At 29.9% G+C, this 57,671-nt stretch carries 48 protein-coding genes (1 of these 48 running past the window's edge); 20 read left to right on the forward strand and 28 right to left on the reverse strand.

Annotation, left to right across the window (positions count from 1 at the left end; all coding sequences use genetic code 11):
• Positions 1 to 128: 128 nt before the first annotated feature.
• The 6 genes from MC378_RS09095 to MC378_RS09120 all read left to right on the forward strand — a co-directional run bounded on the left by MC378_RS09095 (position 129) and on the right by MC378_RS09120 (position 3,628).
• Positions 129 to 506, forward strand: coding sequence for a DUF2007 domain-containing protein (locus MC378_RS09095; RefSeq protein WP_242178448.1), 378 nt, complete (start codon positions 129 to 131; stop codon positions 504 to 506).
• 38 nt (positions 507 to 544) lie between these two features.
• Positions 545 to 979, forward strand: a complete 435-nt coding sequence (locus tag MC378_RS09100; protein ID WP_242178449.1) for a LexA family protein — start codon at positions 545 to 547, stop codon at positions 977 to 979.
• 162 nt (positions 980 to 1,141) lie between these two features.
• Positions 1,142 to 2,347: an aspartyl protease family protein gene (locus tag MC378_RS09105; protein ID WP_242178450.1), complete on the forward strand. Its 1,206-nt coding sequence runs from the start codon at positions 1,142 to 1,144 to the stop codon at positions 2,345 to 2,347.
• A gap of 52 nt (positions 2,348 to 2,399) precedes the next feature.
• Positions 2,400 to 2,942: a DUF2975 domain-containing protein gene (locus MC378_RS09110; protein WP_242178451.1), complete on the forward strand. Its 543-nt coding sequence runs from the start codon at positions 2,400 to 2,402 to the stop codon at positions 2,940 to 2,942.
• A gap of 1 nt (position 2,943) precedes the next feature.
• Positions 2,944 to 3,150 (forward strand): helix-turn-helix domain-containing protein, encoded by a 207-nt coding sequence (locus tag MC378_RS09115; protein ID WP_242178452.1) that lies wholly within the window; start codon positions 2,944 to 2,946, stop codon positions 3,148 to 3,150.
• 25 nt (positions 3,151 to 3,175) lie between these two features.
• Positions 3,176 to 3,628 (forward strand): ankyrin repeat domain-containing protein, encoded by a 453-nt coding sequence (locus tag MC378_RS09120; RefSeq protein ID WP_242178453.1) that lies wholly within the window; start codon positions 3,176 to 3,178, stop codon positions 3,626 to 3,628.
• Between the two features lie 76 nt (positions 3,629 to 3,704).
• On the opposite strand, the gene MC378_RS09125 is transcribed toward MC378_RS09120, so the two are convergent.
• Both MC378_RS09125 and MC378_RS09130 read right to left on the reverse strand, forming a co-directional pair.
• Positions 3,705 to 6,212, reverse strand: a complete 2,508-nt coding sequence (locus MC378_RS09125; protein ID WP_242178454.1) for a S9 family peptidase — start codon at positions 6,210 to 6,212, stop codon at positions 3,705 to 3,707.
• Positions 6,213 to 6,314: 102 nt separating this feature from the next.
• Positions 6,315 to 6,764, reverse strand: coding sequence for a nucleoside deaminase (locus tag MC378_RS09130; protein ID WP_242178455.1), 450 nt, complete (start codon positions 6,762 to 6,764; stop codon positions 6,315 to 6,317).
• A 235-nt stretch (positions 6,765 to 6,999) separates the two neighbouring features.
• On the opposite strand from MC378_RS09130, the gene dxs reads away from it, so the two are divergent.
• Entirely contained in the window at positions 7,000 to 8,769 is a 1,770-nt protein-coding gene (gene dxs, locus MC378_RS09135) for a 1-deoxy-D-xylulose-5-phosphate synthase (RefSeq protein WP_242178456.1), read from the forward strand.
• A gap of 49 nt (positions 8,770 to 8,818) precedes the next feature.
• On the opposite strand, the gene MC378_RS09140 is transcribed toward dxs, so the two are convergent.
• The 6 genes from MC378_RS09140 to MC378_RS09165 form a co-directional block, all read right to left on the reverse strand.
• Entirely contained in the window at positions 8,819 to 12,001 is a 3,183-nt protein-coding gene (locus MC378_RS09140; protein ID WP_242178457.1) for a PA domain-containing protein, read from the reverse strand.
• A gap of 64 nt (positions 12,002 to 12,065) precedes the next feature.
• On the reverse strand, positions 12,066 to 13,415 hold the full coding sequence (locus tag MC378_RS09145) for a deoxyguanosinetriphosphate triphosphohydrolase (protein WP_242178458.1): 1,350 nt from the start codon (positions 13,413 to 13,415) through the stop codon (positions 12,066 to 12,068).
• 12 nt (positions 13,416 to 13,427) lie between these two features.
• The gene (locus tag MC378_RS09150; RefSeq protein ID WP_242178459.1) at positions 13,428 to 13,946 is read right to left on the reverse strand and encodes a TlpA family protein disulfide reductase; all 519 of its coding nucleotides are present in this window, start codon (positions 13,944 to 13,946) and stop codon (positions 13,428 to 13,430) included.
• 70 nt (positions 13,947 to 14,016) lie between these two features.
• Positions 14,017 to 14,688 (reverse strand): hypothetical protein, encoded by a 672-nt coding sequence (locus tag MC378_RS09155; protein WP_242178460.1) that lies wholly within the window; start codon positions 14,686 to 14,688, stop codon positions 14,017 to 14,019.
• A 387-nt stretch (positions 14,689 to 15,075) separates the two neighbouring features.
• On the reverse strand, positions 15,076 to 17,472 hold the full coding sequence (locus MC378_RS09160; protein ID WP_242178461.1) for a ribonucleoside-diphosphate reductase subunit alpha: 2,397 nt from the start codon (positions 17,470 to 17,472) through the stop codon (positions 15,076 to 15,078).
• 94 nt (positions 17,473 to 17,566) lie between these two features.
• Positions 17,567 to 18,538 carry a ribonucleotide-diphosphate reductase subunit beta gene (locus tag MC378_RS09165; RefSeq protein ID WP_242178462.1) on the reverse strand — a complete coding sequence of 324 codons (972 nt, stop codon included), beginning with the start codon at positions 18,536 to 18,538 and terminating at the stop codon, positions 17,567 to 17,569.
• 413 nt (positions 18,539 to 18,951) lie between these two features.
• On the opposite strand from MC378_RS09165, the gene MC378_RS09170 reads away from it, so the two are divergent.
• A complete protein-coding gene (locus MC378_RS09170) occupies positions 18,952 to 19,143 on the forward strand; it encodes a cold-shock protein (RefSeq protein WP_087521645.1) in 192 nt (63 codons plus the stop codon).
• Between the two features lie 92 nt (positions 19,144 to 19,235).
• Positions 19,236 to 20,264, forward strand: a complete 1,029-nt coding sequence (locus MC378_RS09175; RefSeq protein WP_242178463.1) for a COX15/CtaA family protein — start codon at positions 19,236 to 19,238, stop codon at positions 20,262 to 20,264.
• A 34-nt stretch (positions 20,265 to 20,298) separates the two neighbouring features.
• On the opposite strand, the gene MC378_RS09180 is transcribed toward MC378_RS09175, so the two are convergent.
• Positions 20,299 to 20,721: a molybdenum cofactor biosynthesis protein MoaE gene (locus tag MC378_RS09180; protein WP_242178464.1), complete on the reverse strand. Its 423-nt coding sequence runs from the start codon at positions 20,719 to 20,721 to the stop codon at positions 20,299 to 20,301.
• A 63-nt stretch (positions 20,722 to 20,784) separates the two neighbouring features.
• Between MC378_RS09180 and MC378_RS09185 the strand changes: the two genes are divergently transcribed.
• A complete protein-coding gene (locus MC378_RS09185; protein ID WP_242178465.1) occupies positions 20,785 to 21,057 on the forward strand; it encodes a DUF3817 domain-containing protein in 273 nt (90 codons plus the stop codon).
• 2 nt (positions 21,058 to 21,059) lie between these two features.
• Here MC378_RS09185 and MC378_RS09190 read toward each other — a convergent pair whose 3' ends face one another.
• Together MC378_RS09190 and MC378_RS09195 are read right to left on the reverse strand one after the other, a co-directional pair.
• On the reverse strand, positions 21,060 to 21,302 hold the full coding sequence (locus tag MC378_RS09190) for a MoaD/ThiS family protein (RefSeq protein ID WP_242178466.1): 243 nt from the start codon (positions 21,300 to 21,302) through the stop codon (positions 21,060 to 21,062).
• Between the two features lie 13 nt (positions 21,303 to 21,315).
• Positions 21,316 to 23,784, reverse strand: a complete 2,469-nt coding sequence (locus MC378_RS09195) for a DUF5686 and carboxypeptidase regulatory-like domain-containing protein (RefSeq protein ID WP_242178467.1) — start codon at positions 23,782 to 23,784, stop codon at positions 21,316 to 21,318.
• A gap of 219 nt (positions 23,785 to 24,003) precedes the next feature.
• Here MC378_RS09195 and MC378_RS09200 point away from each other — a divergent pair, with 219 nt between their 5' ends.
• The 6 genes from MC378_RS09200 (at position 24,004) to MC378_RS09225 (ending at position 35,527) form a co-directional block, all read left to right on the forward strand.
• On the forward strand, positions 24,004 to 26,289 hold the full coding sequence (locus MC378_RS09200; RefSeq protein ID WP_242178468.1) for an NADP-dependent malic enzyme: 2,286 nt from the start codon (positions 24,004 to 24,006) through the stop codon (positions 26,287 to 26,289).
• 18 nt (positions 26,290 to 26,307) lie between these two features.
• Positions 26,308 to 26,889 carry a Holliday junction branch migration protein RuvA gene (ruvA, locus tag MC378_RS09205; protein ID WP_242178469.1) on the forward strand — a complete coding sequence of 194 codons (582 nt, stop codon included), beginning with the start codon at positions 26,308 to 26,310 and terminating at the stop codon, positions 26,887 to 26,889.
• Positions 26,890 to 26,893: 4 nt separating this feature from the next.
• Positions 26,894 to 33,994, forward strand: coding sequence for a T9SS outer membrane translocon Sov/SprA (gene sov, locus MC378_RS09210; protein ID WP_242178470.1), 7,101 nt, complete (start codon positions 26,894 to 26,896; stop codon positions 33,992 to 33,994).
• A 25-nt stretch (positions 33,995 to 34,019) separates the two neighbouring features.
• The gene (gcvH, locus tag MC378_RS09215; protein ID WP_242178471.1) at positions 34,020 to 34,400 is read left to right on the forward strand and encodes a glycine cleavage system protein GcvH; all 381 of its coding nucleotides are present in this window, start codon (positions 34,020 to 34,022) and stop codon (positions 34,398 to 34,400) included.
• Entirely contained in the window at positions 34,366 to 34,743 is a 378-nt protein-coding gene (locus MC378_RS09220; RefSeq protein ID WP_242178472.1) for a VanZ family protein, read from the forward strand. The genes gcvH and MC378_RS09220 overlap by 35 nt, the downstream gene beginning before the upstream one ends.
• A 64-nt stretch (positions 34,744 to 34,807) precedes the next feature.
• Positions 34,808 to 35,527, forward strand: coding sequence for an energy transducer TonB (locus tag MC378_RS09225; RefSeq protein ID WP_242178473.1), 720 nt, complete (start codon positions 34,808 to 34,810; stop codon positions 35,525 to 35,527).
• A gap of 284 nt (positions 35,528 to 35,811) precedes the next feature.
• Here MC378_RS09225 and MC378_RS09230 read toward each other — a convergent pair whose 3' ends face one another.
• On the reverse strand, positions 35,812 to 36,165 hold the full coding sequence (locus tag MC378_RS09230) for a toxin-antitoxin system YwqK family antitoxin (protein ID WP_242178474.1): 354 nt from the start codon (positions 36,163 to 36,165) through the stop codon (positions 35,812 to 35,814).
• 156 nt (positions 36,166 to 36,321) lie between these two features.
• Here MC378_RS09230 and MC378_RS09235 point away from each other — a divergent pair, with 156 nt between their 5' ends.
• The 3 genes from MC378_RS09235 to MC378_RS09245 all read left to right on the forward strand — a co-directional run bounded on the left by MC378_RS09235 (position 36,322) and on the right by MC378_RS09245 (position 37,825).
• Positions 36,322 to 36,522 carry a dodecin family protein gene (locus MC378_RS09235; RefSeq protein WP_242178647.1) on the forward strand — a complete coding sequence of 67 codons (201 nt, stop codon included), beginning with the start codon at positions 36,322 to 36,324 and terminating at the stop codon, positions 36,520 to 36,522.
• Positions 36,523 to 36,595: 73 nt separating this feature from the next.
• The gene (locus tag MC378_RS09240) at positions 36,596 to 36,955 is read left to right on the forward strand and encodes a DUF1304 domain-containing protein (RefSeq protein ID WP_242178475.1); all 360 of its coding nucleotides are present in this window, start codon (positions 36,596 to 36,598) and stop codon (positions 36,953 to 36,955) included.
• A gap of 69 nt (positions 36,956 to 37,024) precedes the next feature.
• Positions 37,025 to 37,825: a mechanosensitive ion channel family protein gene (locus MC378_RS09245; RefSeq protein ID WP_242178476.1), complete on the forward strand. Its 801-nt coding sequence runs from the start codon at positions 37,025 to 37,027 to the stop codon at positions 37,823 to 37,825.
• Here MC378_RS09245 and tsaB read toward each other — a convergent pair.
• The 16 genes from tsaB to MC378_RS09325 all read right to left on the reverse strand — a co-directional run bounded on the left by tsaB (position 37,815) and on the right by MC378_RS09325 (position 56,883).
• Complete coding sequence (gene tsaB / locus MC378_RS09250) at positions 37,815 to 38,501, reverse strand: tRNA (adenosine(37)-N6)-threonylcarbamoyltransferase complex dimerization subunit type 1 TsaB (RefSeq protein WP_242178477.1); 687 nt, start codon at positions 38,499 to 38,501, stop codon at positions 37,815 to 37,817. The two genes, MC378_RS09245 and tsaB, sit on opposite strands and share 11 nt — an antisense overlap.
• Positions 38,502 to 38,589: 88 nt before the next feature.
• Positions 38,590 to 39,912 (reverse strand): TolC family protein, encoded by a 1,323-nt coding sequence (locus MC378_RS09255; RefSeq protein WP_242178478.1) that lies wholly within the window; start codon positions 39,910 to 39,912, stop codon positions 38,590 to 38,592.
• Between the two features lie 125 nt (positions 39,913 to 40,037).
• Complete coding sequence (locus MC378_RS09260) at positions 40,038 to 40,259, reverse strand: hypothetical protein (RefSeq protein WP_242178479.1); 222 nt, start codon at positions 40,257 to 40,259, stop codon at positions 40,038 to 40,040.
• Positions 40,252 to 40,791 carry a DUF420 domain-containing protein gene (locus tag MC378_RS09265; protein WP_242178480.1) on the reverse strand — a complete coding sequence of 180 codons (540 nt, stop codon included), beginning with the start codon at positions 40,789 to 40,791 and terminating at the stop codon, positions 40,252 to 40,254. The genes MC378_RS09260 and MC378_RS09265 overlap by 8 nt, the downstream gene beginning before the upstream one ends.
• Complete coding sequence (locus MC378_RS09270; RefSeq protein ID WP_242178481.1) at positions 40,784 to 41,485, reverse strand: SCO family protein; 702 nt, start codon at positions 41,483 to 41,485, stop codon at positions 40,784 to 40,786. Before MC378_RS09270 ends, MC378_RS09265 begins: the two co-directional genes overlap by 8 nt.
• A gap of 11 nt (positions 41,486 to 41,496) precedes the next feature.
• A complete protein-coding gene (locus tag MC378_RS09275) occupies positions 41,497 to 42,144 on the reverse strand; it encodes a hypothetical protein (protein WP_242178482.1) in 648 nt (215 codons plus the stop codon).
• 54 nt (positions 42,145 to 42,198) lie between these two features.
• Positions 42,199 to 42,540 (reverse strand): cytochrome C oxidase subunit IV family protein, encoded by a 342-nt coding sequence (locus tag MC378_RS09280; protein WP_242178483.1) that lies wholly within the window; start codon positions 42,538 to 42,540, stop codon positions 42,199 to 42,201.
• 18 nt (positions 42,541 to 42,558) lie between these two features.
• Positions 42,559 to 43,542 (reverse strand): cytochrome c oxidase subunit 3, encoded by a 984-nt coding sequence (locus MC378_RS09285; protein ID WP_242178484.1) that lies wholly within the window; start codon positions 43,540 to 43,542, stop codon positions 42,559 to 42,561.
• A gap of 55 nt (positions 43,543 to 43,597) precedes the next feature.
• Positions 43,598 to 44,185: a cytochrome c oxidase subunit 3 gene (locus tag MC378_RS09290; RefSeq protein WP_242178485.1), complete on the reverse strand. Its 588-nt coding sequence runs from the start codon at positions 44,183 to 44,185 to the stop codon at positions 43,598 to 43,600.
• A 3-nt stretch (positions 44,186 to 44,188) separates the two neighbouring features.
• Positions 44,189 to 45,091 (reverse strand): heme o synthase, encoded by a 903-nt coding sequence (gene cyoE, locus MC378_RS09295; RefSeq protein ID WP_242178486.1) that lies wholly within the window; start codon positions 45,089 to 45,091, stop codon positions 44,189 to 44,191.
• A gap of 205 nt (positions 45,092 to 45,296) precedes the next feature.
• The gene (locus MC378_RS09300) at positions 45,297 to 47,363 is read right to left on the reverse strand and encodes a gliding motility protein RemB (RefSeq protein ID WP_242178487.1); all 2,067 of its coding nucleotides are present in this window, start codon (positions 47,361 to 47,363) and stop codon (positions 45,297 to 45,299) included.
• A gap of 1 nt (position 47,364) precedes the next feature.
• Complete coding sequence (locus MC378_RS09305; protein WP_242178488.1) at positions 47,365 to 47,937, reverse strand: acyltransferase; 573 nt, start codon at positions 47,935 to 47,937, stop codon at positions 47,365 to 47,367.
• Positions 47,938 to 47,939: 2 nt separating this feature from the next.
• Complete coding sequence (deoC, locus tag MC378_RS09310; protein WP_242178489.1) at positions 47,940 to 48,686, reverse strand: deoxyribose-phosphate aldolase; 747 nt, start codon at positions 48,684 to 48,686, stop codon at positions 47,940 to 47,942.
• A gap of 60 nt (positions 48,687 to 48,746) precedes the next feature.
• Positions 48,747 to 49,484: an energy transducer TonB gene (locus MC378_RS09315; RefSeq protein WP_242178490.1), complete on the reverse strand. Its 738-nt coding sequence runs from the start codon at positions 49,482 to 49,484 to the stop codon at positions 48,747 to 48,749.
• 141 nt (positions 49,485 to 49,625) lie between these two features.
• The gene (locus tag MC378_RS09320) at positions 49,626 to 53,561 is read right to left on the reverse strand and encodes a T9SS type A sorting domain-containing protein (protein WP_242178491.1); all 3,936 of its coding nucleotides are present in this window, start codon (positions 53,559 to 53,561) and stop codon (positions 49,626 to 49,628) included.
• Positions 53,562 to 53,805: 244 nt separating this feature from the next.
• On the reverse strand, positions 53,806 to 56,883 hold the full coding sequence (locus MC378_RS09325; RefSeq protein WP_242178492.1) for an ELWxxDGT repeat protein: 3,078 nt from the start codon (positions 56,881 to 56,883) through the stop codon (positions 53,806 to 53,808).
• A 217-nt stretch (positions 56,884 to 57,100) separates the two neighbouring features.
• Between MC378_RS09325 and MC378_RS09330 the strand changes: the two genes are divergently transcribed.
• Positions 57,101 to 57,671, forward strand: the 5' portion of a protein-coding gene (locus MC378_RS09330; protein WP_242178493.1) for a LytR/AlgR family response regulator transcription factor. It continues 164 nt past the right edge of the window; 571 of the gene's 735 nt are visible here — the first part of the coding sequence; its start codon is at positions 57,101 to 57,103; its stop codon lies beyond the right edge, outside the window.

Consider the following 57,671-nt stretch of genomic DNA (forward strand, 5'->3'; position numbering starts at 1 on the left):
CTTTTCTTGTTAATATTAATTTTAAATGTAATTAATTCTAACAAAGTATTTAACACTTGACAAACATAGGATGACAAGAAACTATAATGAAATTGCAGGATTTTAACCTTTAAATTGATAATATTTTTATGAATGATAATTATAAAATTTTAGCTGTTTTTGACTATTCGACAGAAGCATATGTTACCAAATCAAAATTAGATTCAGAAGGTTTTCAAACCCTATTAATGGATGAAAAAACTATAGATACCGATCCTTTAGTAAGTAATGCAATTGGTGGTGTAAAATTGTTGGTTCATAAAAACGATTTTGATAAAGCTGCCGTAATTTATAATGAAATTAGAACGTATCAAAAAGATAAAAATGGGAATGCTATTTCTTGCCCTGCTTGCAATTCTACTCGAATTTTAGTTGCACCTGCACAAAGAAAAAATGTGTTTTATATGTTGTTTCCTTTTTTTGAAAAAACAAAGCACATTTGTAATGATTGCAAAACAATATTTTAATACCGAAAGTTTACAAAAAAGTTCTAATTTGCACACAAATGAAAACATCTAAAACACTTACTTTTTTTACACCCAAAGCATCTTCTGGTAATGGAGCTGTTTTTGTAGATACAGGGATTTCTGCTGGTTTTCCTTCACCTGCAGACGATTTTAGAGAAACTAGAATTTCTTTAGATGACGAGCTTATACATAATAAAGACGCTACATTCTTCGCAAAAGTAAAAGGACAATCTATGATTGATGCAGGTTTAGATGACAATGATTTGTTGGTTATTGACAGAAGTTTAGAACCTGCCAACAATAAAATTGCTGTTTGTTTTTTAGATGGAGAATTTACTGTAAAACGCCTTCGTGTAGAAAAAAATGAGGTTTGGTTACAACCAGAAAACCCTAATTATCCTATTATAAACATTACAGAAGAGAATGATTTTATGATTTGGGGAATTGTAACAAGCGTGATTAAAAAAGTGTAAACTTTTATGTTTAGTGATTAATATATAATTTTAAAGAAATTAGTGCTTTTTTAGTGCTATTTTTTTTTATCTAAAATTAAAATTATTATCATTCTTAAATATTTTATTATTGTTTTTCGATAATTTTAATATACATTTGTTAAAATATTTAAAATAAAAAACATGAAATTTAAAACAGTATTGTATTTAGTACTCTTGTCAATAATATTAAGTAGTTGTGCATCTTATAAAATAAATAAAACCCTTAAACAAGGAAATATCGTTCAAAAAGACTTTAAAATTAAGGTCCCTTTTGAATACCGTAAAGGACTTATTATCCTTAAAGTAACTATCGAAAATAAAATATATGACTTTATACTAGACACAGGAGCTTCTAACGTGCTTTCAAAAGAATTAGCAGAGAAACTTAACGTTGTGCCTTTAGGAAGTGAAAACATAACTGATATCCATAAAACTAGCCAACTACTTAACTATACTAAAATAGATGATATTGAAATAGGAGGGATTCATTTTAAAGAAACTATTGCGGCTATTTCAGATTTTAATAGTGGCGAACTTGCCTGTTTAAATGCCGATGGCTTTATTGGTTCTAATTTGATGCGATTTGCTGTTTGGGACTTCGATTTTGAAAATCAAATAATTACGATAACAGATGATGAACAGAAATTGAATATTCCTGCGAAAGCTATTGTATCAAAAATGTTTATTGGCACAGCATCTAGTGAACCATCAATAATTACTCAAATAAATGGAGATAGAGTATTAAATAATTTGATTGATTTAGGGAATAATGGAAACGCACATTTATCTTATACTACTTTTTTAAAGCAAAAGAAATCTAAAAAAATAACTAAGTATATAAAAGGTTCAGGATATTCAGGTATAGGAATGTTTGGAAAAGGCGAGAAGAAAAACGAGTATTCTGCAAAAATTGACAAAATAAAAATTGGGGGCCATATTATAACTGACAAAATAATGGTGGTTAAAGATGGTAAAACAAACCTCGGAATTTCATTTTTTAAAAATTCTAGATTGATTTTAAATTGGAAAGCAAAAAAGGTCAAAATGGTTCCAAAAAGCACTTCTTATAACACAGAATTAAACCAGTTTGGATTCAACTCTAATTTTAATGGAAATAAGGTAATTGTAGATTTTATATATAATGATAGTCAAGCATCAAAAGTATTACAATTTGGAGACCAAATTTTACAGATAAACAATATTGATTACACCAACATCACTAATGAAAATAAGTGTGATTATTTTTACAATGCTTTGATACCAAAAGATACTGATCAAATAGTAATTAAAGTATTAAGAAATGGTCAAGAACTTGAATTCAGTTTAGAAAAAGTAAAATTATTGTAACTCTCTTAAGTTTATTTAATAAATTTATGCGTTTTAGAAAAAATAAAACTTTATGAAAAAATTCATTTACATCTGCGCGAACTCTTTTTTTTACATGTTTAGTACTTTTTTTTTGTTTGTGTTTTTATTTTCAATTTTATCATTATTTGAAAAGTATGAATTTTTTGACGCTCCTTTTGTAGATATTTTAGAGAATGACATAGATGGTTTTAATGTCAAAATTAGTATTCCTTTTATAGAAGGAATTGTTAAGTATCAGTTTTCATATACGATTATTTTCATGTGGCTTTGGCTATTATTCTATGCAATATTTTTTTATGTGCTAAAAGATTTTTTTAAAATTTTTATAGACAATGAACTGTTTACGGCAAAACATTTAAATAAACTTAAAATATTCTTTAGATTGAATTTTATTCCAATAATTTTAAATATCGGTAGTATCGTTATGGGCTGGATAGAAAATAAAAAGGTTAGTTTTGAAGAAGAATATTTTTTTGTTTTTATCCATACTTGTATCGCGATTATAATTTATACATATATTGATATTTTTAAGAAAGGACAAAGACTACAAGAAGAAAACGACTTAACAATATAATATGGCAATCATCGTAAATTTAGACGTAATGCTTGCCAAACGTAAAATGCGAAGCAAAGAATTGGCAGAAATTATTGGCATTACAACCGCAAACTTATCGGTTTTAAAATCAGGAAAAGCAAAGGCAATTCGGTTTTCTACTTTAGAAGCAATTTGCAAAGCATTAGATTGTCAGCCTGCAGATATTTTAGAATACAAACAAGATTAAAACATTTAATAAAAAACAACAAATTATGAAATCACTTATTACAACATTATTACTACTGGTTACTTTTACTATTTCTTCACAAGAAATACCTTTTAAAGTAAAAGATGCTCTAAAAAATGATGATGCAAAAGCTTTAAAGAAAGAATTAAATAAAGAATTAAATAAAGAATTAAATAAAGAGAATATTAATAACTGTTATAAAGCAGGAAACTCTAATTATTCTTTTTTAATTTTAGCAATAAAATTAAATGCTAAAGATTGTTTTAATTTACTTATAAATAAAAAAGCCGATTTAGATAAAGATTGTAATGGTAAAGCACCTTTAATTTATACAGCAAAGTACAATCGATTAGAAATGGCTAAAAAGCTTATAAAAAAAGGAGCAAACCCAAAACAAAATTATAGAGGAAGAACAGCTTTAGATTACGCTAAAAAGTATCAGAAAAAAGAAATGGTAGATTACTTTTCTAACTTGTAAATATTTAATTTAAACAAAAAAAATCCGAATTTATAATTCGGATTTTTTTATATCATAATTTTAAAAATATAAATTTTTATCGATTCATTGGCTTATCCATATTCATATATAAAATATCCACATCTGTAGCTTCTGCACCTAATAAATATTTACTAAAGTGATCTGCTCTTAACCAAAAAGAATATTCTGTCATACTACCAAAACCATGTCTTTGCCCTGGCATAATCATATATTTAAAACGTTTGTGTGCTTTAATCAATTCATTTGCCATTCTTATGGTACCTGCCGGATTTACATTATTATCCATATCACCATGAATTAACATTAAGTGTCCTTTTAAGTTTTTTGCCAAAGATTGATTCACATCAATTTTATATTTATAAGAAATTTTTCCTTTCTCATCTATTTCTTCTTTTACTCCATGATGCGTTTCACTCCACCAAGAATTATACACCGTATTATCATGATTTCCTGCGGATGAAACTGCTGCTTTAAAGAAATCTGGATACACTAACATTGCTGCTGTAGACATAAAACCACCACCTGAATGACCGTAAATTCCTACTTTTTCTATATCGATAAACTTGTGTTTATTTGCCAATTGTTGCGCCACATATTTTTTATCCGCCAAACCATAATCACGTAAATTTCCGTAACCATAGTTATGATACCATTTAGATCTATCTGGATGTCCACCTCTATTTCCTAAGGTTATTACCACAAAACCAACTTGTGCCATTCTATCTAAACGATCCATTCTATAAGAAAAAGCTTTGTTTACTGCTTCTGTTTGCGGACCTGGATACACATATTCTAATAAAGGATACACCTTTGTAGAGTCCATATCAAAAGGCTTGTACATCACTCCGTAAATGTCTGTAATTCCATCATCTGCTTTTACTTTAAAAGTTTCTGGAAATTGATATCCTGATGCAAATAATTGCGATAAATCTGCTGTTTCTAAATCCATTACTTTACGTCCGTTAGCATCTCTAACTTCCGATTTTGGTACTGTATTTACTCTAGAGTAATTGCTAACAAAATACTTGTTAGAATCTGACATACTTGTACTTGTCGTAAAATCTCCAGGATTTAACGTTTTTAATCCTGTTCCATTTAAGTTAATTTTATAAGAATGAGCATAATAAGGATCTTGTTCTTTGTTTACGCCGTTTGCTGTAAAATACAGTGTTCTTGTTTTTTCATCTAACCCTTCAAAATTAGCCACATGGTAATCGCCTTCTGTTACTTGGTTTTTCAAGTTTCCATCCGTATCATATAAATAAAAATGTGCCCAACCATCTCGTTCTGCCCAATGCAACATTTCTGTTTCATTATTAAACAAAACTAACGGACGAGATTCTATATAGGTATTAAAACGTTCTTCAATTAAGGTTTTATATTCTCCGGTATTAATATCAGCAACATTAATATCGTATTTTTTACGATCTCTAGAAATGACACTGAAATACACTTTTCCTTTTTTTGATAAAAGTAAAGAAGGTCTAAAATCATCATCTCTACTAGATTGTTTTCTAGGTGCTCTAAAAACAGAAATACTCTGTTGTTTAATAGTATCTAAAGGTACTTTTACATGGGTTTTTGTAGGAATATCAAAAATTAATAATTCTGATTTATAATATTCTTGTTCTCCAGGCATGTGATATTTATAGGTTTCTAACCTTGGTCTACCATTTTTTGTAGAATTAATTACCCATAAATCTTTAATATGTCTAGAATCTGACTTTTGAAAAACAAACTTTTTAGAATCGTGAGACCAAGTTCCCCAAACCCCTTTTCTTTTGTCTTTATTTTTTTCTTTATCAACATTGTCTTCTCTAGAACCTCCTCCATAGCCGTAATTTTCTTCACCATCTTTGGTCCATTGGTTTTCTACAACTGTACTATCTTTTTCGTTTTTGATAAACTTTTTAAAGTTTAGTTTATCCATCCAATACAAATTGTAGTTTTTAGAATATAGCACTATAGAACTGTCTGGAGCCACATTTGCCCAACGTTTCCATGGTTCTTTTTCTTTCTTTTTGTTATCAATAATCGTTAAACCATTTCCTCCTAATCTATATTCTAAATGGTAAACTTTCTTTTCCATTTTAGGTTTTTTCGATTTTGATTTTTTTGATTTTTTATCTGATGAATCCTTTTTTGTAATTTCTTTTTTATCATCAACAACAGCAACCTCTTCTGTAGATGTTACTCTAAAACGAATGGCATTTTCTGCTTTATTAAACTTAAAACTAAAACGCGGTAAGTGTTTTGCATCATAAGGGTCTTTAGTAATTTCTGTTAACCATTTTGCCATTTTTACATTATCAAAAAGAGTTTTTTTGGTTTTTCTATCTAAATCTACTAAGTAATAGTTAGATCCTTCAGAAGTTTTATAAGAATACCAAAAACGATTTCCTTTTTTTAACCAATGAGGGCTTACTGATGTTGAGTGCACCATTTTTGCCAAATTTTTTGGCGAATATTTGGCAGCAGCTCTGTAATTTGGTCTAGGTGTTTCTTGTGAAAATGCTGTGTTAGCAACAAAAAGTAGCACAAAAAGTAAAGTAAAGTTTTTCATGTGTATAAGTTTGAATAAATTATAAGAAGCTAAAGTTCTTTAAAACAAACTACATGGCAAATTTTAAATCTTTTTTTGGTAAAACATTAACAGTTTTTAACATTAATTCAAATTGCGCTTTTCAATAAAAAAACGCGTTAATAACTGAGAACATTCTTTTTCTAAAATGCCTGCTTCTATTTTTGTTTTTGGGTGTAACGTAGTCTTTAAATTAACAAAACCTCTTTCTGGTTCTGAAGCCCCATACACAATCTTCCCAATTTGAGTCCAATAACTTGCGCCAGCACACATTTGACAAGGTTCTAATGTTACATATAAAATACAATCTTTTAAATATTTGCCTCCTAAAAAATCTGCTGCTGCTGTAAACGCTTGCATTTCTGCATGCGCAGTAACATCATTTAATGTTTCTGTTAAATTATGTGCTCTTGCTATGATTTTATCTTTAAAGACAATAATAGCGCCTACAGGTACTTCGCCTTTATCAAAAGCAGATTCGGCCTCTTGCAAGGCTTTTTTCATGAAATAAGTATCGTCAAAAGGTTGTATCATATCCTTAAAATTAAATCGCTTTTTTATTTTTAAATGTTTTAACAATTCCCATTATTACAAAAACAATTGCTATTATTCGAAACCAAAAACCTAAATTATATTCATTAGAAGTTAATATGTTTAAAATAATAAGAATACAACTTACTATCAATAAAACTATATTTTTATTTTTCATAATAACTATTCTTTTTACAAATCAATATTACAAAAAGTTAAATTGTATTTTTGTATTCGAATGAAGAATTTGTTAGATAACATATCAACTCCACAAGATTTACGAAAACTAAATCCAGCGCAATTACCCCAAGTTGCAAAAGAATTACGGGAATTTATTATTGATATTATAGCAACAAAAGAAGGGCACTTAGGCGCTAGTTTAGGCGTTGTAGAATTGACGATTGCAATCCATTACTTATTTGATACTCCAAATGATTTATTGATTTGGGATGTTGGGCATCAGGCATATGGCCATAAAATTTTAACAGGAAGAAAAGACGTTTTTCATACCAATAGACAATTTGGAGGGGTTGCTGGGTTTCCATCAAGAAAAGAAAGTAAATTTGATGCTTTTGGAGTTGGGCATTCCTCTACCTCTATTTCTGCAGCATTAGGAATGGCAATTGCATCCAACTTAAAAGGAGCAACAGAAAAACATCATATTGCAGTTATTGGAGATGCTTCTATAGCAAGCGGAATGGCTTTTGAAGCTTTGAATCACGCAGGGGTTTCTAAGGCCAACTTATTGATTGTTTTAAATGATAATGCTATTGGAATTGACCCGTCTGTTGGGGCTTTAAAAGAATATTTAACTAAGGTTAAAACAGATAAAAGACTTGCTGCTCAAAACAATATTATAAAAGCTTTAAATTTTGATTATTCCGGACCAATTGACGGTCATAACTTACCAAAATTACTTTCAGAATTAGAACGATTAAAATCTGTAAAAGGCCCCAAATTTTTACATATAATTACAACTAAAGGAAAAGGCTTACAAAAAGCAGAAGAAGATCAAGTAACATATCATGCTCCCGGAAAATTTGACAAAATTTCTGGAGAAAGAATTCCGAAAGAAGAAAATTTATTTACCAAGTATCAAGATGTATTTGGCAAAACAATTGTAGAGTTAGCAAAACAAAATGAGAAAATTGTAGCCATTACACCTGCAATGTTAACAGGCAGTTCGTTAAAATTAATGCTGCAAGAGTTTCCTAAAAGAACTTTTGATGTAGGTATTGCAGAACAGCATGCTGTAACTTTAGCTGCTGGTATGGCAACCCAAGGATTAATACCATTTTGCACTATTTATTCTACCTTTTTACAACGTGCTTTTGATCAAGTAATTCACGATGTTGCTTTGCAAAATTTACCCGTCGTTTTTTGTTTAGATAGAGCTGGTTTGGTGGGGGAAGATGGAGCAACGCATCATGGAGTTTTTGATTTGGCTTATTTAAGGATCATTCCTAATTTAATCATTTTTGCTCCAAGAAATGAAATAGAATTGCGTAATATTTTATACACTGCTCAATTGGGATTAAAAAATCCAATTGCCATTCGTTATCCAAGAGGTAAAGGAACTATTCATAATTGGCAACAAACTTTACAAAAAATAGAAATTGGTAAAGGAATTTGTTTACAAAAAGGAAATAAAACAGCTGTTTTATCTATAGGAACCATTGCTAAAAATGTTTCTGATGCATTAGAATTGATTGAAGATTCATCTAGTTTTTCTCATTATGATATGCGTTTTGTAAAACCTTTAGATGAACAATTATTACATACTATTTTCGAAAAACATCAAACAATAATTACTGTTGAAGATGGTGTTATAAAGGGTGGGTTTGGCTCTTCTATTTTAGAATTTGCGGCAAAAAACAATTCTCCTCATCAAATAAAATCATTAGGAATTCCTGATGAATTTATTGAGCACGGAGCGATTGAAAAACTACAACACAAAATTGGTTTAGATGCTAATAGTTTAGCCAATCTATTTGAATTTTTCTCATAAAAAAAAGACATCAAAGACGTCTTTTTTTTATGAGAAATTAAAGTAACCTTTATTCTATCACAATCTTTTGAGAAGCTTTTTGGTTGTTTTCATCAATTAAATTAACAATATAAACACCTGAACTTAAATTTACAGAAACCTCTTGCTTTTTAATTATATTAAAATCTAAATTAGATTGATATACTTTTTTTCCTGAAAGATCAAAAATATGTATTTTCATTTTTCCTAATTCATTTTTTCCTAAAACTGTAAAGTTTCCATTAGAAATCGTAGGATAAATCGTAAACACTTCGCTTCCTTTTATTACTTCATCTACAGAAGCAACCTCAGCTGAGAATTGTCCAGAAAAAACACCTCTACCATAAGTAGCTGCAAAAACAGCATTGTCATCTCTTAAGTCTAAATCCATTACCTTAACGTTATTCATCCCGTTATTAGATTGTACCCAAATTGGAGCTTCATCATTAAAATTAGCTGTTCTCCAAATACCTAACTCAGTACCAATTATTACTTCTTGTGTATTTAAAGGATTTTGTAAAATTGCTTTTACAGGAATGTCTGGTAAGTTTCCTTCTTTAGAAGACCAGCTTTCTCCTGCATCATCAGTATACCAAATGCTTTTTACTCCATAATTATGCATTGTAACAAAAATTTCATCTTCACTTGTTCCAAATTCTATATCAGAAATAGAACCTAAAAACTCTGCTCCTGTTATTTCTGACCAAACAGGAGTCCCATTGGCGTCTTCAATTTTTAAAAGCTTTCCACTTTTTAAACCTGCAAATAATTTTGATGATGCTGTTGTGTAAGGAGAAACTTTCATTGCAGAAGGAGCATTGTCTAACAAAGCATTTGTTAAACTTGTTTTATCTACAGAGCTTGATTTAATGTTTTTATATCTTCTTATCGCATATCCTTCTGTATTGGAGTAATTTGAATATAAAATATCTAAATTAGAATCTAATTCTTCTTGATTGATAAAATCTCCATTAGTTGTTGTTTCTGAATTAATTGTAACTTCAGAACCACTTCCTAAATCATAAAGCATAATACTTGCATTATATACATAATTTGAAATATAGTATTGGTCTGTTCCATCTTGGTCAAAGAAACTATAAGCACCATCTCCACCTTGAGCCTCAACAGAACTATTAACACCAGCTCCTACATTTTCAAAAAGCTGAGTTCCATTATCTTGAGCACCAGCAATATAATTGTCTCCCGGTAATGCGGTTGTTGGAGCAACACCTACTGAATAAAATTGTAGCGTATTATACCCTTTATTTCTAGCCTCTATATCAGATCCACCGTCATCAGAAAAATACACTCCACCATCATTAGAAAACACCATTTTATCTGATGATGTTGTAGAAAATGCCAATCCATGTTGATCTGCATGTACTATAGGTGTTGTTAACATTAATGCTAATAAATTGTTATTAGACCATTTAGATATTTGAGAAAACAAAAAGCCACTAGTAGTACTTTTAAATAGATCTATTCCTCCTATATAAATATTACTATCATCATTTGGATCTACTCTTAATAATAAATCATAAAAAGATTGACCTCTAGTAAAATCATTGTATGATATATCAATATCGTTATCATTAGGAAGCACAATTGTTGAAACACTATCAAAACCATTGGTTGTTTTGTACATTCCTACAGGAGCATCTGTTGCAGCAACAACGGCTAATTGAGCTAAGACGTATATTTTATCAGCATCTGTTTTAGAACAAGCAATTTCTGTTCTTAACCCACTAGGAACTATGTGTTTTACTTCAAAAACAGTAGCATTTGCATCTGTAGATTGTAAAATAACACCACCACCTTCACCAAGAATGTCTGATGTTGTGGAAATATAAACAGAGTTGTCTGCCGCTATTTTTATATTGTTAGGATTATACTCATTTCCTGAAGCATTTTTAGGAATATTTAATTGAGTAAAGTTAACACCGTCTACAGATTTATACACTCCTTTATCGTTTATACCAAATAAACTTGCACCCGCTCCATAATATGCTTCTGTAGCCGCAACATAAACTTCAGAAACACCTCCGTTATCTCTAACAACAATATCATTTACATGCTGAATACCATTAGAAACTACATAATTAGAACCCGCATCTCTAGATCCAGAAAGTTTTACGTTAACCACACTACTACCAAGAGCAGCAATAATGCTATTTCCAACTTCTTGAGAAACCATAACGGTTGGTATGGTTAAAGTTAAATCATCTCCTGCTTGGTTGATTGGATACCCTGCTTGATTATTTACAATAACAACTGCAATTGCTCCTGCTGTTTGAGCATTAGCAACTTTATCTTGAAAACCACAAGTTCCTCTTTTAATAACTGCTATTTTTCCATTTATAGCTGCTCCATTAATTAATGACGTACATCCATCCTCGGTTGGAGCGGTATCATCTTCTGCTAAAACTAAATCTGCAACAATATCTGAAACCAGATCTACGCCAATAGCCGTTGAAAGAGCAGCACTATATTCGCCTGCTAAACTTGCAGGTGAGTTGATTGTTATTTTTGCATTTGACTCAAAAAGAGCATCTCCTATTACACCACCAAAAACTTTGCCCCAAGTGGTACCTCCATCTGTTGATTTCCAAACTCCAGTTCCGTTGACATCACCACTAACATACGATTCACCTGTACCTACATACCAAATCATTGAATCGTTTGGATCTATAGCAATACAAGAAATGGCTAAGTTTTCAGGAATATCTACATGTGTCCAAGTAGAATTTTCATCAGAAATGTTTGTGTTTTTCCAAAGACCACCACTAACACCACCAGCATAAACTGTTTCTTGGGTTGCGTCATTAGGATCAAAAATAACTGCTCTTGTTCTACCTCCAACATTATTTGGCCCTCTTTCTTCCCATGCATTATCGTTAGCATCTCCAGGTACTCTTTGAGTTTCTCTAATTTGCGCTAATTCTTCTTGAAGAGTAAAAACATTTTCTCTATGAGTTCTTCCTGTATAAGGATTAATTTCATTTAAATATTCTTGATCAAAAAAAGCATTAGGTGGTAAACCCTGCGCTCTTCTTTCTTTTTTCGATAAATTTTTTGTTTTGTTATACGGATGATTTTTTAAAATCTCTGCATGTTGTTTTCTTATTAATTCTATATCATTTTTGGAAGTAGAATTAAAGTAAAATAGCCCAACCCCTACAATTGATGCTATTAAAAAAAGTGCCTTTTTTTTCATTTTTATTTGATAATAATTAGTTAAAATGTGTTAAAATATGTTAAAATATTATCAAAAGTAGGTATTAAAATGTGTTTTTAGCAATATTTCCTGAAATCTTTTTATGCATTCTAATTGCATAACTATCTGACATCCCCGAAACATAGCTACAAACCTTCAAAATTCTATTATATAAATTGTTTGTTTCTGTTTGATACTCTCTAGGTAATAAATTAAGGACTAATTTATCAAAATTAGAAGCAGTACCCTCAAAGTTATTATTTAAAGCATCTACAAATACATCTAATAAATCGGCTATGATTCTATAACCTGCCACTTCTTTTTCAATAACATCGGTACTTCTGTAAATTTTATCAACACTAATTTTTATAATATCATTAATTTGTGCTTCATACTTGCATTTCTCTAATAATGATTTGTTAAAAGTTCCGTTTAAAATTGCTTCTTCATTTGCTAAGAAAATAGTTACAGCTTCATTAATTAAAACGCCAATAGCTAAAGCTCTTAAATAACCCACTCTGTCTGTTTTGTGTTGTAGTGAGTGATATTTTTTGCTATCAATAGTATCTTTAACCAATTTAATCATGTATTCTAAAGCGAATTCTTCATCGATTAACCCAAGATTTATTCCATCTTCAAAATCGATAATTGTGTAGCAAATATCATCTGCAGCTTCTACTAAATAAGCTAATGGATGTCTATAAAAAGAAATATTATCTGAAGATTTTTGCAGCATACCAAGATCGTTAACAACATCTAAAAACTCCTCTTTTTCTGATTGAAAAAAACCATATTTTTTATCTGCAATATGATTTGTTGGTTTTTTAGGAAGGCTTTCTTTTGGGTATTTTAAAAAGGCCCCTAAAGTGGCATAGCTTAAACGCAAACCACCAGGAATTGCCATTCTAGATTCTGTTAAAATTTTAAATCCGTTGGCATTTCCTTCAAAATCTATTAAATCTTGATATTCTTTTAACGATAATTGATCTTTGTATTTTGCGCCATTTCCTGATTTAAAATACTCACCAATAGCTTTTTCTCCTGAATGTCCAAAAGGTGGATTTCCAATATCATGTGTTACAGAAGCTGCGGCTACAATAGCTCCAAAATCGTTAAAAGTATATCCTAATTTTGCTAAATTTGGATGACGTTCTAGCAACACTTTCCCTACACTTCTACCCAAAGTTCTACCAACAACAGAAACTTCTAAACTATGTGTTAAGCGCGTGTGAACAAAATCGGTTTCAGATAAAGGAATTACCTGTGTTTTGTCTTGTAAGCTTCTAAATGCAGATGAAAATATAATTCTATCAAAATCTACTTCAAAACCCAAACGAGTTTCATCTTGTGCTGCTCTTAGTCTTTTTTCTGTATCACCAAAGCGTTTTAAAGAAAGGAGTTGTTCCCAGTTCATTGTATTATTTTTTTAAAGGCTGATTTCTAAATTTAAATAGGTAATTGCTTTTTGAAAAGAATTAAACTTTTTAAAGATAACTCCCTTACCATCTACATAATAATAGGTAGGAAAAAGTTTAATATCTAAATCATTTTTTAAGTCATTTTCTTCATTGAACTGATTATAATTTTTCCAATTATACTGATGTTCAACTAAATATTCTCTCCAGTTTTTTTGACTTCGATCTATAGAAATTCCGATAATTTCTATGTCGTTTTTTAATAGTTGATTTTGATATTCTTGAAGTTGTTTGTGTTGTTTTACACAAGGTGCACATTCTAAATACCAAAAATCTAAAATATATTTTTTGCCTTCAGATAACGATACTTTTTCTTTAGTTTTATTTATTGTATTGAAAGTATATTTATTAAAATTGATGTATTTATCTGTAGTTTCTTTAGCAATTTCACTCTTTTTTATTTGTTTATTCTTTTTACAAGAAAAACAAATCATGATTAATGTTAAAATTAAAAAGGCTTTCTTCATCATAAAATTTCTTCGAAAATACGAAAAAAGAGAAGTATTTCTACTTCTCTTTTTATCAACTTTTAATTTAAATTTATGCAATCATCCAAAACCTTTTAATCTCAGAACATACTTTCGCAACTTGCATTAGTATTTTTTCTGAATTCTTTGATGCTGAAACAATTCTACCATCAAAAACATCTAATGAAAAACAAATATCATTTAATGGAATTGCATTATAATTTGATGCAATTTCAGAAATATGCTTATACAAAATTGTAGCTACCATTTTTGAATCTTGTATTTCAAAAATATTCCCTTTTGATAGATGAATTTTAACCCCTCCAATATATTTTTCACCTTTATAATTAATTGTAAAAACTATATCTGGAGAAACTAATATTTCCACACCATCAATAAAAGTAGATTTAATTACTCTCTTTTTTATAATAGTTAGGTCATGATTTTTAAGAATCTCAGGAATATCAATATCTAAAAATTTCCTCATGGCTAACAAAGATGAAGTTTTATTAGTAATTTGTTGTGGTTTACTAACTATTTTATTTTTCAGCTTCTCAAGCCCTTTAATAATTGGCTCTTCATTTCCATTTTCAGATAAAGATCTTTTTATGCAAGCCCTAGGTGTTTGATACCATCCTACTTTTAATATAGGGGGCTCTTTAGAATCTTTAATTATCCTTCTTTTTTTTGCGTCTGTACCTTTAGAAAAATCAACTAAAGGATTTATTGAAATTTTATATTTCATTTTTTATATAAATATATATTGTAATTCTTCTTTTTAAATCACAATTGTTAACAAGTGTATATTTTGTTGATATTTTTTTTTAACTCTTTAACCGCTGTAGTTAAAGAGAAATCAATAAAAATTCACTTTTAAGAAATATTTATACTTGGTAGAAAGGTTTGAATTTTGTACGTTTGAAGTAACAAAATTAGATGAGGTAATCTTTATCTTTTTTTATCGGCTAAATTTTTGCATCCACTCAAAAATTTATTAGAATACCAAGAGGGATATTTCTAAATGTCCCTTTTTTTTATGTGTTTTTTTTACTGCCTCAGCTTGCTGTTTTTAATATATTCATAATAAAGAGAAGCCTTTCGACTTCTCTTTTCAACTTTTAATTTAATTGATTTAAGAACCACACATTAAACAATCGTCATCTGGTGCTCCGTTTTTAGAAGCATCAACCATTGCTTTAAATTCTGCAGGACTCATTGGTTTATCTTCAATAACTTCTGCTTTCTTTTCTTTAGAAACTGTAAACTGAGTTGCATTTACAGCAGATTTAGTTCTTAGGTAATACATTCCTGTTTTTAACCCCGATTTCCATCCGTAGAAATGCATTGATGTTAATTTACCAAAATCTGGATCTTTCATAAACAAGTTTAACGATTGAGATTGATCAATAAAATATCCTCTATGACGCGCCATATCAATAATATCTTTCATACTCATTTCCCAAACGGTTTTGTACAATTCTCTTAATTCTGCAGGAATTGCTTCAATATGTTGTATAGAACCGTTTGCACGCATAATATCTTCTTTCATATCGTTATCCCACAAACCTAACTCTACTAAGTCTTCTAATAAGTGTTTGTTTACAACAATAAACTCTCCCGATAAAACTCTTCTTGTATAAATATTTGAAGTATAAGGTTCAAAAGCCTCATTATTTCCTAAAATTTGAGAAGTTGATGCTGTTGGCATTGGAGCAACTAATAAAGAGTTTCTAACCCCATGTTTCATAACTTGCTTACGCAATTTGGCCCAATCCCAATTTCCACTTAATTCATCATCTTTAATTCCCCACATGTTAAATTGAAACTCTCCTTCTGACATTGGAGAGCCTTTAAATGTAGAATAAGGTTCTTTTGCTTTAGCCATTTCCATAGAAGAAGTTACCGCAGCAAAATACATGGTTTCAAAAATTTCTTGATTTAATTTTTTTGCTTCGTCACTTGTAAAAGGTAAACGCAAGTTGATAAATGTATCTGCTAAACCTTGAATCCCTAATCCTACAGGTCTGTGTCTAAAATTAGAGTTTTCTGCTTCTATTACAGGGTAAAAATTGGCGTCAATAACGGTATCTAAATTACGTGTTACCTTTTTAGTAACATCAAATAATTTTTTATGGTTAAAGAATTTCTCTCCATTTTCTTTTTCAGAAACAAACATTGGCAAAGCAATAGATGCTAAGTTACATACAGCAACTTCGTCTTTTGCAGTATATTCCATAATTTCTGTACACAAGTTCGAAGAACGAATTGTACCTAAATTTTTCTGATTTGTTTTTCTATTTGCCGCATCTTTATACAACATGTATGGTGTACCTGTTTCTATTTGAGATTCTAAAATTTTCTCCCAAAGTTCACGAGCTCTTATTGTTTTTCTTCCTTTACCTGCTGCTTCATAACTAGTATACAAACGTTCAAATTCTTCACCGTAAGTATCGTATAAATGTGGACATTCATGAGGACACATCAAAGTCCATTCTGCATCTTCCTCTACACGTTTCATGAATAAATCCGAAATCCACATTGCATAGAATAAATCTCTTGCGCGCATCTCTTCTTTACCGTGATTTTTTTTCAAATCTAAAAAGTCGAAAATATCTGCATGCCAAGGCTCTAAATACATGGCAAAAGAACCTTTACGTTTTCCTCCACCTTGATCTACATAACGTGCAGTATCATTAAATACTTTTAACATGGGTACAATACCATTAGATGTACCATTGGTACCAGCAATATAAGAACCTGTAGCTCTAATATTATGCAAAGACAAACCAATACCACCTGCAGATTGCGAAATTTTTGCAGTTTGTTTTAAGGTATCGTAAATCCCTTCTATACTATCATCTTGCATTTGCAATAAAAAACAAGAAGACATTTGAGGTTTTGGTGTACCTGAATTGAATAAGGTTGGTGTTGCATGTGTAAAATATTTTTTACTCATTAACTCATATGTAGCTATTGCTTCATCGATATCATTTTTATGAATACCAATAGAAACACGCATTAACATATGTTGTGGACGTTCTGCTATTTGTCCGTTCAATTTTAATAAATATGAACGTTCTAAAGTTTTAAAACCAAAATAATCATAATTAAAATCTCTATTATAAATAATAGTAGAGTCTAATTTCTCCGCATTTTCTTTTATTATTTGATACACATCATCTGCCAACAATGGTGCTTTTTTCTCTGTACGTGGATTTACATAATAATACAAATCATCCATTGTTTCTGAAAACGATTTTTTTGTGTTTTTATGTAAATTAGACACGGCAATTCTTGCAGCTAATTTTGCATAATCTGGATGAGCAGTTGTCATAGTAGCTGCCGTTTCTGACGCTAAATTATCTAACTCTGAAGTAGTTACACCATCATACAAACCTTCAATTACACGCATTGCAACTTTTACTGGATCGACAATTTTATTTAATCCGTAACACATTTTTTTAACTCTTGCTGTGATTTTGTCGAACATCACTGGCTCTTTCTTGCCGTCTCTTTTTAGTACAAACATTGTAATATTGGGTTTTTATTTGGTTATTAAAGCCGCCAAAACATCCACTTTTTGGCTAACTATTTTTATTCTAATATGTTGGAGCGTGTAAACTCTAAAAATCTGAATCGAAACTAATGCTTCCTGTTCCTCCAGATTTTACACCTGCTTTTTGGTATTCTGACACTCTTTTTTCGAAGAAGTTGGTTTTTCCTTCTAAAGAAATCATTTCCATAAAATCGAACGGATTTGTTGCTTCATACTCTTTCTCGCAACCAAATTCTAGCAGCAATCTGTCTGTAACAAATTCTAAATACTGTGTCATTAACTTAGAATTCATCCCTATTAAACTAGCAGGCAAAGATTCCGTAATAAACTCACGTTCAATATCTAAAGCATCTAAAAGTATTTCTCTAATACGTTCTTTAGGTACTTTATTCACCATATGGTTATTGTGTAAGTGTACTGCAAAATCACAATGCATTCCTTCATCACGAGAAATTAACTCGTTAGAAAAAGTTAATCCAGGTAATAAACCTCTTTTCTTTAACCAAAAAATAGAACAAAATGCACCAGAAAAGAAAATTCCTTCTACTGCCGCAAATGCAATTAATCTTTCTGCAAAAGAATCAGATTCTATCCATTTTAATGCCCAATCTGCTTTCTTTTTAATTGCAGGAAAGTTTTCTATTGCTCTAAATAATTTATCTTTTTCTACTTCGTCTTTTACATAGGTATCAATTAATAAAGAATACGTTTCTGAGTGAACGTTTTCCATCATAATTTGAAAACCATAGAAAAATTTAGCTTCTGAGTATTGTACTTCATTTACAAAGTTTTCTGCTAAGTTTTCATTTACAATACCATCTGAAGCTGCAAAAAAAGCTAAAATATGTTTGATGAAATAACGCTCATCATTTGTTAATTTAGAATTCCAATCTACAATATCTGCATGCAAATCTATTTCTTCGGCAGTCCAAAAACATGCTTGTTGTTTTTTATACCAATCCCATAAATCATCATGTTGAATTGGAAAAATTACAAAACGATTATCATTAGGCTGTAAGATTGGTTCTATAAAAGACATATTTTTTAGCAGTTTTTAAGGTTTATGAATGTTATTTTATCGTTAAGAACGACTCTTACAAAGATTGCTTTTTTTACTTCAAAATGAAAGTCATACTTATTCACAAAACCCTTGAAGTTTTTAACAAATTCTCTTTTTTTAGTTTTTTTTCGAAATTTCAATAATTACACAAACTACACATTATCAGTATTTTAAAATGTTAAATTTTTCTAAAGCCCTAGTTTTATTGACATTCTAGTAAAAGGATTTTAAACCAACAAAATCGACTTGTTTTTTAAAAAAACTAAAAACTAAAATTCTACTGAAATTAAAAATAAAAGAAAACTATTATGAATAGAGAACTCAAAAAAATGTAGAAACCTAAATATATAAACGTATCTTTGTACTATTATTAACATTTATTATATAACAAAGTGAAAAAAGGGACAGTAAAATTCTTCAACGAATCTAAAGGATTTGGATTCGTAACAGAAGATGATTCAAACACAGAGTATTTTGTACACGTATCAGGATTAATTGACGAAGTGAGAGAAGGTGATGCAGTAGAATTCGATCTTAAAGAAGGTAGAAAAGGTTTAAACGCAGTAGACGTTAGAGTTATCTAATTATATTCTTAAATTTTTTACAAAGTAACAAGTCGCTTAAAATGTTTTAAGCGACTTTTTTTTGTCTTATTTTTGCAGAAATCGTTTCCTTAATGAAAAATAAATTCCCAAGAGTTGTACAAATTGCTATAATTTCTGTTTATATAATTTTTTTAGCAGGCTCAGTTGTTAGAATGACTGGCTCTGGAATGGGTTGTCCTGACTGGCCTAAATGTTTTGGTTATTACATACCACCAACTTCTGAAGAGCAAATTACATGGAAACCAAATACAGAGTTTAAAAAAGGGTTTATTATTATTAAAGACGAAACCTTATTTGTTGCAGAACAAAATGTAAAAACTTCTGATGATTTCAATCAAAATAATTGGAAAAAATACACAAAACACAATTACGCTAAATTTAACAAATACCACTCTTGGACAGAATATATTAATAGATTGACATCTGTTTTAGCTGGTTTTGTTTTTCTTTTTTTAATCTATGGAGCTAGCAAATATTGGAAAAAAGACAAAAGAATTCCTTATTTGGCCTTTACTTCTTTCTTTTTAATGCTTGTTGAAGCGGCTTTAGGAAAAATGGTTGTTGACACTAATTTAAAACCAGAAATGATAACCATACACATGGTTATTGGCTTGATAATTATTGCAATCTTACTGCAACTAAAGTTTATAATTTCTAATAAAAAGACGCAACACAGATATAATTCACTTTTCAACAAACTGCTAATTGTTTCTGTAGTTTTTTCTTTAATTCAGATTGCACTAGGAACTCAAGTAAGACAATTTATAGACGAACAGGTAAAACAATTTGGTTTTGAAAACAAAAATTACAGTTTAATGAACCCTAGTTTTAAATTCTATTTTCATAGATCTTTTACAATTGCAATTGTGCTCGTAAACTTAGGACTTTTCTATTTGAATCAAATTAAAAACTTAGGTTACAAGTTGGTAAATTGGATTGTTGCTTTAATCTTTTTAGAAACCATTACGGGAATTTTAATGTATTACGCATCATTTCCTTTAGGAACACAAGCAACACATTTATTAACTGGTGCTATTTTATTTGGATTGCAGTTCTATTTATGGATACAAAGCAGAAAAGGAGTTAACAGTATTCAGTAACTATTTTTTATTTCTCATTATTTTCAGACTCGGACTATGGATGAGCGTTTACCCAAACCTCGCCATCAGAAAAATATTCTTTCTTCCAAATAGGAACCGTTTCTTTTAAGGTATCAATAGCAAATTGACAGGCTAAAAAAGCTGCTTTTCTATGTTTTGATGATGCTGTAATGATTACCGGAACATCCCCAATTTGTAACATTCCTTCTGCATGATGAATGGCAATTTTTTGGATATCAAACTTTTCTAAAACCAAATTAGCAATGTTTTGCATTTCTTTAATTGCCATTGGTTTATATGTAGAAAAATCTAACTGAAGAACTTCTTTTCCTTGTGTATCATTTCTTACAGTTCCTACAAAAGCAGAAATCCCACCACAGGAATCATCAGTAACAAAATTGTAACACTCATTTAAATCTAATTTCTCTGAGGTTATTTTAATAGAAGTTCTTTGCATACATCAACAAAAATAATAATTCATAATGTATCTTTGCCATCTAATTTTCAATACTTCAAAAAAATGAAAAGTATCTTTAGAATTGTAAGTTTATTAGAAGGAATTTCTTACCTGTTATTATTATTCATTGCAACGCCAATTAAAGCATTTCAAGGCGATGAAACCTATGTGAAAATGTTAGGAATGCCACATGGGATTCTTTTTATACTGTATGTTATTTTAGCTTTTATGCTAAAAAAAGAAATGAAATGGGATCACAAAAACTTTGGAATAATATTACTTTGTTCTTTATTACCTTTTGGCACTTTTTATATGGATAAAAAATATTTGAGATAATTTTACCCTCCACTCACTGGAGGTATAATTGCAACAACATCACCGTCTTTTAAAAGCAAACCCTCCTCTGCATATGTTTCATTAACAGCAATTGCATACGAATTGATGTTTTTTAATTCCGGATATTTTTCTTTTAAAGTAATTTTAAAATTTCCTATTGATATTTTTTCATCAACAAGAATTTCTACCTGAGATGTTTTTACTAAATCTGTTGTAATTCCAAAAAATAATACTTGGATTTTCATTTTTCAAAACTAATTAAAACAAGCTTAATCTAAACAATAATCCATCGTTTTTCACTCCTCCATAATTAGAGTGAACATAATCTACGCGTAAAAACCTCCATTTACCAAAACCAATATTATCTAAACCGATAGAGTATTCCGTATATGGTTTTTTATCTGCCATAAACAATGTTTTTGCTCCTCCAACCAAATGGAAATTTAATTTATTTACTAGTGGAACTTTTCCTAAAACAGCTCCTTTAAAATTGTGTTCTACATGTGCCTCTGCGTATTTGTCATTGGTATAAAACTTATAATATTCTAACAAACCAAAACTATTTAACTCACTATCTAAAGGAAAGGCCAATTTATTTCCCTTAGCCTGTAAATAATCCATAAAAGCAATGTTTTTCTTTTTCAAAAACAAACCTCCTCTAATATTATATACAAACTGACCGTAATTTCCTGCGTTTACATTTTGTCTTATATTAGCTCGTAACAAATCTGAATTTAGCTCAGAATTAGATGCTCCAAACTTTTTTGTGTACCTAACACTTACAGAAGGAAACTTAGGATTACCAATATTAAATTTACTATTTGGATACGATAAATATTTTTGCCCAAAAATAAATGTTGCGCCAACATTTAATGTTGCTATTTTATGCTCATCAAAAGGTGCGTTGACAAAATCTGTTATATCTAAAGGATTGTTTGACTTGTATCCTCCATTTTTATTTTGACTAACAAACGAATAATTTGTAGTATTAAACAGAGGTTTTCTATTTGCATACTCTAAAGAAGATGACAAATAAATTCCGTTTTCTATCTCTTCAGAATAACTAACCTTTACAAAGCTTTTTTCATAAAATTTTAAATAATTCACTCTTTCAAACAACGAACTAATTGTGTTATTTAGTTTCATTATTGGGTTTCTGTCATTAAACTGAGCTGTTGTTACCCCTCCAGAAATGGTTACTCTTGGTCTAGAAATATTGTTCCAGTTTTTACTAAAAAAGAACGTTGGTCTTATGCGTTCATCAGAAAAACCATAATTCACTTTTACACCTGCATTCCACCATTTTCCTTTTTCATTCTGATCTTTAGAATAACTTACACCTAAAGAAGTATTAAACCCTTGCACTGTATTAAAACTAAAATCGCCTATTAATCCACTAAAATTTAAAGACCAATCTTCGTATGAATTTCTATAAGAATACCCTGTAATTGGAGCTAATAAATTAAATTTATTTGTTTTTCTATCTAAAGAATCTAAATACTTTTTAGATTTACGTACAATTTTTATACTGTCTTTAATCTTATAATCTTTAACCTCTTCTGTTGTTAATGGTACGGGTCTTAAATTATTCCAAAAAACAGAATCTTTTTCTGTTGCTTCTTTTTCAAAAGTTAAAACCTCATTTGTAAAAGTATTCTCTGCATAAACTGGCGTAAAATTATATTCTGAATATGCCGAAGAAAACCGTCCATCAAACTTAAAACCAAATGCATTTACTTTAAAGTCTATACTTTGACTAATTAGCACCCAAGCATCATTTGATTGTGAGTAATTATAATTCTGTTTTAAATGTAAAACATCTACAATAGGCACATTTATTTGAGCCCCAGTTACAGAAACATCTGCCCCATACAAAGCCCAATCATCTTCTACAATATATAAAGAACCACTAAATACTCTATCATTTTTACGCTTAGGAATTATATTTATTTTATTGATGAGTTTTCCGTTTTTATCATAAAATGTTCCTTCTAATTTAAATCGATAATAGCTAAACGCATTTGTAGAAATTGGTGAAATTAAATCGTTTCCAAACTCAACACTATTATCATAAAAGTTAATATTTGCATCTTCGGCTCTGTTAAAACTAATTCCATTGTCTTGTCCGCTAACTTTAGACGCTATAATTTTTTCTTTAAATCTTTTTGGCTTTTTTTGAAATTTAATTTCAGAGACTGTCTCTGAAAGGTAAATAATACCACTTCTCGTAGAATCTAAACCCCCACCAAAGTCGCCCATATTTTGACCTAAAAACTTCTTAGGAGCGTCTTTTATTTTATACATACCACGAGAATAAAACTTAGCCGTATATTTTGAAAACTTATCTGTATTCTTTTCTTTACTTGCAATTACACTTCTAATAATTGCATCTGCAGGATTTTCTTTTGTAGAAATAGAAATTTCATCTAATTGTACATTTTCTTCTGCTAGTTGCACGCTTAATTCAAACGGAAAAGAAATAATATTCACATTCTTTTTTACTGTTTTATATCCTAAAATTTGAAAAACGATTGTATAATTCCCTTTTTTAGTAAGATTTAAAATATATTCTCCACTATCATTAGAAGTCGTACCTGTTACTGTATTTTCTAAATAAACACTCACAAAAGATAATGGATTCTTTTTTGAATCTGTAATTTTCCCTTTTACTTGTGCTAAAATAGACGCAGAAATAAAAAGAAATAATAGGGAAGTAATTTTTTTCATAATTAGGTTTTGTTGATAGACGCAAACATAGCTCTTATGTTACATGTAAAAGTTTAAATTTTGTTAAACAACACACAAAGACTTCTTAATTTTCTAAAATACTCTAAAAATACAAAAGATAGTATTTTCTAAAAAACAACTACTTAAAAGAACAGAAATTTTATTTGCTCTTTCATTGAAAAGCCTATATTTGTATGTTAAACAAGCAAATAATAATTTATGAGCGATTCTAGAAAAAGACACGAGGCTTTACTATATCACGCCAAACCAAAACCAGGAAAAATTGAAGTTGTTCCAACTAAAAAATACGCTACTCAACACGATTTAGGACTAGCATATTCTCCCGGGGTTGCAGAACCTTGTTTAGAAATTGAAAAAGACAAAAACAACGCATATAAATACACTTCAAAAGGAAATTTAGTAGCCGTAATATCTAACGGAACAGCTGTTTTAGGCTTAGGAGATATTGGCCCTGATGCTTCTAAACCCGTAATGGAAGGAAAAGCATTGTTATTTAAAATTTTTGCTGATATTGATGTTTTTGATATTGAAGTTGACGCAACAGATGTAGAGCATTTTATTCAAACCGTAAAAGCTATAGCTCCGACTTTTGGAGGGATCAATCTTGAAGATATTAAAGCTCCTGAAGCTTTTGAAATTGAAAGACGTTTAAAGGAAGAATTAGACATTCCTGTAATGCACGATGACCAACATGGAACTGCAATTATTTCTGCTGCCGCATTAAAAAATGCCATCGACATTACAAATAAAGAGATTAATAAGGTAAAAATTGTTGTAAACGGAGCAGGTGCTGCCGCAATTTCTTGTACACGTTTGTATTTAAAATTAGGTGTAAAAAGAGAAAATGTTGTAATGTGCGACAGTAAAGGGGTAATTAGAAAAGATAGAGATAATCTTACCTCACAAAAAGCTGAATTTGCAACAGATGTAGACATCAATACTTTAGATGAAGCCATGCATAATGCAGATGTTTTTATCGGCTTATCTAAAGGAAATGTAGTTTCTCCAGAAATGCTTTTATCTATGGCAAAAGATCCAATTGTTTTTGCCATGGCAAATCCAGTTGCTGAAATAGAATACGATTTAGCAGTTGCCACTAGAAAAGATATAATTATGGCAACAGGAAGATCAGACCATCCTAATCAAGTAAATAATGTACTTGGATTTCCTTTTATTTTTAGAGGTGCTTTAGATGTTAGAGCAACCAAAATTAATGAAGAAATGAAAATGGCTGCTGTACATGCCTTAGCCGATTTAGCTAAAAAATCAGTGCCAGAGCAAGTAAATATTGTTTATGACGAAGTGAGCTTAACATATGGTAGAGAATACATTATTCCAAAACCTTTTGATCCAAGATTAATTTACGAAATTCCACCAGCAATTGCTAAAGCAGCAATGGATTCTGGAGTTGCTCTAGAGCCAATCTCTGATTGGAATAAATATCGTGAAGAACTAATGGAACGTTCTGGATCTGGAAGTAAAGAAATTAGACTTCTACACAACAGAGCAAAAAGCAATAAAAAAAGAATTGTTTTTGCAGAAGCAGATCATTTGGATGTTTTAAAAGCAGCACAAAGGGTTTATGATGAAAGACTTGGAAACCCTATTTTACTAGGAAGAAAAGAGGTGATCTTAGAATTAAAAGAAGAAATTGGGTTTACAGCTAATGTCCCTATTATAGATCCAAAAACAGACGAAGAAGAAGATAGAAGAAGTCGTTTTGGTAAAGCATATTGGAAAACTCGTCAAAGAAAAGGACGTACGCTTTCTGAAGCAACAAAATTAATGAGAGAACGTAATTATTTTGCAGCAATGATGGTAAACGAAGGAGAAGCAGATGCTTTAATTACTGGATACTCTAGACCTTACCCTTCTGTAGTAAAACCAATGTTAGAACTTATTGAAAAAGACAAAGGAATTACAAAAATTGCAGCTTGTAATTTAATGTTAACCAAACAAGGTCCATTATTTTTATCAGACACCACCATCAATATAAATCCTTCTGCCAAAGATTTAGTAAAAATCTCTCAGATGACAGCTAAATTGGTGAAAATGTTTGGCATGCAACCCAACACCGCAATGTTATCATTCTCTAACTTTGGATCTTCAAATACAGAAACTTCTAAAAAAATTAGTGAAGCCGTTTCTTATATTCATCGTCATTTTCCTAATGCTATTGTAGACGGAGAAATTCAGGCAGATTTTGCATTAAATCCAGAAATGTTAGCTAAAGAGTTTCCTTTTTCTAAATTAAATGGAAAAAAAGTAAATGTATTAATTTTCCCTAATTTAGAATCTGCTAATATTACCTATAAGTTATTAAAACAAGTAGATGGAGCAGAATCTATTGGTCCAGTAGTTTTAGGTTTAAGTAAAGCTGTTCATATTTTACAATTGGGTGCAAGTGTAGATGAAATGGTGAATATGGCTGCTTTAGCTGCTGTAGACGCACAAGAAAGAGAAAGAAATAAATTGTTAAATTAGAATCCCGAAAAAGAATATATGATTACACAAATTAGAGGAAGATTAGTAGAGAAAAATCCAACAGAAGTTGTTGTAGATTGCAATGGTGTTGGATATTTACTTCATATTTCTTTAAACACTTTTTCTAGTTTACCTTCAGAGGAAAATGTAATTTTATATACGCATTTATCTGTTAGAGAGGATGCTCATACACTTTTTGGCTTTATTAATAAAACAGAAAGAGAGGTCTTTAAATTATTAATTTCCGTTTCTGGTGTTGGACCTAGTATAGCAAGAACAATGTTGTCATCTATGACCTCGGAAGAGATACAAAATGCAATTGCCGCAGAAAACGTAGCTTTAATTCAATCTGTAAAAGGAATTGGTGTTAAAACTGCCCAAAGAGTAATTGTAGATTTAAAAGATAAAATTTTAAAAACCTTTGATATCGATGAAGTTTCTGTTTCAGCAAGCAATACAAACAAAGATGAAGCGTTATCTGCTTTAGAAGTTTTAGGGTTTAACAGAAAGCAAGCGAGCAAGGTTGTATCTTCCGTTTTAAAAGAAAGCCCAGAAGCAACTGTGGAAAAAATAATAAAATTAGCTTTAAAAAACTTATAATCAATTGAGTAGATTATTTAAAAAAATACTTTTATTTGTTCTTTTTACTTTTACAGTAAACTTAATTTCTTACGCGCAAACTACCCAAAGTAACGATTCTACAACTGTAAAAAAAGACACTACAAAGTTACAATATAGCTTTAAGCATAATCAAAGAGGGGCTTTATTCTTAGACAATTTAGCAAAAAAAGTTGTTGTTTTTGACAAGGCACTAAACAAGTATGTAATTGTAGAAAAAATTGGGACTTACCAAATTAAAACACCTATTTATCTAACACCACAAGAATACCAGGCATATCGATTAAAAAGAGATATATTAGAGTATTTTAAAGCTAAGGTGAGCGCAACAAACAGTAAGAAAAAAGGTGCTGCTGCAGCTCAAAAAGATTTACTACCAACCTATTATGTAAACTCCGATTTTTTCCAATCTATTTTTGGAGGAAATACAGTAAAAGTTACACCGGCAGGTAGCCTAAATTTAAAACTAGGTTTTATCTATCAAAACACAGATAACCCACAAATTACCGAAGAAAATAGAAGTAGTTTTACTTTTGATTTTGACCAACAAATAAATGCAAGTATAAAAGCTAAAGTTGGAGAACGATTAGAGTTTACGGCAAATTATGATACACAAGCTTCGTTTGACTTTCAAAATGTAGTAAAAATAGATTATACACCAACAGAAGATGATATTTTACAAGGAATTGAAGCAGGTAATGTTTCTATGCCTATTAAAAATTCTTTGATAAACGGTGCGCAAAGTTTATTTGGTGTTAAAACCCAATTAAAATTTGGAAACACTAATGTAACAGCTGTTTTTTCTCAACAAAATTCAGAAAGCAAAACAGTGGTTTCAGAAGCTGGTGCTTCAATTCAATCTTTTGAATTAAAAACAACAGATTATGACAACGATAGGCACTTTTTCTTATCACAGTATTTTATAGACAACTACGCCAACTCACTAAAAAGTTACCCTTTAATCAATAGTCAAATAAACATTACAAGAATAGAGGTTTGGGTTACCAATAGAAACGCAAATACAGAAGACTTTAGAAGTATTGTTGCGCTTGCAGATCTTGGTGAGTCAGAAAGTAGTGTTTTAGTAAATCAAACAGGTTCAGTGCAACCAACAAGTCCTCCTGTAGTTTCTGGTGGAAATTTACCCGCAAACGAATCTAATAATTTATCTGCTTTATTAGCACCCAATAGCGGAATAAGAGATATTTCTACAGTAGATGCAACTTTGCAGCCTTATATGATGCAACAAGGAACAGATTATTCTGTACTACAAAATGCTAGAAAATTAAATGCAAATGAATATAAAATAAACGCTCAATTAGGTTTTATTTCTTTAAATAGAAGATTGAATGATGGTGAAGTTTTAGCAGTTGCTTATGAGTATACCGTTGCAGGAAACATAATGGGTAGCACCAAAAAATCTTTTAAAGTTGGTGAGTTTTCAAATGATGGAATTCAAGCTCCAGAAAACTTAGCTGTAAAGTTACTGCGTTCAGAAATTTTACAAACAAAAAGAGATGATGGAACGGGTGGAGAAGAATCTTTTCCTACATGGCGATTAATGATGAAAAACGTTTATGCATTAGGTGCTTTTCCATTAACACAAGATGGTTTTCGTTTTGAAATTCAATACCGAGATGATGCGACCGGAATTGCATCTAACACATTACAAAATGCTAATTCTACCGGAATTTCTAACCTCCCTTTAATTCAAGTTTTAAAATTAGATCAATTAGATCAAAGTCAGTTTAGAGATCCAGATGGATTTTTTGATTACGTAGAAGGAATTACTGTAAACTCTGAAAACGGGTTTGTTATTTTTCCAGAACCAGAACCTTTTGGAAATGATTTGATAAAAAATCCTAGTATAACAAATGATGTTGGTTTAGAAACACAATCAGACATAGATGCCTATGTATTTGAAGAACTTTATTTAAATACAAAAACCAACGTAAAAAACAACTATCAAAATAAAGACAAGTATTTCTTAAAAGGATATTTTAAATCAGAAAATTCAGGAGGAATTCCTATCGGGGCATTTAATGTTCCTAGAGGGTCAGTAAGAGTTACTGCTGGTGGAAGACAACTAGTAGAAGGGGTAGATTTTGTTGTAGATTATTTAGCAGGTAGAGTACAAATTATTGATCCAGGTTTACAAGCTTCTGGAACACCAATAAGTGTATCAACAGAAAATAATGCGGTTTTTAATCAACAAAGAAAAACCTTTATGGGGGTAGATGTTGAGCATAAGTTTTCCGAAAATTTTATTGTAGGAGCCACAATTTTAAATGTAAACGAAAGACCAATTACACCAAAAGTAAATTTTGGAGCAGAACCAATAGATAATACCATGTTTGGACTAAATATAGATTACTCTACAGAGGTTCCGTATTTTACCAAATTGGCAAATAAATTACCTTTTGTAGATACAGATGCTCCATCAAATTTATCAGTTAGAGCTGATATGGCATATTTACTTCCAGGAACACCAAGCGGAATAGATGTAGCAGGTGCTGCAACTTCTTATATTGATGATTTTGAAGCATCACAAATCCCTATAAGTTTGCTTTCTCCTTTAGATTGGCACGAAGCAAGTACACCAAGATTTTTCCCAGGTTTTAATGGTGATCAAGATGATTTATCATACAATTATAAAAGAGGAAAATTAGCTTGGTATAGCATTGACCAAATTTTTTACGGTGTTGGTAGTACTCCAAGTAGCATAGATGCTGATGAACTTTCTAGAGCAGAAACAAGACAAATTAACTTTAGAGAGTTATTTCCTAACCTAGAATTAGACATTACTCAGAACTCGCTTATAAGAACTTTAGATTTGGCTTATTTCCCAGAAGAAAGGGGTTCGTATAACTTTAATCAAAATGCCAGTATTATAGACGGAAGAGTAAAATTACCAAACCCAGAAACAAACTGGGGAGGAATTATGCGTGCTTTAACAACCAATAATTTTGATCAAGCCAATGTAGAGTACATCCAGTTTTGGGTAATGGATCCTTATGAAAATTATTCGATTACCACAGAAGAAGGTTTACCTCAGGGAATGAACCCTAACAACCCTTCAAATCAAGTAGGAGATTTATATATTAATTTAGGTAATGTTTCTGAAGATATTTTAAAAGACAATCGTAAAATGTACGAAAATGGATTGCCAGAACTAGGTGGCAGTCAAAATACAATAACTACAAATTGGGGAAAAGTTCCTACAAACCCATCTATTATTTACGCATTTGCAGAAGATGATGCAGCAAGAACAAATCAAGATGTTGGTTTTGATGGCTTAAATGATGATGAGGAAAAAAGTCTTGCAGGAATTGGTAATTATGCAACTCTATTAGATCCCGCAGCAGATAATTTTCAATTCTTTAGAGGAAGTCAATTAGATGCTATAGATGCGTCTATTATTACTAGATATAAAGACTTTAACAACCCTCAAGGAAACTCGCCAACATTAAATCAATCTACAGAGTCTTATCCAACATCATCTACAACCTATCCAGATGTAGAAGACATCAACAAAGACCAAACAATGAATACCGTAGAAAGTTATTACGAGTATAAAGTTTCTATGAATAAAGCAGATTTGGTAAAAGGCCAAAACTTTATTGTTGATGAAAAAACGACCACTGTAACACTTGAAAACGGAAGTCAACAACAAACAAAATGGTATCAATTTAGAGTTCCTGTTAGAAGTGGAACACCTATAAACGGAATTTCTGATTTTAATAGCATTCGTTTTATCAGAATGTTTTTAACTAATTTTAAAATGCCTGTAGTAGTTAGGTTTGGAGAATTAGATTTAGTTCGTGGAGATTGGAGACGTTATGTAAAAACTTTAGATCCTACTATAACACCAGAAATAGATTTAACACAAACAGAATTAGAAAACTTTGAAGTAGGTGTTGTTAGTATAGAAGAAAATGAAGGGAGTTATATACAACCACCTGGAATAGAAAGAGAGCGTTTACAAGGAAGTACAACAGTACAATTACAAAATGAACAATCTTTAACTTTAAAAGTAAAAAACTTATCACCTGATAAAATTAGAGCTGTTTACAAAAATATTAGTGTAGATTTAAGACGATTTAAAAACTTAAAAATGTTTATGCATTTGCAAGAAAACCAAGGTGGTGGTGTTTTAAATGATAATGATTTTTCTGCAATTATAAGATTAGGGACAGATTTAGATGAAAATTTTTATCAAATAGAAATCCCTCTAAAAGTTTCTACAAGTAGTACTACTGCTTTAGATATTTGGCCAGAAGCAAACAACCTAGATGCTTTTTTAGAAACATTTGGAAAAGTAAAATTAGAAAGAGATGCTATTGGAGCACCCATAAATAACATTTATACTTCAACAACTCAAGATGCAAACCTACCCTACACAATAAGTGTAAAAGGGAGTCCTACATTAGCAGAATTAAAAACCATTATGTTAGGAGTAAAAAACACTAGTACTTCGCCAAAAAGTGGAGAAATTTGGTTTAATGAATTACGTTCTGCAGGTTTTGATAATAAAGGGGGTTGGGCTGCCGTTGTAAATGCAGATGCAAATTTTGCTGATATTGCCAATATTTCTCTCTCTGGTAGAATGCAAACTGTTGGTTTTGGAAATGTAGAAGATAGGGTTGGTCAGCGAAGTTTAGACGAAACCAAACAATATGATGTAGCTACAAGCATCAACTTAGGAAAAGTATTAACTCCTAAAAAATGGGGAATTCAATTGCCTATGAGTTATAGTATTGGAGAAACTTTTATCGATCCAAAATTTGATCCTCAATATCAAGATGTTAAATTAGAGGATGCTCTAGATCAAAACCCTAATAGCGAATTTTCTAGAGACTATACCAAACGAACAAGTATTAGCTTTAATAATGTAAAAAAGAACAGAAATCCAAACTCTACTAAAAAACCAAAATTTTATGATGTAGAAAACGTATCTGTTTCTTATGCTCATAATAAAGAGTTTCATCGAGATTATAATATTAAAAAGTATATTAATGAAAACGTTACAGCCTCTGCAACCTATAACTTTTCTTTTAATTCAGAATTCATAGAACCTTTTAAGAATTCTAAAAAACTAAAAAATAAATATTGGAAATTAATTAAAGATTTCAACTTTAATCCGATACCTAAAACATTAGCTATTAACTCTAGAATTAATAGAAGTTATAACGAACAACAATCTAGAAATTTAGTTGCAGGACTATCACCTCAACCAGAATTAAAACAACGTAGATTTTTATTTGATTGGGATTACACAATTGGTTTCGATTTAACCAAATCACTTCAATTAAACTTTAACGCCACCAATAGTCATATTTACGATGCATTTGATAGCGGAGAGGAATTGGAAGTTTTTGATAATTTCTTTAATACAGGAAGACCAAATCAATACCATCAAAAACTTAATACAACCTATAAATTACCTATCGATAAACTTCCTTATTTAAATTTTATAAAAGCAGATTATGCTTATACAGCAGATTTTGATTGGCAAGTATCTTCACAAGACCAAACGGTTGTAGAACAAATTGGAAATGTTATTCAGAATTCTAATACACACAATATAAATACAACTATTTCTTTTGATAAATTCTATAAAAGTTTAGGATTAGAAAAATTATTACTTACAAAATCAAAACGAAAAGCAGCTAAAAAATTAAAAGGACCTAGCTTACCAAGAGCTCCTAGGAAAGTTAATACGAAAACAAAATTATCACTAGGGAAAAAAATATTAAAAGGTGTTTATGATGTTGTAACTTCCGTTAAACAAGGTAAAATAAGTTATTCAGAAAACAACGGCCAGTTCTTACCTGGATATACTGAAGATATTGGTTTCTTAGGAGGCTCACCAACAGCATTCGCTTTTGGTAGTCAAGTAGATATTAGAAACAAAGCCTTAGAAAACGGTTGGTTAATAAACCCAAGAGACCCAATAAACAGTGAGTACTATAACAAAACATATAGTAAAACTCACTACAACAAACTAGATTATACATTTACTGTAAAACCTTTTAAAGATTTAAATATTGATATAAGAGGAAATAAAATTAAAACAAGTGACTTACAGCAACAATTAGACATCATTGATGATGGCACACCAAATGGTGCAATAGATTATGGTATAGATCCTTTTAAAACAGGAAACTTTAGCACCAGTTATTCTATGATTTCTACTTCTTTTTCTGATGGAGACGAGTTGTTTCAAAAAATGAAAGATTACAGAAGTATTATTTCTAATAGATTAGCAACAGAAAACTCAGTACCAGTTTCTGGTTTTGGAGAAAACAGCCAACAAGTTTTATTACCGGCATTTCTAGCCGCATATTCTGGTAGTAATCCAAATAAAGTAAGTACTGGTTTATTTAAAAATATCCCTATTCCAAACTGGACTTTACGCTATAATGGATTAATGAAGTTTAAATTTTTCAAAAAGAACTTCAGTAACTTTGTTGTCTCACACGGATATAGATCATCTTATACTGTATCTAGTTTTACTAATAATTTGCAGCACGATACAAATAACCCGTTTTCAACAACAAATGTAGCAGGTAATTATGAACCAGAATTATTAGTTTCTGCCGTTACTTTAGTAGATGAATTTTCTCCTTTAATAAAAGTAGATTTTAAAATGAAAAGTAGTTTTTCTTTTAGAGGAGAAATTAAAAGAGACAGAACTCTTACAATGAATTTTAACAATAGTACACTAACAGATATTAAAGGAACAGAATATGTTTTTGGTTTAGGCTATGTGTTTAAAGATGTAAAAATGAACACCCGTTTTACCGGAAAAAAACAAACTTTAAAGGGAGATATTAACTTAAGAGCAGATGTTTCTTTAAGAGACAACCTTACACAAATTAGATATGTAGATGAAGATAATAACCAAATTAGTGGTGGTCAAAAATTATTTTCTATAAAATTTACAGCAGATTATAGATTAAATAGTAATTTAACCGCGTCGTTTTATTACAATCATCAAACGTCTAAATATGCTATTTCTACCACGTTCCCAAGACAATCAATAAATGGTGGATTTAACATAGTTTACAATTTAGGAGGAAATTAAAAATAACACATAAAATTATTAAAAAATGAACATTCCATCAAATTTAAAATACACGAAAGATCACGAGTGGGTTAAAGTTGAAGACAACGTTGCTACTGTAGGAATTACAGATTTTGCACAAGGTGAATTAGGAGACATCGTATATGTAGATGTAGATACTCTTGATGACACGGTAGAAGAAGGAGAAGTTTTTGGTTCTGTAGAAGCTGTAAAAACAGTTTCAGATTTATTTATGCCTTTAACAGGAGAGGTAACAGAATTTAACGAAGAGCTAGAAGATGAACCAGAATTAGTAAATACAGATCCTTATGGAAAAGGATGGATGATTAAAATAGCTATTTCGGATAGCTCACAAATAGACGGTTTATTAGATGCTGAAGCATATCAAAACCTTATTAAAGGGTAATATCTTCTTAATAGCAATTCTTATTACCATTAGTATTGCTTATTTAAGCTTAATGAAAATGCCCCAATATCAACCTACAATTAGTAATCTTGATAAATGGGAACATAGTTTTGCGTACTTTACTCTAAGTATTTCTTGGTTATTTGTATTTTACAAAAAACCACAAAAAAAATACCTTATTGTTTTGGTATGTATTATTTATGGCATAATTATTGAAATACTACAACAAACATTAACAGATTATAGAACAGGAGATTATTTAGATGTTTTAGCAAACTCATCTGGTGTACTCTTAGGATTATTGATTTTTAATCAAATTTTGAAAAAAAATCAACTTAATTAACAATAAGACTTGTGTATAACACAATAATTTAATTAAATTAGCGAACTATTAAAAACTCTTTACAATGGAAATAAAGAAAAATCCAAAATCTAACTTAGAAAACTATAGTAAGATTTTTATGCAAATTGGCCTAGTTTTGGCGTTATTTGTTACTTATGCTGCAATCGAAAAGAAAACCTATGATAGAACATACGGAGATCTTGGAACAGTAAACATGAATGCAGAAATGGAAGAAGACATTCCAATTACAGAAAGAGTAGAACCTGTAAAACCTAAAACACCACCACCACCAGCTCCAGAAAAAATTGAAATTGTTGAAGATGAAAAGGAGATTGAAGAGACTGTAATAGAATCTACAGAAACAGATGAAACTGTAGCGGTAGAAGTTGAGGAAATTGAAGAGGTTGAAGAAGTTGAAGAGGTTATAGAAGACGTAAGTTTTATGATTATTGAAGACGTACCTGTTTTTCCTGGATGTAAAGGAAATAAAGCAGAATTAAAAAAATGCTTTAGTAAAATGATTCAAAAACACTTCTTAAGAAAATTCGATGCAGAATTACCAAACGAATTAGGTTTATCTTCTGGTAAGAAAAAAGTTTACATCGGTTTTAAAATTGATAAAAACGGAAATGTTGTAAACATTAATGCTAGAGCACCTCACCCAAAAATTAAAAGTGAAGTTATTAAAGTAATGAAACAATTACCTAAAATGAAACCTGGTAAACAAAGAGGTAAACCAGTAGGTGTAAAATACAGCATTCCTTTTACTCTTATTGTAGAATAATTACAATAACATATAAAATAAAAAACCGATTAGAATTAAAATTCTAATCGGTTTTTTTATGATCCAAATTTAACTCACCTGGCAAATTACTACTATAACAAATACAAAACCTAACTTATATCCTTATCAGTACAAAACAGTACTCTAAATCACCTTAAAACAGGTCCCTTTTATAAAAGCACAACAGTTGGTAAAACTCAAGTTTTAAAACATCAAATTATAACAAACAAAAAAAGGCTCAATAAAATATTGAGCCTTTTTTAAATTCTATTTTAGAAAAATAACTATTTATTAGCTGCTACCTTAATTTCAGAAGATTTCCAAACATTTACATTAACAACAGCATTGTTTTGATAATTAATTTCTTTCAATGTTTCTTTAGACCAAACAAACCATTTACCAACTTTCTTACCATTATCATAATAAGCTATTTGTTTTTTATTTCCAGATTTATCGAAACGAACCCATTCGCCTGTAAGTTTTTTATCTTTAAAGTAACCTTGAGTTTTAATTGCGCCATTATCATAATAATAGGTTGCTTTTACCAAATCACCTTCCACACTATAGGTTGGCTGTTTATCTTGAGAGTATCCAACTGCTGTCAAGCAAAAGATACAAATTGCTAAAAAATTTTTCATGATTATATCAGTTTAAGTTTAACGTTCTTTTTACAAATATAAAAATTTTGTAACAATTTACAAACATTTTGGTAACATTAAATTAACATTGAGTACTTGATAGGGTTTCTTGATGAAAAACTCTATCTTTACAATCATATTAATAATAAAAGTATTATGGCAATCATAAAAGTTATTGAAGTATTGGCAAATTCTAGCAAAAGCTGGGAAGATGCAGCCAAAAAAGCAGTTAAACAAGCATCTAAATCCGTAAAAAACATCAAGTCGGTATTTGTTCAGTCACAGAGTGCTGTTGTAAATAATGATGAAATTACAGAGTTTAGAGTAAATTTAAAAATTACTTTTGAGGTAAAGTAAATTAAAAAACGAACCTTTTTATAAAGCGATTTAATTTTAGTATTAAATCGCTTTTTATGTCTTATTTAGAAAAATGAAAACAATACAAATAATAATAATAATTGGTTTGGTGGCGCTTATTCACATATACATTGTGTATTTAGAAATGGTTTTATGGACCACTAAAAAAGGAATAAAAACCTTTGGATTAAAAAACAAGGAGTTTGCAGAAGAAACAAAAGTAATGGCAGCAAACCAAGGCTTATACAATGGTTTCTTAGCGGCAGGCTTAATCTGGTCTTTAATTACAGATAAAACAGATGTATCTCTTTTCTTTTTAATCTGTGTTTTTGTTGCAGGTATCTACGGATCTTACTCTACCAATAAAAAAAGTATTTTATATGTACAATCAATTCCTGCTCTGCTTGGAATCTTATTTATAATATTGAATTAATAATAGTTCTTTGAATGTTTATCAACTATAAATAAACCATTATTTTTACAATTCAAAAAATCTAACAAAATGGAAGAATACATTAACAAAATTAAAATTCTACTTATAGAGTTTACACCAAACATTTTAACGGCATTAGCAATTCTAATTATTGGTTTATTTGTAATAAACCTAATGGTAAAAGCATCAAAAAAAATAATGCAAAAAAGTGGTTTAGATATAACCCTTCAAAAATTCTTAGGAAACTTACTTGGTTGGGGACTTAAAATTTTACTTTTTATTACCGTTATTTCTAAATTAGGAGTTACCACAACATCTTTTGCTGCGATATTTGCTGCAGCTGGTTTAGCAGTAGGATTAGCATTACAAGGATCTCTTGCTAATTTTGCAGGAGGGGTTTTAATTATGATTTTTAAACCATTTAAAATTGGAGATTTAATAGAAGCCCAAGGAGAAATAGGTGTTGTTAAAGAAATTGAAATCTTTACAACCAAACTTACTGGTCTATCTAATAAAGAAATTATAATCCCTAATGGGTCAATATCTAATGGAACTATTGTAAATTATACTACAGAAGGAACTCGAAGAGTAGATTTAACTTTTGGTGTTTCTTATGATGCAGATATCAAACAAACAAAAGAGGTATTAATGAGTGTTTTAACTTCTCATCCAAAAGTATTAAAAGATCCAGCTCCTGCAATTACAGTTTCTGAATTAGCAGATAGTTCTGTAAACTTTGCTGTAAGACCTTGGTGTAAAACAGAAGATTATTGGACTGTGTATTTTGATGTTACAGAAAACACTAAAATAGCATTAGATAAAGCAGGAATAGAAATTCCTTATCCACATCAAGTAGAAATTAAAAGGTAGGTTTCTTTTTCTTTTCTGGAATCACAACAAAATCTTTCAAATAAAAAGGTTCAAAATAAGCGACATCTTCGATGTCGTTTTTTTTGTATTTATCAAAAGATAGTTTTGCCATTTCTTTTGCAGAAGGAAACTTATCATCAACAAAAACAGCATTTTTGTTTGTCAATATTTCTTTACACTTTTGAGAACCATCACCTAAAAAATATACTTTTCCTTTGGCTAATTCATCAGAAAAAGAATGCGCATCTATAATTTGTGCTTTAATATCTCTTATTTGTTTGTGGTTCTTATCAAAAACCACAGAATATACTTCCATTCTTCTAGCATCTAACATGGGTACAATCAAACCATCATCAATAGAAATTGAATGGGCTAAAGAAGATAATGTTTCAATGGAAATTAAAGGCTTGTTAAAGGCAAAACAAAGTCCTTTTGCAGCAGAAACTCCAATTCGAAGTCCTGTATATGAACCCGGACCTTTACTAACAGCTACAGCGTCTATTTCTTTGGTTGTAAGTTTTGCTTCTTTTAAAACATCAACAATAAAAGGATGCAATACTTCTGCATGAGAATAGTTACCGTTATTCAATTCTTTCATTGCTAAAATTTCACCGTTTTTTGCAATACTTACAGAACAATTTTTTGTTGCTGTTTCTATGTTAAGGATTATAGACAAGTTGTAATATTTTTATGACAAAGATAACTTTTACAAAAAAGAAAACCTCGTAAAAAATACGAGGTTTTAATATTATAAAAAAATGAGATTAATCTAAATTTAACTCTCCAGAATAAAACTGCAATACTTTGGTCTTAAAAACGTAATCGTATTTAGATCGAATAAGTGCAGCTTCGGCATTCACCAAACGAGTTCTTACTTGGTCAAAATCAAACAAGGTCATAGCTCCGTAATTATATCTTTCTTGAGCGTTTTTAAAAGCTTCTTTTTGTGCAATTAAAGAAATTTTTGAGGCTTCGTAAGATTTTAAAGCAGATTTAACATCTAAAAAAGCTTGCTCTATCGTTTGTTTTAAAGATAATTTTTCACTCTCTAATCTTGTTTCAGAAATCTGTTTATTTATTTTAGATTTTGCTACATTGTTTTTTGTCTGAAATCTATTAAAAATAGGAATGCTTACATTAAAACCAACTCCATAACCTAAATTATCATCTAATTGATTAAAAAAGGGTGTATCGGGACCTGTTTTTAAATTATATCCATAATTCGTTGACAATCCTGCAGATGCAGAAACAGATGGTAAAAAGTAGCTTTTAGAAATTTCGATATTTAAATCTGCATTTTCAATTGCTAATTTTGCTCTTTCTATTTCTGGCATTGTTTCTAAGGATTTCTGATAAACAACGTTAGAATTTTTATAGAATAAAGTTGCTGAAGGCGTACCAACTTCTATAGGAGCAATATCAAAACCTTCTACAGGTTCTTGAATTAACTGTGCCAAATTTAAAAGTGCAATGTCTAACGCATTTTCTTGCTGAATTACAGATTGTAAATTTGTAGCAGCTGTAGATTCTGTATTTAATAATTCTCCTTTAGGAACAACTCCTGCTTCAAATCTTTTTTTCGCAGATTCTATTTGAGTTTTACTTATCTCGTACTGAATTTTTGCTGCATTTAAATTTTCTTTAGCAAATAAGACATTTAAATATCCATTTACCACAAAAAGAGAAATATCATTTTCTATCTTTTTTAAATCTAACATACTAGATTCTACTCCTAATTTTGCTTGCTTGTATGTATTTGTATTTCTAAAACCATTAAACACAGTATAACCCGCATTTAAACTTATAGATCCACCAAAAATACTTGTAGAAACTCTATTTTGTGAAACTGGATCAAATCCTGAACCAAAATTTAAGTTTCCTCCTGTAGAACCATTTAGGTTAGGTAAAAAATTCCCTTTTGCAATTTCTACATCTTTTTTTGCTAACTCTAAGCTTAATTTATTTTGTTGAATGGAAATGTTCTTTTTTAAGGCTTCGTCTACACATTCTCTAAGAGTCCACTCTTTTTGAGAAAAAGTAGCCATGGATGTTAAAAAAGCGACTAGAATAATAAGTTTGGTTTTCAAAACGTACTGATTTTTGTTAGTTTATTTTTTATCTCATTTTAAAAAAAGAATTATTATTCTTTTAATAGTTTTAATAAGACGACTAAAAGTAAAATATGTTACAAAACTTTACACTTATTAAACTGTTAAATTTTAGCTCTCTTCTTATATCTGTATATAGCAAAGAATAAAACAGCAATTAAAAGATAAGGAAACACCATTAAATAGGTAATTCCGTTATTTACTCCTTCTGCTATAGAAATGTCTCCGTTTTCTACAACCGCTTTACACATTGCACATTGAGAATATGTTGATTTTACAAATAAAACCATCAATACTAAAAATATAAAAACTTTTTTTTTAAACATAATATGGAGATATCATTATATAAACTATTACACCAGTAATTGCAACATACAGCCACAAAGGAAAGGTAAATTTTGCTATTTTTTTATGCTGTGGGAAATTACCCAATTTTGCTCTCATATAGGTTGTAAGTACAAATGGAATTACTACTATTGATAAAATAATGTGGGTAAATAAAATAAAATAATACACATACTTTATAGTTCCTTCTCCTTCAAACTTAGTTGAATCGGATGTCATATGGTATCCAATATATAAAAGTAAAAAGACCAAAGAACACCCAATTGCAAATGTATTTAGCTGCTCGTGTAATTTTTTATTTCCTTTTTTAATTGCAATTACTGCAAAAATTAAAACAATAGCTGTTAAACCATTTATAGAGGCATAAATTGGTGGTAAAAAAGTTAGGGGCTCTACATTAAAGCCTAAATTTTTTAAGTTAATTGTAAATAATGCGGCAACAGCAATAGGTATTAAAATTGACAGTACCGTAATTATTCTCTTATACTTCTTTTCTTTTGTTAAGTTACTCATTCAACAAAATTTTAATATCTTCTTTTAATTCTTTTATTTGATCTGAAAAACCTTGCTCTTCTAAAGCTCTGTAATACATTATTGGGTTTCCATAATCATCTTTTCTAGAACGTATATATCCGTTTTTATCTACCAAAGCAAACAAACCAGAATGCTCAAAACCTCCATGTTCTTCATCTCCTTTTCCTGCATATAGTTTAAATCCTTTATTAGCCAATGCATATACTACCTCATCACTTTTACCCGTTAAGAGGTGCCAGTTTTTATGGGTAATTCTATTTTTTTTAGCATATTCTTTTAATATTTCTGGCGTATCAATATCAGGAGTAATAGAGAATGAGGCAATTCCAAAATCAGATTCTGAAGAAAAATCATCTTGAATTGTAAGCATTTTTTTGTTCATTATAGGACAAATAGTTGGACAAGTAGAAAAGAAAAATTCTACTACATAAACCTTTCCTTTATAATCTTTATTAGAAATTGTTTCTCCATTTTGATCTGTAAACTCAAATTCCGGGACTTTATCAAAAGTAAATAAGGCATTATTTTTAACATAATCTTTATCTACTTTATTTAATCGATCTTCTTGAACAAGGTCGTTCTCTTTTGATCTTCTATCTAAGTTTCTAACAACATAAATTCCAAATAACAGTATTATAAATGTAATACCTACATATGAATATTTTTTTTTCATAATTCTATTTATTATCTATCGGCTTTGTTTTTATTTTTGTCTTTAAAAGCAGCATAATACTCATAGTAGAGCACTTTTACATCATCTTTTAATTTAGCATTTAATTCTGCAACAGATTTCACATTATAACCAAATAGTTTTCCATTAATAGTATCTTCATCTTTTTCTCTTCCTCTTAAGTTTCCGTTTTTATCTACTAAGAAAACGTTATTACTGTACAAATTAGTAAGTGAGTCTGGAGAATTAAAACTTGTATATAAAGAAGTAATTTCTTCTTGAGTTCCTTCAATAAAGTTCCATTTTACCATATCTGTAAAAGCACCTATTTCTTTTTTAAGTTCTTGTGCTTCTACTTCTTTTCCTTTAGGATAAATTGCAATAATTTGAAATTTTTTATACTCTATAAATTTCTTATAGATTTTCTCATTCAAATTAAAAAACCCTCCTTTATTTGCCTTTAAATCATTTCCTAAAAAACACACAATAGAAATATGACCTTTAAATGTTTTTGTAGAATCTATAGTAGAAATATCTATAACATTATTAGTAACAATAGGTAATTTTGTAAAATTATTTGTTCCTGTTGAGAGTAATAAAAAACAGATTAAGGGGAAAATAAAAAGTAAAAATAATACAACTCTTTTTTTAGATATTTTCATAATTACTTTATATAAAAAAAGGTGGTTAAAACCACCTTTTTATTTTTATTTAATTTACCATTTTACAAGTGGTGCCAATGTATTGTGGATATAGCTTCCTTCAATTATGAGAAGTGTTAACAAATAACTGATTAAGAAAACTGCAGTCCAAACTACAGAACGTCTTAACCATTTTTTTTCTCCTTCCATATGCATAAAGGCCCAAGTAATGTAATACGCTTTTACCAATGTTAGGATGATAAAAATCCAGTTTAAAGGGCTTGTTCCTAAAAAACTAGTAAGGTGTAAAGAAGCTGGTTTAACAATTCCTAATGCAACTTCAACAGTAGTGATAACTGTTAAGATTATTAAAACTATCCAAATTCTCTTTGTGTTTGATTCGTGTGCGTGTGCCATTTTAATCTCTTTTATAAATTATACTAAGTAGAAGAATGTGAATACAAATACCCAAACTAAATCTACAAAGTGCCAATATAACCCTACCTTTTCTACCATTTCATAATGTCCTCTACGTTCATACGTACCTAAAATAACATTAAAGAAAATGATGATGTTAATAATAATTCCTGAGAACACGTGAAAACCGTGAAAACCTGTAATAAAGAAAAAGAAATCAGCAAAAATGGTGTTTCCATATTCGTTTACTTCTAAATTTGCTCCTTCTACAACCATTTTAGTTTTAGCCAACTGTGCTAAACCATCTTCTCTGGATAAGATTGTTTTTGATTTTGAAGCTTTATCAATAAGCTCTGTTCTTACTAATATATCTGGATTAGATTTATAAGAATTCACGACTTGATCTACAGAATATGTAGAAATAGTTCCCTCATTCTCAAACCATAAACCATTTTTTCTTGTATGTTCTTCTCTGTGGTCTGTTCTTTCACCAACAACAAAATCGGATAAAGCAATTTGATGACCATCTTTTACAAACTGTAAAATTTTTCCATCTGTAGTTTTTACAGCTCCATAAGATCCAGAAATAAAATTTTTCCATTCCCAAGCTTGAGAACCAACGAATATTATTCCAAAAATAATAGTAGCAAACATATACCAAGCTACTTTCTTTTGTTTCATTTGATGACCTGCATCTACAGCTAATACCATTGTAACAGAAGAAACAATAAGAATAAAAGTCATTAATGCTACATAATACATTGGTGCGTGTACACCGTGTAGCCCTGGAAAGTGAGTAAAAACCTCATCGGCTATTGGCCATGAATCAATAAATTTAAAACGTGTTAAACCATAAGCGGCTAAAAATCCTGAAAATGTTAATGCATCAGAAACGATAAAAAACCACATCATCATTTTACCATAACTTGCTCCAAATGGTTTTTGACCACCACCACTCCAAGTGTTTTTTGCGTCAGTAGGTACAGCAATATTTGCTTCCATATATATTCTCTGTTAATTATTTCTTAATTAGTTTGCCAAAATTAATCATTTTCTATCACTTGATAAAATAGAAAAAGAAAAATAGATAAATCCATAGTATATCTACAAAGTGCCAGAAGATTGCACCTAGTTCAAACCCAAGCATATCTTCTGATTTATATTTATATTTAAAATGATTATAAATAACGACTAAAAGAACAATCATACCCGCTAGCAAGTGCAAAACGTGCATAAATGTAATTCCTATTATAAATGATGTTGACACGGTGCTTTCAGGCCCTGTAAAAAACAAACCTACACTCTTTAATTGATTAAAGCCCACATATTGTTGCCAAACAAAACCAATTCCTAATAATAAAGTAGCAACAACAAATATTAATGATAATTGTCTTTTACTCTGTTTTAAAAACCTTTGTGATAAAAATAAAGTAATACTGCTAATAATAATTAAAATTGTACTTGTATAAAATGCGCTTGGCAAATCAAAAGAAACCCAATCATCTCTTTTCATGCTGATAACATAAGCACTTGTTAAACCTGCAAAAAACATAACCATACTAATCATAGAAATCCATAGCATTGGTTTTGCTGATTTCTTTTTTGCAACAGTTAGTTCTTCTTGTACCGTTTGTTCGTTTACCATTTTTTAATGTAAAAATTTATCTACTACATATATAATTTGCACAACAGTGATATATAAAACACTAGATAACATTAGTTTTCTAGCATCTGTATTTTGTTCGCTCTTGTGTAATTTTATTCCATAAAACAACATTATTCCTCCTAAAAGAGCAATAATTACAGCTGTAATTGGACTGATATAAAATGTTCCTGAAACTTTAAGAACTGGTGCAATAGAAACTAAAATCATAATTATTGTATAAAAAATGATTTGTTTTACCGCTCCTTTATCTTTAGTATTCATTGGTAACATGTTAAACCCTGCTTTTTTATATTCTTCATATTGCAGCCAACCAATTGCCCAAAAGTGTGGAAACTGCCAAAAAAACTGAATCATAAAAAGCATACCAGCTTCTATTCCAAATTGATTTGTAGCTGCTACCCAACCTAACATAAAAGGAATTGCTCCAGGAATTGCTCCAACAAAAACTGCTAAAGGCGTAACCGATTTTAAAGGAGTATAAGCACTTGTATATAAAAAAATTGAAATAGCGCCAAATAAAGCTGTCTTTGGATTGATCGTGTACAAAATTGAAAGCCCTACAATAGTAAACAAAATAGCAATTGTTAAAGCCACTCCTACAGACATTCTACCTGTTGGCAGTGGTCTGTTTTGTGTACGCAACATAATGGCGTCTGTATCTCTTTCTATAATTTGATTATATGCATTTGAAGCACCTACCATTAAAAACCCTCCAATAGCCAAGAGAATTAATGTTGTATAGTTTACAACATCTACCGCTAATAAATAACCTGCAACAGAAGAAAACACAACACTTAAAGATAAACCAACTTTAGTAAGTTGTTTAAAATCTGAAATTAGCGTTTGCATAGAAGTTTTATTGTCTGTAATAACTATTGAATTCATTGTATCACAATTCAACTGCAAAGATATTTTATAAATATGACTTTACCATAAGTTTTAATAGCTTTTGTTTAATATCTGTAATAAAAAAACCCACTCAAAAAATTGAGTGGGAAAATTGCTATGAAAAAGAAAAAGTGTGGTTTATAAAAAACCACATACAAATATATATAAATATTTATATTCTTCTCTAAAATTCTTTAAAAAATTAAAAATCTAAATAAGTATTAAATAAGTCTGCTTTTATACCCGCAGAAAACCAAACAGTACTACCTGCAGGGTAACCTGCTAAAGAGACTTCTGGTGTAAAATTCCTGTAAGAAAGTCCCGCAAAAAGACTTAAATTGTTTGATGGGTTTAACAAATAATTTCCTTGTAATTCTGCTATAAGTATATTTGCTGTATTTCCTTGTGCCAATTCGTTGCCTGTATCTCCAAAACGAGCTTCGTAAGATTGATAAATATCTCCACCATAACTTACCGTTTGATCTTGATAATCAAACCCTTTTTTTCCTAAAATTAATTTAGCACTACCACTCCATCTATCTTTTTTATACCTAGCTATTGCAATTGCTTCCCAAAAATTTGCTCCCCAAAGATGTCCTAAAGGTTGACTATAATTTCCGTAATTTAATATTGGAGATTTATGAGCAAATGTATAAGGTCTTGCATAATTGTATTCTAATTGTAAAAAAAGATGATCAACATTAAAAGCATTAAAGTATTTTGCCCCTAACTGATAAGCAAATTTATTTTCCCATTTCCCTAAATCACTTAAATTTCCTACAGAAAATTCATCAATAATTAATTGAGAGTATAAAGAAACATTATCATTTAGTTTATATTTTCCTGTTAAACCTATAATTGCATTTCCTGCGTCTTCTCCTCTATTAAATTCAACAGTTCTATAAAACATTATTGGATTAAGAAAACCTGCATCAAAACCATTTTCTCCAGTAGAAATGGCTGTTTCAAAAAAACCTATATTTAATCTATCTGTAAGATTTAAACTTAAATAATGAGCTGCAACATATTTTCTAGCATGCTCATTAGGGTTAGAAGCAGAAGATATTGAGGGTTCTGTATTCCACATCCAAATATTGGTGTATTGTACTTTCCAAAAATCTATCTTCATTTTTAAATATGTTGTTGGAGATGAAACATCAGAAAGGATAAAAGAACGATAACCATCACCAATAAAGTTTTTACCACTTCCAAACTGAAATTGCATAAACTTATTTGGTGTATACGAAATGTAACCTTCTGCTACTGGGTAATCGTAAGCATCTGTTTTAAATCCTTTAGCTTTTCCTCTTCCAGGAACCAATCCTTCAGAGTTTTTAGGCCTAGTCGTTAGTGATGGGTTTGAAATAAAACTGTTAACATATTCTGCAAATCTACCTTGGCTTTCATAAATTGTAGCAGAATAAGAGAGTTTATCTCCAAAACCTCCATTTACACTCATAATTCTAGAATTATTATATGTATACGTTTGGTTTGAATTATCTTTTCCTAATTGTACATCTAATAAGAAATCTAATGTAAACCAATAATCTTTCTTTTTAACTTGTAAAAGATGTTCGTTCCATATCTTATTTCCTACCCAAGTTTTTGCCATAGGCTTTAAGAATTTTTTCTTTTCTTCTGTTAAATTATAATATTTACCTATTTCACTATACAAATAAGGTTTTGATGCCGTATGTGTTCCTTTTTGCTTATGTAAAGCAAATTCATAATCTACATATCTTTGATGTGTAAAAGGAATATTTAATTGACTGTTATGTTCTAAAAAAGATGAATCTGCTATTCTTGTTTTTTCTACAACTTCAAATAAATCTTCTTTAAGCTTATCATTTTGTGGTCTAATTTTATTTTCTGTTGCATTTTTATCAATTGGAAAAGTAATTGGCAAAACAAATTTCATTTCTATAGAATGGTTATTGTACCATGCAGGAGTTATTCTTGGAAATATTTTAAACGCTCTTTCTATTTCTGTTTTTATTTCTTGATAAGGTGTGTTTATGTAAATCAATTTAAAATCGCCTTCTACTGTTACCACAAAAACAGCATTTACAGTTCCTTTAAAGTTTTCGTTTTCTACTATTGGTGGTGTTTTGAATTCTGCAAAAAAATGTTTTTTTGTTGTTTGATAAAAACAATCTTTTATAGATGATATTTCGTTTCCTTTACAAACATCAAAAATTGGATATCTTTCTTTTTGTGCTAATAACACTGCAGGAAACAATAAAATTAGTAATATGTATTTTCTTATCATTCTATATTTTTTTTACAGTATTATTCTTTAATTGATATTTTTGTTTACTTTCTTTACAAGTCGCAAAACCGTTTTCATCAAAATTTAGCCTATGTCCATATTCACTAACCCAACCTATTTGTTTTGATGGATTGCCAACAACTAAGGCAAATGGTAAAACTTCTTTAGTTACGACTGCGCCTGCGCCAACAAAAGCATACTCCCCTATATCATTTCCACAAACAATCGTGGCATTTGCACCAATACTTGCTCCCTTTTTTACAACGGTTTGTTTATACTCGTCTTGTCTTTTAATAGCACTCCTAGGGTTCATCACATTTGTAAATACCATAGACGGACCTAAAAAAACATCGTCTTCACAAATAACTCCTGTATAAATAGAAACGTTGTTTTGCACTTTCACGTTTTTCCCTAAAGTTACTTGCGGAGAAACTACTACATTCTGACCAATATTGCATTGCTTACCAATAACACAATTAGACATAACATGACTGAAATGCCAAATCTTTGTACCCTCTCCAATACTGCAGTTTTTATCTATGACAGCCGTTTCATGTGCAAAATAGTTTTTCAAAATTAATAACTTGAATTTGAGGGTTTACTTTTATTTATTATTTCTTTAGAAGATGATGTCCCTATTCTGTCTACACCTAATGCAATCATTTTTAAAGCTGTTCCATAATCCCTAACACCACCAGCTGCTTTAATTTTTAATGGTTTTGCATTTGCTGCAATTAACTTCATTGCTTCAAAGGTTGCACCATTTGGAGAATTATCTTCTGTTTTAAAGAAGCCTGTAGAAGATTTTACAAAAACCTTATCCGCGTTTTCTTCTCCAAAAGAACTAAAAACAACTTCTTTAATAAGTTGTGAAATTACAATTATTTCTTCATTTGTTAGGGCAGCAACTTCAATTATCCATTTTGTAATTTTCTTGTTTTCTAAACAGAGTTTTGTACAGGCAAAAACCTCTTCTTTTACAAGGTCTATTTGTCCTTGTTTAAAAGCAACATAATTTATTACAAAATCTAGTTCGTCTGCACCTAAATTAATTGCTTTTTTTGCTTCTTCTAATTTTTCTTTTATACTTGATGTACCTTCGTGAAAGCCAATTACAGTACCTACTAAAACTTTAGATTTTGCTTTACTAAGCATTTTTTTTGCAAGGGTTATATATTTAGAGCGAATCATAATCAACTTATAATTATACAAAATCGACTCATTTATTAAATCGACAACTTTTTGTTGATTTTCTTCCTCTGTAAGATTTGCTTGAACCGCTGTTTTTAAATACGTAGCGTCTAAAAATTGATTTATTTCCATTTTGTAAAAATACTAAAATCTTATATTAAAAAACCCAACCTAATTGGTTGGGTTTTTATTTTAATCTACTCTAAAAGAAATAGGCAGTGTATATCGAACTTTAACAGGGATAGCCCTTTGTTTTCCTGGTGTAAATTTTGGGAGCTTTTCTATTAAATTTTGGGTTTCTTTTTTTAACCTAACATGTGGTGCTCTAATTTTAACATCAATTACATTGCCTTCTTTATCAATGATAAATTGTGTTTGAATTTTATAGATTCCAGTATTTAAACCTAATTCATTTCCGAGTTCAGCATCAAAATTTCGTTGTACAAATTGTTTCATTTTTTTATCAAAACAAATTTTATTTTCCTCTCTAGACAATCCTTCACAACCTTTAAAAACAGGAGCATCTTCTATATTAACAAAAGGAACATCTTCTTCTATAATTGGTTTTTCTACAATTTCTATAACAGCATCAATATCTATTATTTTTGGATCCTCTATTGGTTCATCAATTACAGAAATTTCTACAATATCATTATCTCCTTTTTTGACTTGATCTAAAATAAACGGATTTTGCTTTGGCAATTCTATCTTAGGCTCTACCTTGGGTTCTTTCACAAAAACGATTACTTCATCGGGTTCCATATAGATTCTTTCAGAAACCACAGGCTCTTTGAGAGCAAAAGTTTTCTCTTCGGTTTGGTGTTCTAAAGTTAGGTAAACTATAAAGAGCACTAATACTAACCCTAACTGCATAAAAATGTTAGAGAATTTTTCTAATTGTTTGGTTGGTAGTTTTTTTAAGTCTTTCATAATTAGAAAATTTTTAAATGTTAAGACTATGTTAAAACAAATAATATGCCAAAAAAAACAGCATCAATAAAATTGATGCTGTTTACACAATTAAAATATAAACATTAAAACCTAATAATTGTGATAAACTACTCTCTCTTTCTATTTTATTATCAGTTTTTTTGATACTGTCTTTCCTTTAGAAAAAACTTTAACAAAGTAAATTCCTTTAGATAATTTAGAGATATCTATTTCTACAAAAGTTAAATTATCAACACTTTTTTCTACTACTATTTGACCCATAATATTATATAGATCTACTTTTTGAATTTGTTGGGTTTCTTTTAATGAAACAGCTATTTTTGAATTTGCTGGATTTGGATAAAGAAAAAGATTTTCTTTATCTGTAATTTGATTTAGGCTAGCTGTAGCTGGTGTTTTAAATTTATTTTGAGTTGTATTAGTTACAATGTAAGGGTTTTGATCAAAATAAATATAAGCAGTGTTTTCTACAATCGTGTTTTCAGTAATGGTTTTTTTTGCCTTTATTTTGTATTTAAAATAACCTTGACTTTCTATGGGGCTAGATAAGCTATCTGGTAAATAGATGTCTTGAAATAAGAATTTTTTTATGCTTTTTGTTTCGTCTCCAACTTCAGATATTTTAACGTTATGACTGCTTTCTAAAAACTTGAAAGAATTTTTATCAAAATTATCATCAATAGTATCTAATACGTAAATATCTTTGGCAGAAAAATTTCCATTATTTTGAAAACGAATAGTGTAGGTTAACCATTTTCTATCAATATCTACTTCATTAAGTTTTCCTGGAACACCTGGGGTTACTAATTTGTCATTTGGATCATATGAACTAAAAATTGGACTAAAATAAGGGCCATCGAAAAACAATTCTTTTTCGTCTCTATAAACATCATCTTCATCTAAATAAATGTCTTCTGGTTCTTCATATGGAGAAAAATCTTCATCGTCTCCTAGCCGGTTGTCATTACTTTCTGGAGTAACATCAATCCAATCTGATAAATTAGGATTATTTCCGTTCGAAGGATTTTCCCAACTAGAAGAAGAAATGGCTGTTGGACCAAATTGAATATTATCTCCAATAGCAGTTGGATCAAAAACACCTGTTTTCACCTCTAAAACAATAGCTTCAAAAGGATCTATATTTCCTAATTCTATCTCAATAATTTTACTTCTTTCTGTGTTACTTTCTGTAAAAACAGGATTAATATCGGTAGAAATAGTATAATTATTACTTTCTAAATTTACTTTCCAAAACTGACTTTTACCTGGATCAATATTAATTTTATTAATAATATGATTATTACTTTGGTTATTTTTTAATCTATGTAGCGTAATAGATGCAATTGAATTAACATTATAATTTGCATTATTCTCATTTGTATTGATAAATTCGTAACGAAGTTTAACATTGTTAAATATTTTAGAACGAGATAAGTTGCCTACTGATGTTACAAACCTATTATCAAAACCATCTCTTACAAAGCCCCAAGCGCCTTCTTTTGTAGAACCTTTTACATACAGACTTTTTAAATCTTCGTTTTTTAAATCAATATTATTATTACTATAATCTGCATCTAAATTGGTTACGTCTACTTTATAAACTCTCTTAGGTGTATAAGAAAAACCATCTGTTGAAGTTAGTGCAATTTCGTAAGTTTGATTTGCTATATAAATAGGAAATGAAAAATTCCCTTGATTATCTGAATAAACAATAAAAGAAGAACTGCCCTTTTTAATATTTAAAGCCTGATTAGGCACAATAACATCTGTAGCCTCTTCGTAAGTTCCGTTTTCATTAATGTCAACAAATATTTTTCCTGATGCTTTACCTCTTAAACTACTTGTTGTAGCGGCATTAACAATACCTCCAGTATCATTTACCTCTTTAAATTTTAATAATTTAGAGAGATAAGTACCTGTAGAAGCCAACCATTTGTTTCCTTGATTATCTATAGTAAGTTTACTAAAATTCGCCAAATTTGGACCATTAGTTGTTGTTGGGTAATAAAATTCTTTAGTTGTAGGTGTAGCGTTTTGTATGTCTGAAATTTTTAATAAACCGTTAGAGCTTAAAACATATAGATTATTATCAGCATCTATTTTAGCGTCATTAATAGTGTTTAAAGTTGGATAATCTGCCTTTAAAAGCTTGTGAGTTTCTACTTCATTTTTTAGGAAAATGACACCATTTTTACCTATTAGCCATAACTCACTAGTGTTCGTTCCAAAAAGCAATTGTTCGATGTTTCCAATTTCAGAATGCGAATTATAATTTAAGTTTGCTAAAGCTAATACTCCATTTGTATCTGTAACAGGATCGTACCACTTAATACTTTCAGATTGTGATGCTGATGATATAGACCATATACGCTCGTCTGGCGCTTCTGTTAAAAAGACTAATGAACTTGAGCCAAAATCAAAATTAGAATTATTAGAAGTATAACTAACATTAGTATCTAAATTGGTTAATCTTCCTCCATTTTCATCAAAATACCATCTATTAAAGCCTTCTACAGCAAACTTATCGCCTGATCGAAGCGAATAATTTTCTAATAAATTATTAAAGACTGGGTAATTTAGTGCTGAAAATCGATCTTCATAACTTCCGTTATTATTGATAAGGTATCTTCCATACACATTACCATTTTCATCTATTTGTCCTTTTTCTTCAAAACCACCAATATGTGTTACACCTTTTCCTATTGGTTGATTTTCAATTATATCATTTTTTAGTTTAGAGGCTACTAAAATATCTTTCCCTGAATTAGATGTAAAAGTACTAAATACAACTCCTCCTGTTTTATCTTGTTTTAAAAAACCTATTCTTCTATTGTTTCCCGTTGGAATATTGTTTTTTAATGGACTATAATGTTGCCATTCTCCATTTTCATAAACAACTGTTCCGCCTCCTATTACCGACATGTATAACTTGTCTCCATAAGAAGCTAAATCATATACTCCCGCTTGATAACCAAAAATATAAAAATAATCTATAAAACCTTTTTGTTGAAAAAAAGCTTGGTCATAATGTTGCCAAACTGGTGTGTTATTGCTTTCAAAAGTTAGGTTATAAACGCCTATTAAATCATTAGACTCTTGTCTTGCAGTAAGCCAAATTTTGTTACCTACAACTTCTATTCTGTTAAATCTAACAGTGCTATTGCCAATAGTGTGTTCAAAATTTTCAAAAGTATTGTTAGTAATATCCCATTTAGATACCCCGCCTTTAGAAGCAGTTCGGTACGCAATCCATAAGTATCCATCATTATCAAAATCTAAATCTTGTAAAAAATTTGATGGTAAACCATCTGCTTCGGTAATTATTGACACATTGCCATTTACAGGATTAAAAATTAAAATCCCTTCATTATCTACTGCTAAATAAATTTTATTGTCTTGACCAATATCAATCCCACTAATAAAAATATTAGATGCAATCCCTAAATCTTGGCTATCATATTCCTCGTAAACGCCATTATGATACTTCATTAAACTACTACCTGAAATTGCCCATACGCTATTTTTAAAAGCACCTTCGTTTTCATTTTTTTTAAATTGATTAAAGCCTCGGTTTTGATCACTAATTTGTGTAATAGTATTGTTTGTTAAACTATATTTTTGCGTGCCTTTACTTGCTCCGTGAAAAATAATATTTCCATTTCCATCGTCTATTGCTCCATAAAAAGTAGCGTATACATTATCATCGTTAAATGCAACAAACGGAATATTACGCCACTTTTTTTGACTAATATTATATATAGAAATTCCTTTTTCTGTTGTAAATACAGTATAGTTATCATTATTAAAAGTAAACTCATGAGAAGAAATAACATTTCCATGTGTTAATCCAAAACTTTCTGTAGTTACTCTGTCTGGACCATCACACCAAAAATATTCTTCGGTATTGGGTTCAGATTCGTTATTAGCACATGCATTAATGTGATAGGTGAGTTTTACTCCTGGATAAAAGACTTCCCATGTTTGAGTATCGTCTATCTGAGCTTTTAAAAAAAAACTATAAAAAAGGGTTAATAATAAAAGTAATTTTAATTTCATAACAAATGTTTTAGTAGCGTATAATTTTTATCCCACAAACATTAAACAATCATTAGCCTTAAAAAAGAGATATTGTATAGTTGGTCATAAATTATGTGTAAATTGTTTTTAAAATAATTAAGAAATCATTGCAACATTGAGAAAATCAAAAAAAACAGCATCAATAAAATTGATGCTGTTTACACAATTAAAAATATTACCACTAAAACCTAATAATTGTGATGAAATACTACTTTTCCTTTTCTTATTTGATAATCAACTTTTTTGAAACTGATGTATTATTAATGTTCGCTTTAATTATATAAATGCCCGATGATAATCTAGACACATCTAATGTTTTGTTATTTTCATCTTCTGAAGCTTTTAAAAGAACTCTCTTTCCCATTATATTATAAACTTCTATTTTTTGAATTTTATCATTATTTAATGACGAAATAGTAACAGTCGTTGATGCTGGATTTGGGTAAACATTTACTTTTAAATCTAAATTTAATAATGTTTGGTTTTCTACATTTAAAACTGCATTTTCTAATTTAAATAGCTCCAGTCCGTATTCTAAAGTATTTGCAGAAAAATATAAATCATTTCCTAGTGCAGTTAAATTTGAAGGGTTACTACTATTTTTAAAACCAAAACTATCTTCGCCCGGATATAGGTCTTGCACCAAAACAGTACCTGCTTCTGTACCATCAGTTTTCCATAACTCTGTACCATTTGCATCATTATTTAAGGATAAGTATAAAATATCTCCTGCCATGGCCAAATCATTTACATATGAAAAATTGTCTAGTAGTTTTACTGTTCCTTCGTCTGTTCCATCAGATTTCCAAAGAGATTTTACTGATCCCTCTTCATAAACAGTAAAGTATAAATTACCATTTACTAATTTTCTAAAATTTGTAAATGGAGCATATCCAGTAGAAGCTCCTTCATAAAATGCTTTAAAAATTTCTGCATTTTCACCATCATATTTCCACATTTCCTGTCCTTCTTCTCCATTTGTTGCCGCTAAAAACATTTCATCATTAATCACTATCATATTATTAGGATAATCAAACCCAACATATGCTGCTTCTGTACCTGCTTCTGTACCATCTGTTCTCCAAAGGTGAATGGCTCCTGTAGAATTATCGAAAACAGTAAAATATAGCTTGCTTTTATATTCTGTAAAATATGGAGGATAATTATTTCCATAAAAATCAAACTCTTTAACAAGAATTGTACCTGCTTCTGTACCATCTGTTTTCCAAAGCGTTTTTTTATAGCTTCTAGGAAACGAAGAAGTTGCTTTTGTAGTCATAAAGTACAGATTATTATTAAATTCGAAAAAATCAGAAGGAGAGCTATCATTTTCACCTGGTTCTATATCTTTTACTAAAACAGTTCCTACATCTGTACCATCTGTTTTCCATAATTCTTTACCGTTTACTCCATCATCTGCAGCAAAAAATAATTCGTTTGTATTTTCATAATGAAAAAATGAAGAAATATTTGCAAAACCTCCAGGGTTTATTTTTGTTACAAACTCTTTACTATTTTCTAAATCTGTATAAAAAATTCCATAATCTTCTGAAAAATCTGTTGAAACAAAATATGCTTTATCTTTATATTCTGTTATTGCTTTTGGTCCTATTATTGGTCCATTATCATTATCTATAACCCAATCTGAAGTTATACCGTCAGTAGCGAATAATCTAGAGCTTCCAAAATTTGTACTATCTGCCTGTATATATAATCTATCTAAAGCTACTGCAAAATTTGAAGGATTACTTCCGTTTGGTATTCCATTTAAATTTTTCAACATAACGGTACCAGCTTCTGTTCCGTCTGTTTTCCATAATTCAAATCCATTAATGCCATTACTTCCATTAAAAATTAATGTGTTATTTATAACAACCGCTCCTTCCATACTTGTTCCCCAACCTCTCCCTGGATTCATGTCTTTAATTATAACAGTACCTGCTTCGGTACCATCTGTTTGCCATAACTCTCTATTAGTATCCGTACTAAAAGCTTCAAAAACAACTTTATTATTCAAGAGAGAGAAGCCATGTATCACACCTCTACCATTATCTATAGTATTATCAGAATTTATATCTTTTATCATAAGTGTACCAACTTCGGTACCATCAGTTTTCCATAATTCAAATCCATTAACGCCATCATTTCCAGAAAAATACATAATTCCATTTTGTACAATAGGATCAATACTAGAGAATTCAGAAATTCCAGATTCTACTCCTGGGTTTATATCTTTTACAAGAATAGTACCTGCTTCGGTGCCATCGGTTTTCCATAGTTCTACTCCAAAATCTTCTGTATTAGCTAGAAAAAAAGTCGTTGTTGCATCAAAAGGAATAAAGTTGTTAAATATTGTTGAAGCATCTCCTGTAGAGATATTTTTAACCATTACAGTACCTGCTTCAGTTCCATCTGTTTTCCACAACTCTCTACCATTTATATTGTCATTTGCTGAAAACATTAAAGAGTTGTTATTAATAATTAAATTACCAATATCACTTCCTAAATCTCCATTGTTAATTTCTTTAAGCATTACGGTACCTGCTTCGGTACCGTCGGTTTTCCATAACTCTTCTCCTGATGTATCTGTATAAGCAGCAAAAAATAATTCGTTATTAAAAACAATAAAATCATGTGGAGAACTACTTCCTACAGGAGAAATATTTTTCAGCATTTCTGTTCCAGCTTCCGTACCGTCGGTTTTCCATAGTTCTGAATCAAAATTCTCATCTTCACCTAAAAAATACAAGTTATCATTAAAAACAGTTAAATTGCTAGGATATTTCACATCATTGTTTACAATAGTTGTACCCGCTTCGGTACCATCTGTTTTCCATAGTTTCGTCCCAAACCAATCAGCATCCGCAGTAAAATAAAGTTCATTATTAAAAATAATAAAATTATCTGGATTTGATCCAGAATTTGGATTTGTGTTTATATCTTTAACAATAGTTGTTCCTGCTTCGGTACCATCTGTTTTAAACACTTCTGCTCCAGTATCTCCAGTTTCAAGTACAAAATACAATTCATTGTTAAAAACGATAGACTTCTCGTGCATATTAAAAATATCTGGAATATTTCCTCCTATATTTTTTGTGCCCGCTTCAGTGCCATTTGATGCCCAAATTTCGGAACCTCCATTACCGTTATACATAAAAACGGTATAACTACCTCCATCTAATAGACTAAAAACCCAAGCATCTCCATCTGTTTGAAGAATATCTTTTACCAAGGTAATTTGGGATGAAATGCTGACAGAAATAAACAGCATTAAACTAGTGATTAATGTAATTTTTTTCATTTTTCTAAATTTTAATTATTACACAAATATTAGGCAACTATCAACTCAAAAAAAGAAAAATTGTATAGCTGGTTCAAAATTCTGTATAACCTGTTTTTAGGGTGTATTTCTCCAATTATCATCAATAAAACCCTTTTTATGCTTAAAAACAGGTCGTTTATACATCAATAAAGTATATTTTAGAAATATGTTTTAACTTTGAGAAAATTGATGAATAATGATTAAAGCTGTAATTATAGATGATGAACCTAAAGCTGTACAAGGTTTAACTTGGGAATTATCTAACTTTAAAGATGAATTAGAAGTTGTTGCAACATTTACAGAACCCGAAAAAGCAATACCTTATTTAAAATCATCTCAAATAGATTGCCTATTTTTAGACATAGAAATGCCAACTATGGATGGGTTTCAATTTTTAGAAAAGCTAGATAAAAAAGATTTTGCTGTAGTAATTACTACCGCTTATAACGAATACGCAATTACTGCTTTAAAAAAAGAAGCTATAGATTATTTATTAAAGCCTATTGATACGGATGATTTAAGAGAGACTATTTCTAAAATTAAAAAATATATTTCTAAAGGTTTTAACTCTGATAAATTTGAAGAAATTTTATTACAGTTTAACAACAAATTAAATCATAAAAAAATAACAATTAATACTGATGGTAAATTGGTGTTTTTAGAACCAAAAGATATTTTTCATGTTGCTTCAGACGGAAATTATTCTACCTTATATCTTTCTGATAACAAAAAAATTGTAATCACAAAAAAACTCAAAGAAATTGATG

This window comes from Polaribacter marinus, from assembly GCF_022662535.1.
Classification (GTDB): domain Bacteria; phylum Bacteroidota; class Bacteroidia; order Flavobacteriales; family Flavobacteriaceae; genus Polaribacter; species Polaribacter marinus.

Bases quoted from the DNA above. Each gene is read 5' to 3' on its own strand.
- MC378_RS09180 (WP_242178464.1), bottom strand. From the start codon at position 20,721: ATGCAAAGAACTTCTATTAAAATAACCTCAGAGAAATTAGATTTAAAT.
- MC378_RS09270 (WP_242178481.1), bottom strand. From the start codon at position 41,485: ATGAAAAAAAAATATTCATATGTAGGTATTACATTTATAATACTGTTA.
- cyoE (WP_242178486.1), bottom strand. From the start codon at position 45,091: ATGAATTCAATAGTTATTACAGACAATAAAACTTCTATGCAAACGCTA.
- MC378_RS09145 (WP_242178458.1), bottom strand. From the start codon at position 13,415: ATGAACTGGGAACAACTCCTTTCTTTAAAACGCTTTGGTGATACAGAA.
- MC378_RS09125 (WP_242178454.1), bottom strand. From the start codon at position 6,212: ATGAAAAACTTTACTTTACTTTTTGTGCTACTTTTTGTTGCTAACACA.
- MC378_RS09315 (WP_242178490.1), bottom strand. From the start codon at position 49,484: ATGAAAGACTTAAAAAAACTACCAACCAAACAATTAGAAAAATTCTCT.
- MC378_RS09260 (WP_242178479.1), bottom strand. From the start codon at position 40,259: ATGTTTAAAAAAAAAGTTTTTATATTTTTAGTATTGATGGTTTTATTT.
- MC378_RS09275 (WP_242178482.1), bottom strand. From the start codon at position 42,144: ATGAAAATATCTAAAAAAAGAGTTGTATTATTTTTACTTTTTATTTTC.
- gcvH (WP_242178471.1), top strand. From the start codon at position 34,020: ATGAACATTCCATCAAATTTAAAATACACGAAAGATCACGAGTGGGTT.
- MC378_RS09195 (WP_242178467.1), bottom strand. From the start codon at position 23,784: ATGAAAAAAATTACTTCCCTATTATTTCTTTTTATTTCTGCGTCTATT.
- MC378_RS09245 (WP_242178476.1), top strand. From the start codon at position 37,025: ATGGAAGAATACATTAACAAAATTAAAATTCTACTTATAGAGTTTACA.
- MC378_RS09190 (WP_242178466.1), bottom strand. From the start codon at position 21,302: ATGAAAATCCAAGTATTATTTTTTGGAATTACAACAGATTTAGTAAAA.
- MC378_RS09100 (WP_242178449.1), top strand. From the start codon at position 545: ATGAAAACATCTAAAACACTTACTTTTTTTACACCCAAAGCATCTTCT.
- MC378_RS09115 (WP_242178452.1), top strand. From the start codon at position 2,944: ATGGCAATCATCGTAAATTTAGACGTAATGCTTGCCAAACGTAAAATG.
- MC378_RS09220 (WP_242178472.1), top strand. From the start codon at position 34,366: ATGCTGAAGCATATCAAAACCTTATTAAAGGGTAATATCTTCTTAATA.
- MC378_RS09280 (WP_242178483.1), bottom strand. From the start codon at position 42,540: ATGGCACACGCACACGAATCAAACACAAAGAGAATTTGGATAGTTTTA.
- MC378_RS09110 (WP_242178451.1), top strand. From the start codon at position 2,400: ATGAAAAAATTCATTTACATCTGCGCGAACTCTTTTTTTTACATGTTT.
- MC378_RS09140 (WP_242178457.1), bottom strand. From the start codon at position 12,001: ATGAAAAAAAAGGCACTTTTTTTAATAGCATCAATTGTAGGGGTTGGG.
- MC378_RS09130 (WP_242178455.1), bottom strand. From the start codon at position 6,764: ATGATACAACCTTTTGACGATACTTATTTCATGAAAAAAGCCTTGCAA.
- MC378_RS09265 (WP_242178480.1), bottom strand. From the start codon at position 40,791: ATGAGTAACTTAACAAAAGAAAAGAAGTATAAGAGAATAATTACGGTA.
- MC378_RS09300 (WP_242178487.1), bottom strand. From the start codon at position 47,363: ATGATAAGAAAATACATATTACTAATTTTATTGTTTCCTGCAGTGTTA.
- MC378_RS09200 (WP_242178468.1), top strand. From the start codon at position 24,004: ATGAGCGATTCTAGAAAAAGACACGAGGCTTTACTATATCACGCCAAA.
- MC378_RS09120 (WP_242178453.1), top strand. From the start codon at position 3,176: ATGAAATCACTTATTACAACATTATTACTACTGGTTACTTTTACTATT.
- MC378_RS09225 (WP_242178473.1), top strand. From the start codon at position 34,808: ATGGAAATAAAGAAAAATCCAAAATCTAACTTAGAAAACTATAGTAAG.
- MC378_RS09165 (WP_242178462.1), bottom strand. From the start codon at position 18,538: ATGTCTTTTATAGAACCAATCTTACAGCCTAATGATAATCGTTTTGTA.
- MC378_RS09240 (WP_242178475.1), top strand. From the start codon at position 36,596: ATGAAAACAATACAAATAATAATAATAATTGGTTTGGTGGCGCTTATT.
- MC378_RS09155 (WP_242178460.1), bottom strand. From the start codon at position 14,688: ATGAAATATAAAATTTCAATAAATCCTTTAGTTGATTTTTCTAAAGGT.
- dxs (WP_242178456.1), top strand. From the start codon at position 7,000: ATGAAGAATTTGTTAGATAACATATCAACTCCACAAGATTTACGAAAA.
- MC378_RS09175 (WP_242178463.1), top strand. From the start codon at position 19,236: ATGAAAAATAAATTCCCAAGAGTTGTACAAATTGCTATAATTTCTGTT.
- MC378_RS09235 (WP_242178647.1), top strand. From the start codon at position 36,322: ATGGCAATCATAAAAGTTATTGAAGTATTGGCAAATTCTAGCAAAAGC.
- MC378_RS09150 (WP_242178459.1), bottom strand. From the start codon at position 13,946: ATGATGAAGAAAGCCTTTTTAATTTTAACATTAATCATGATTTGTTTT.
- MC378_RS09230 (WP_242178474.1), bottom strand. From the start codon at position 36,165: ATGAAAAATTTTTTAGCAATTTGTATCTTTTGCTTGACAGCAGTTGGA.
- deoC (WP_242178489.1), bottom strand. From the start codon at position 48,686: ATGGAAATAAATCAATTTTTAGACGCTACGTATTTAAAAACAGCGGTT.
- MC378_RS09325 (WP_242178492.1), bottom strand. From the start codon at position 56,883: ATGAAAAAAATTACATTAATCACTAGTTTAATGCTGTTTATTTCTGTC.
- MC378_RS09290 (WP_242178485.1), bottom strand. From the start codon at position 44,185: ATGGTAAACGAACAAACGGTACAAGAAGAACTAACTGTTGCAAAAAAG.
- MC378_RS09320 (WP_242178491.1), bottom strand. From the start codon at position 53,561: ATGAAATTAAAATTACTTTTATTATTAACCCTTTTTTATAGTTTTTTT.
- ruvA (WP_242178469.1), top strand. From the start codon at position 26,308: ATGATTACACAAATTAGAGGAAGATTAGTAGAGAAAAATCCAACAGAA.
- MC378_RS09105 (WP_242178450.1), top strand. From the start codon at position 1,142: ATGAAATTTAAAACAGTATTGTATTTAGTACTCTTGTCAATAATATTA.
- MC378_RS09185 (WP_242178465.1), top strand. From the start codon at position 20,785: ATGAAAAGTATCTTTAGAATTGTAAGTTTATTAGAAGGAATTTCTTAC.
- MC378_RS09160 (WP_242178461.1), bottom strand. From the start codon at position 17,472: ATGTTTGTACTAAAAAGAGACGGCAAGAAAGAGCCAGTGATGTTCGAC.
- MC378_RS09095 (WP_242178448.1), top strand. From the start codon at position 129: ATGAATGATAATTATAAAATTTTAGCTGTTTTTGACTATTCGACAGAA.
- MC378_RS09285 (WP_242178484.1), bottom strand. From the start codon at position 43,542: ATGGAAGCAAATATTGCTGTACCTACTGACGCAAAAAACACTTGGAGT.